This is a genomic window from Streptomyces sp. NPDC059255 (genome assembly GCF_042752355.1).
Classification (GTDB): Bacteria; Actinomycetota; Actinomycetes; order Streptomycetales; family Streptomycetaceae; genus Streptomyces.
Genome location: NZ_JBHYZP010000024.1, coordinates 90,932 through 148,602, shown reverse-complemented (window position 1 = coordinate 148,602; position 57,671 = coordinate 90,932). Strand labels below are relative to the sequence as shown.

49 protein-coding genes (1 of these 49 cut by a window edge) are annotated in these 57,671 nt (G+C 71.7%); 14 read left to right on the top strand and 35 right to left on the bottom strand.

Features of this window, described 5'->3' with window-relative positions; genetic code table 11:
* The 5 genes in view from hisH to hisD are tightly spaced (each overlapping or abutting the next) and all read right to left on the bottom strand, a layout consistent with a single transcriptional unit that may run on beyond the window.
* Positions 1-551: the 5' portion of an imidazole glycerol phosphate synthase subunit HisH gene (gene hisH, locus ACFXKG_RS25755; protein ID WP_384843529.1), read on the bottom strand. 91 nt of this gene lie to the left of the window's left edge; only the first 551 of its 642 coding nucleotides appear in the window; the start codon lies at positions 549-551; its stop codon lies beyond the left edge, outside the window.
* The gene (locus ACFXKG_RS25750; protein ID WP_382897807.1) at positions 548-715 is read right to left on the bottom strand and encodes a hypothetical protein; all 168 of its coding nucleotides are present in this window, start codon (positions 713-715) and stop codon (positions 548-550) included. The genes hisH and ACFXKG_RS25750 overlap by 4 nt, the downstream gene beginning before the upstream one ends.
* Complete coding sequence (hisB, locus tag ACFXKG_RS25745; protein WP_382897804.1) at positions 712-1,305, bottom strand: imidazoleglycerol-phosphate dehydratase HisB; 594 nt, start codon at positions 1,303-1,305, stop codon at positions 712-714. The genes ACFXKG_RS25750 and hisB overlap by 4 nt, the downstream gene beginning before the upstream one ends.
* A complete protein-coding gene (locus tag ACFXKG_RS25740) occupies positions 1,302-2,459 on the bottom strand; it encodes a histidinol-phosphate transaminase (protein ID WP_384843524.1) in 1,158 nt (385 codons plus the stop codon). The genes hisB and ACFXKG_RS25740 overlap by 4 nt, the downstream gene beginning before the upstream one ends.
* Positions 2,456-3,787 carry a histidinol dehydrogenase gene (gene hisD / locus ACFXKG_RS25735; RefSeq protein WP_384843521.1) on the bottom strand — a complete coding sequence of 444 codons (1,332 nt, stop codon included), beginning with the start codon at positions 3,785-3,787 and terminating at the stop codon, positions 2,456-2,458. Before hisD ends, ACFXKG_RS25740 begins: the two co-directional genes overlap by 4 nt.
* 293 nt (positions 3,788-4,080) lie before the next feature.
* Here hisD and ACFXKG_RS25730 point away from each other — a divergent pair, with 293 nt between their 5' ends.
* From ACFXKG_RS25730 to ybaK, 4 genes are all read left to right on the top strand, one after another.
* Positions 4,081-5,700, top strand: a complete 1,620-nt coding sequence (locus ACFXKG_RS25730; protein WP_384843518.1) for an oxidoreductase — start codon at positions 4,081-4,083, stop codon at positions 5,698-5,700.
* 348 nt (positions 5,701-6,048) lie between these two features.
* On the top strand, positions 6,049-7,077 hold the full coding sequence (locus ACFXKG_RS25725) for a hypothetical protein (protein WP_384843515.1): 1,029 nt from the start codon (positions 6,049-6,051) through the stop codon (positions 7,075-7,077).
* 5 nt (positions 7,078-7,082) lie between these two features.
* Positions 7,083-7,823: an LON peptidase substrate-binding domain-containing protein gene (locus ACFXKG_RS25720; RefSeq protein WP_384843512.1), complete on the top strand. Its 741-nt coding sequence runs from the start codon at positions 7,083-7,085 to the stop codon at positions 7,821-7,823.
* 82 nt (positions 7,824-7,905) lie between these two features.
* Positions 7,906-8,409 carry a Cys-tRNA(Pro) deacylase gene (gene ybaK, locus ACFXKG_RS25715; protein ID WP_384843598.1) on the top strand — a complete coding sequence of 168 codons (504 nt, stop codon included), beginning with the start codon at positions 7,906-7,908 and terminating at the stop codon, positions 8,407-8,409.
* Positions 8,410-8,447: 38 nt separating this feature from the next.
* On the opposite strand, the gene ACFXKG_RS25710 is transcribed toward ybaK, so the two are convergent.
* The 4 genes from ACFXKG_RS25710 to ACFXKG_RS25695 all read right to left on the bottom strand — a co-directional run bounded on the left by ACFXKG_RS25710 (position 8,448) and on the right by ACFXKG_RS25695 (position 12,560).
* The gene (locus ACFXKG_RS25710) at positions 8,448-9,152 is read right to left on the bottom strand and encodes a DUF2567 domain-containing protein (RefSeq protein ID WP_384843509.1); all 705 of its coding nucleotides are present in this window, start codon (positions 9,150-9,152) and stop codon (positions 8,448-8,450) included.
* Between the two features lie 83 nt (positions 9,153-9,235).
* Positions 9,236-10,078: an ABC transporter permease gene (locus ACFXKG_RS25705; RefSeq protein WP_384843507.1), complete on the bottom strand. Its 843-nt coding sequence runs from the start codon at positions 10,076-10,078 to the stop codon at positions 9,236-9,238.
* A 178-nt stretch (positions 10,079-10,256) separates the two neighbouring features.
* On the bottom strand, positions 10,257-11,228 hold the full coding sequence (locus ACFXKG_RS25700; protein WP_384843595.1) for an ABC transporter ATP-binding protein: 972 nt from the start codon (positions 11,226-11,228) through the stop codon (positions 10,257-10,259).
* A gap of 63 nt (positions 11,229-11,291) precedes the next feature.
* Positions 11,292-12,560, bottom strand: coding sequence for an NYN domain-containing protein (locus ACFXKG_RS25695; protein WP_384843504.1), 1,269 nt, complete (start codon positions 12,558-12,560; stop codon positions 11,292-11,294).
* Between the two features lie 301 nt (positions 12,561-12,861).
* On the opposite strand from ACFXKG_RS25695, the gene ACFXKG_RS25690 reads away from it, so the two are divergent.
* Complete coding sequence (locus ACFXKG_RS25690) at positions 12,862-13,038, top strand: hypothetical protein (RefSeq protein ID WP_384843501.1); 177 nt, start codon at positions 12,862-12,864, stop codon at positions 13,036-13,038.
* 107 nt (positions 13,039-13,145) lie between these two features.
* Here ACFXKG_RS25690 and dnaE read toward each other — a convergent pair whose 3' ends face one another.
* Complete coding sequence (gene dnaE / locus ACFXKG_RS25685; protein WP_384843499.1) at positions 13,146-16,682, bottom strand: DNA polymerase III subunit alpha; 3,537 nt, start codon at positions 16,680-16,682, stop codon at positions 13,146-13,148.
* 328 nt (positions 16,683-17,010) lie between these two features.
* On the opposite strand from dnaE, the gene ACFXKG_RS25680 reads away from it, so the two are divergent.
* The 3 genes from ACFXKG_RS25680 (at position 17,011) to ACFXKG_RS25670 (ending at position 20,018) form a co-directional block, all read left to right on the top strand.
* On the top strand, positions 17,011-18,357 hold the full coding sequence (locus ACFXKG_RS25680; RefSeq protein ID WP_384843496.1) for a DUF2252 domain-containing protein: 1,347 nt from the start codon (positions 17,011-17,013) through the stop codon (positions 18,355-18,357).
* Positions 18,358-18,442: 85 nt separating this feature from the next.
* On the top strand, positions 18,443-19,126 hold the full coding sequence (locus tag ACFXKG_RS25675) for a hypothetical protein (protein ID WP_384843493.1): 684 nt from the start codon (positions 18,443-18,445) through the stop codon (positions 19,124-19,126).
* Between the two features lie 76 nt (positions 19,127-19,202).
* Positions 19,203-20,018: a DsbA family protein gene (locus tag ACFXKG_RS25670; protein ID WP_384843490.1), complete on the top strand. Its 816-nt coding sequence runs from the start codon at positions 19,203-19,205 to the stop codon at positions 20,016-20,018.
* 56 nt (positions 20,019-20,074) lie between these two features.
* Here the strand turns inward: ACFXKG_RS25670 and ACFXKG_RS25665 are convergent, their stop codons facing one another.
* Positions 20,075-20,644 carry a dienelactone hydrolase family protein gene (locus ACFXKG_RS25665; RefSeq protein ID WP_365806577.1) on the bottom strand — a complete coding sequence of 190 codons (570 nt, stop codon included), beginning with the start codon at positions 20,642-20,644 and terminating at the stop codon, positions 20,075-20,077.
* A 74-nt stretch (positions 20,645-20,718) separates the two neighbouring features.
* Here ACFXKG_RS25665 and ACFXKG_RS25660 point away from each other — a divergent pair, with 74 nt between their 5' ends.
* A complete protein-coding gene (locus tag ACFXKG_RS25660; protein WP_384843487.1) occupies positions 20,719-21,858 on the top strand; it encodes a mechanosensitive ion channel family protein in 1,140 nt (379 codons plus the stop codon).
* Between the two features lie 14 nt (positions 21,859-21,872).
* On the opposite strand, the gene ACFXKG_RS25655 is transcribed toward ACFXKG_RS25660, so the two are convergent.
* The 5 genes from ACFXKG_RS25655 to ACFXKG_RS25635 all read right to left on the bottom strand — a co-directional run bounded on the left by ACFXKG_RS25655 (position 21,873) and on the right by ACFXKG_RS25635 (position 26,785).
* Positions 21,873-23,459 carry a Na+/H+ antiporter gene (locus ACFXKG_RS25655; protein ID WP_384843484.1) on the bottom strand — a complete coding sequence of 529 codons (1,587 nt, stop codon included), beginning with the start codon at positions 23,457-23,459 and terminating at the stop codon, positions 21,873-21,875.
* 204 nt (positions 23,460-23,663) lie between these two features.
* Entirely contained in the window at positions 23,664-24,143 is a 480-nt protein-coding gene (locus ACFXKG_RS25650; protein ID WP_384843481.1) for a GNAT family N-acetyltransferase, read from the bottom strand.
* Entirely contained in the window at positions 24,140-25,081 is a 942-nt protein-coding gene (locus ACFXKG_RS25645) for an RluA family pseudouridine synthase (RefSeq protein ID WP_365806583.1), read from the bottom strand. The genes ACFXKG_RS25650 and ACFXKG_RS25645 overlap by 4 nt, the downstream gene beginning before the upstream one ends.
* 54 nt (positions 25,082-25,135) lie before the next feature.
* Complete coding sequence (gene lspA / locus ACFXKG_RS25640) at positions 25,136-25,720, bottom strand: signal peptidase II (protein ID WP_365806585.1); 585 nt, start codon at positions 25,718-25,720, stop codon at positions 25,136-25,138.
* Positions 25,721-25,885: 165 nt separating this feature from the next.
* Entirely contained in the window at positions 25,886-26,785 is a 900-nt protein-coding gene (locus ACFXKG_RS25635; RefSeq protein ID WP_384843476.1) for a TraR/DksA family transcriptional regulator, read from the bottom strand.
* A gap of 626 nt (positions 26,786-27,411) precedes the next feature.
* Here ACFXKG_RS25635 and ileS point away from each other — a divergent pair.
* The gene (ileS, locus tag ACFXKG_RS25630) at positions 27,412-30,582 is read left to right on the top strand and encodes an isoleucine--tRNA ligase (RefSeq protein WP_384843473.1); all 3,171 of its coding nucleotides are present in this window, start codon (positions 27,412-27,414) and stop codon (positions 30,580-30,582) included.
* 222 nt (positions 30,583-30,804) lie between these two features.
* Here ileS and ACFXKG_RS25625 read toward each other — a convergent pair whose 3' ends face one another.
* From ACFXKG_RS25625 to rsmH, 16 genes are all read right to left on the bottom strand, one after another.
* On the bottom strand, positions 30,805-32,124 hold the full coding sequence (locus tag ACFXKG_RS25625) for a DivIVA domain-containing protein (protein WP_384843470.1): 1,320 nt from the start codon (positions 32,122-32,124) through the stop codon (positions 30,805-30,807).
* A gap of 49 nt (positions 32,125-32,173) precedes the next feature.
* The gene (locus ACFXKG_RS25620) at positions 32,174-32,470 is read right to left on the bottom strand and encodes a YggT family protein (protein WP_365806590.1); all 297 of its coding nucleotides are present in this window, start codon (positions 32,468-32,470) and stop codon (positions 32,174-32,176) included.
* Between the two features lie 93 nt (positions 32,471-32,563).
* The gene (locus ACFXKG_RS25615) at positions 32,564-33,175 is read right to left on the bottom strand and encodes a cell division protein SepF (protein ID WP_382897751.1); all 612 of its coding nucleotides are present in this window, start codon (positions 33,173-33,175) and stop codon (positions 32,564-32,566) included.
* Positions 33,176-33,299: 124 nt separating this feature from the next.
* A complete protein-coding gene (locus ACFXKG_RS25610) occupies positions 33,300-34,019 on the bottom strand; it encodes a YggS family pyridoxal phosphate-dependent enzyme (protein ID WP_384843592.1) in 720 nt (239 codons plus the stop codon).
* 59 nt (positions 34,020-34,078) lie between these two features.
* Entirely contained in the window at positions 34,079-34,786 is a 708-nt protein-coding gene (pgeF, locus tag ACFXKG_RS25605) for a peptidoglycan editing factor PgeF (RefSeq protein WP_384843589.1), read from the bottom strand.
* Between the two features lie 27 nt (positions 34,787-34,813).
* Entirely contained in the window at positions 34,814-36,025 is a 1,212-nt protein-coding gene (gene ftsZ / locus ACFXKG_RS25600) for a cell division protein FtsZ (RefSeq protein WP_384843466.1), read from the bottom strand.
* Positions 36,026-36,301: 276 nt separating this feature from the next.
* Positions 36,302-37,093 carry a cell division protein FtsQ/DivIB gene (locus ACFXKG_RS25595; RefSeq protein ID WP_384843463.1) on the bottom strand — a complete coding sequence of 264 codons (792 nt, stop codon included), beginning with the start codon at positions 37,091-37,093 and terminating at the stop codon, positions 36,302-36,304.
* A gap of 21 nt (positions 37,094-37,114) precedes the next feature.
* Complete coding sequence (murG, locus tag ACFXKG_RS25590) at positions 37,115-38,209, bottom strand: undecaprenyldiphospho-muramoylpentapeptide beta-N-acetylglucosaminyltransferase (RefSeq protein WP_384843460.1); 1,095 nt, start codon at positions 38,207-38,209, stop codon at positions 37,115-37,117.
* A 6-nt stretch (positions 38,210-38,215) separates the two neighbouring features.
* The gene (gene ftsW / locus ACFXKG_RS25585) at positions 38,216-39,655 is read right to left on the bottom strand and encodes a putative lipid II flippase FtsW (RefSeq protein WP_384843459.1); all 1,440 of its coding nucleotides are present in this window, start codon (positions 39,653-39,655) and stop codon (positions 38,216-38,218) included.
* Between the two features lie 170 nt (positions 39,656-39,825).
* Entirely contained in the window at positions 39,826-41,226 is a 1,401-nt protein-coding gene (gene murD, locus ACFXKG_RS25580) for a UDP-N-acetylmuramoyl-L-alanine--D-glutamate ligase (protein ID WP_384843457.1), read from the bottom strand.
* Positions 41,223-42,293: a phospho-N-acetylmuramoyl-pentapeptide-transferase gene (gene mraY / locus ACFXKG_RS25575; RefSeq protein WP_382897735.1), complete on the bottom strand. Its 1,071-nt coding sequence runs from the start codon at positions 42,291-42,293 to the stop codon at positions 41,223-41,225. Before mraY ends, murD begins: the two co-directional genes overlap by 4 nt.
* The gene (murF, locus tag ACFXKG_RS25570; RefSeq protein ID WP_384843454.1) at positions 42,290-43,720 is read right to left on the bottom strand and encodes a UDP-N-acetylmuramoyl-tripeptide--D-alanyl-D-alanine ligase; all 1,431 of its coding nucleotides are present in this window, start codon (positions 43,718-43,720) and stop codon (positions 42,290-42,292) included. The genes mraY and murF overlap by 4 nt, the downstream gene beginning before the upstream one ends.
* 4 nt (positions 43,721-43,724) lie before the next feature.
* A complete protein-coding gene (locus ACFXKG_RS25565) occupies positions 43,725-45,467 on the bottom strand; it encodes a UDP-N-acetylmuramoyl-L-alanyl-D-glutamate--2,6-diaminopimelate ligase (protein WP_384843451.1) in 1,743 nt (580 codons plus the stop codon).
* Positions 45,468-45,484: 17 nt separating this feature from the next.
* Positions 45,485-47,455: a peptidoglycan D,D-transpeptidase FtsI family protein gene (locus ACFXKG_RS25560; protein WP_384843448.1), complete on the bottom strand. Its 1,971-nt coding sequence runs from the start codon at positions 47,453-47,455 to the stop codon at positions 45,485-45,487.
* A gap of 4 nt (positions 47,456-47,459) precedes the next feature.
* Positions 47,460-48,005, bottom strand: a complete 546-nt coding sequence (locus tag ACFXKG_RS25555) for a hypothetical protein (protein WP_384843445.1) — start codon at positions 48,003-48,005, stop codon at positions 47,460-47,462.
* A complete protein-coding gene (gene rsmH / locus ACFXKG_RS25550; protein ID WP_384843442.1) occupies positions 48,005-48,961 on the bottom strand; it encodes a 16S rRNA (cytosine(1402)-N(4))-methyltransferase RsmH in 957 nt (318 codons plus the stop codon). The genes ACFXKG_RS25555 and rsmH overlap by 1 nt, the downstream gene beginning before the upstream one ends.
* Positions 48,962-49,313: 352 nt before the next feature.
* Here rsmH and ACFXKG_RS25545 point away from each other — a divergent pair, with 352 nt between their 5' ends.
* From ACFXKG_RS25545 to ACFXKG_RS25530, 4 genes are all read left to right on the top strand, one after another.
* Entirely contained in the window at positions 49,314-49,877 is a 564-nt protein-coding gene (locus ACFXKG_RS25545; RefSeq protein WP_384843439.1) for a beta-class carbonic anhydrase, read from the top strand.
* A gap of 244 nt (positions 49,878-50,121) precedes the next feature.
* Positions 50,122-51,174, top strand: a complete 1,053-nt coding sequence (locus ACFXKG_RS25540; RefSeq protein WP_384843436.1) for an AAA family ATPase — start codon at positions 50,122-50,124, stop codon at positions 51,172-51,174.
* A complete protein-coding gene (locus ACFXKG_RS25535; protein ID WP_384843433.1) occupies positions 51,174-52,532 on the top strand; it encodes a DUF58 domain-containing protein in 1,359 nt (452 codons plus the stop codon). Before ACFXKG_RS25540 ends, ACFXKG_RS25535 begins: the two co-directional genes overlap by 1 nt.
* The gene (locus tag ACFXKG_RS25530; protein WP_384843430.1) at positions 52,529-54,955 is read left to right on the top strand and encodes a transglutaminaseTgpA domain-containing protein; all 2,427 of its coding nucleotides are present in this window, start codon (positions 52,529-52,531) and stop codon (positions 54,953-54,955) included. Before ACFXKG_RS25535 ends, ACFXKG_RS25530 begins: the two co-directional genes overlap by 4 nt.
* A gap of 281 nt (positions 54,956-55,236) precedes the next feature.
* On the opposite strand, the gene ACFXKG_RS25525 is transcribed toward ACFXKG_RS25530, so the two are convergent.
* The 3 genes from ACFXKG_RS25525 to ACFXKG_RS25515 all read right to left on the bottom strand — a co-directional run bounded on the left by ACFXKG_RS25525 (position 55,237) and on the right by ACFXKG_RS25515 (position 57,356).
* A complete protein-coding gene (locus ACFXKG_RS25525; protein WP_365806620.1) occupies positions 55,237-55,632 on the bottom strand; it encodes a DUF3040 domain-containing protein in 396 nt (131 codons plus the stop codon).
* Between the two features lie 308 nt (positions 55,633-55,940).
* On the bottom strand, positions 55,941-56,726 hold the full coding sequence (locus ACFXKG_RS25520; RefSeq protein ID WP_384843427.1) for a methyltransferase: 786 nt from the start codon (positions 56,724-56,726) through the stop codon (positions 55,941-55,943).
* Positions 56,727-56,816: 90 nt separating this feature from the next.
* Positions 56,817-57,356: an SAV_6107 family HEPN domain-containing protein gene (locus ACFXKG_RS25515; protein ID WP_384843424.1), complete on the bottom strand. Its 540-nt coding sequence runs from the start codon at positions 57,354-57,356 to the stop codon at positions 56,817-56,819.
* Positions 57,357-57,671 lie beyond the last annotated feature (315 nt).

Below are 57,671 nucleotides of genomic sequence, written 5' to 3'. Positions count from 1 at the left end.
TCCACGGCCGCCACGAACGGCTCGCCGTGGGTGGCCCAGGTGACGCGGGGGGCGCGGATCTTGGCGTTGGTCACTTCCAGGCTCCACTCCCGCGCGGCGTACGAGTGCACGAAGTAGAACCGGGCGTCGGGGTCGAGCCCGGCGAACAGCCGGCTGTCGTCCGGCGCCTCGACGGTGTTCCATCCCATGTGCGGGACGACGGGCGCCCGGAGCGGCCCGACGGTGCCCGGCCACTCGCCGAGCCCCTCGCTCTCCACGCCGTGCTCGATGCCGCGGTCGAAGAGGATCTGCATGCCGACGCAGATCCCCATGACGGGACGGCCGCCGGCCAGCCTGCGGCCGATGATCCAGTCGCCGCGCGCGGCGGTGAGCCCCTTCATGCAGGCGGAGAAGGCGCCGACGCCGGGGACGAGCAGCCCGTCGGCGTTCATCGCCCGGTCGAAGTCGCGGGTGATCTCCACGTCGGCCCCGGCGCGGGCGAGGGCGCGCTCGGCCGAGCGGACGTTGCCGAACCCGTAGTCGAAGACCACCACGCTCTTGTTGTCGGTCATCCCCAGAGTCCTTGGATCCGCAGGACGCCCGCCACCAGGCAGAGCACGGAGCAGAGTCCCAGCAGCACGATCACGCCCATGGGCAGCTTCTGCTTGTGGAAGGAGTACACACCGCCGGCGAGGAAGAGCCCCACGACGATCAGGATGGTCGACAGACCGGTCACAGCGCGCCCTTGGTCGAAGGAAGGATTCCGGCGGCGCGCGGGTCGCGCTCGGAGGCGTACCGCAGGGCGCGGGCGAGCGCCTTGAACTGGCACTCCACGATGTGGTGCGCGTTGCGCCCGTACGGGACGTGGACATGCAGGGCGATCTGGGCCTGGGCGACGAAGGACTCCAGGATGTGCCGGGTCATCGTCGTGTCGTACGCGCCGATCATCGGCGCCATCGTCTCGGGCTCGGTGTGCACGAGGTACGGGCGGCCCGAGAGGTCGACGGTGACCTGGGCGAGCGACTCGTCCAGCGGCACCGTGCAGTTGCCGAAGCGGTAGATGCCGACCTTGTCGCCGAGGGCCTGCTTGAAGGCGGCGCCGAGCGCGAGGGCGGTGTCCTCGATGGTGTGGTGCGAGTCGATGTGGAGGTCGCCCTCGGTCTTCACCGTGAGGTCGAACAGGCCGTGCCGGCCGAGCTGGTCGAGCATGTGGTCGTAGAAGCCGACCCCGGTCGACACATCGACCTTTCCGCTGCCGTCGAGATCTATCTCGACGACGACGGAGGTCTCCTTCGTCGTGCGTTCCACGCGGCCGATGCGGCTCATGCGCTCTGCTCCTTCTTGAGATCACGTACCGCGTCGAGGAACGCGTCGTTCTCGGACGGAGTGCCCGCGGTCACCCGCAGCCAGCCCGGTACGCCGTTGTCACGGATGAGGACCCCCCGGTCGAGGATCTGCCGCCACGCCGTGTGGGAGTCCTCGAAGCGGCCGAACTGGACGAAGTTCGCGTCCGATTCGGTGACGTCGAACCCGATGGCCCGCAACTCCCCGACCAGCCGGTCCCGCTCGGACTTGAGCGTCTCGACGTACCCGAGCAGCGTATCGGTGTGCTCCAGCGCGGCGAGCGCGGTGGCCTGGGTGACGGCGGAGAGGTGGTACGGCAGGCGCACCAGCTGGACGGCGTCGACCACGGCGGGGTGCGCGGCGAGGTAGCCGAGGCGCAGTCCGGCCGCGCCGAACGCCTTGGACATCGTGCGGGAGACGACGAGGAGCGGGCGGCCCTCGATCAGGGGCAGCAGGGAGGGGCGGTGGCTGAACTCGACGTACGCCTCGTCGACGACGACCAGCGTCGGGCGGACCGCCTGGGCGGCCTCGTACAGCGCGAGGACGGCGTCGGCGCCGACCGCGGTGCCCGTGGGGTTGTTGGGCGAGGTGACGAAGACGACGTCGGGCCGGTGCGCGGTGATCGCCTCGCGCGCCGCGGCGACGTCGATGGTGAAGTCCTCGTTGCGCGGCCCGGAGATCCAGCCGGTGCCGGTGCCCCGCGCGATGAGTCCGTGCATGGAGTACGAGGGCTCGAAGCCGATGGCGGTACGGCCGGGTCCGCCGAAGGTCTGCAGGAGCTGCTGGATGACCTCGTTGGAGCCGTTGGCGGCCCAGACCTGCGCGGCGGTCAGCGGGGGCACCGCGGTGCCCGCAAGGCCGGTGCGGGTGAGGTAGTCGGCGAGCCGCGTGCGCAGTTCGACGGCGTCCCGGTCGGGGTAGCGGTTGAGGCCGCGGGCCGCCTCGCGGACCCGCTCGGCGATCCGCTCGACCAGCGGCTCGGGGAGCGGGTACGGGTTCTCGTTGGTGTTGAGCTGTACGGGGACGTCGAGCTGGGGCGCGCCGTAGGGGGACTTGCCGCGCAGCTCGTCCCGTACGGGCAGGTCGTCGATCCCGAGCGGCCGGGGCGGCGGCTCGGGTGTCTGGGTGGTGCTCACTTGCCGGGTACCTTCCATCCGAACCTTGCCTTGAGCGCCGCGCCGTGCGCGGGCAGATCCTCCGCCTCCGCGAGCGTCACCACATGGTGGGCGACCTCGGCGAGGGCGTCCTCGCTGTAGTCGACGATGTGGATGCCGCGCAGGAAGGACTGGACGGACAGGCCCGAGGAGTGGCAGGCGCAGCCGCCGGTCGGCAGGACGTGGTTGGAGCCCGCGCAGTAGTCGCCGAGGGAGACGGGCGCGTACGGGCCCACGAAGATCGCGCCCGCGTTGCGCACGCGCCCGGCCAGGGCGGCGGCGTCGGCGGTCTGGATCTCCAGGTGTTCGGCGCCGTACGCGTCCACGACGCGCAGGCCGTCCTCGACGGAGTCGACGAGCACGACGGCCGACTGGCGTCCGGTGAGCGCGGGCCGTACCCGGTCCTCGACGTGCTTGGTCGCCGCGACCTGCGGCTCCAGCTCCTTCTCCACGGCGTCGGCCAGCTCGGCGGAGGCGGTGACGAGGACGGCGGCGGCGAGCGGGTCGTGCTCGGCCTGGCTGATCAGGTCGGCGGCGACGTGCACCGGGTCGGCGGTGTCGTCCGCGAGGATGGCGATCTCGGTGGGACCGGCCTCGGCGTCGATGCCGATCCGGCCGGTGAAGTAGCGCTTGGCGGCGGCGACCCAGATGTTGCCGGGTCCGGTGACCATGTTCGCCGGCGGGCAGCCGTCGGGGCCCGTCGTGCCGTACGCGAACATCGCGACGGCGGAGGCGCCGCCCGCCGCGTACACCTCGTCGATGCCGAGCAGCGCGCAGGCGGCCAGGATCGTCGGGTGGGGCAGGCCGCCGAACTCCTTCTGCGCGGGGGAGGCCAGCGCGATGGACGGGACGCCCGCCTCCTGCGCCGGCACCACGTTCATGATCACGGAGGAGGGGTAGACGGACCGGCCGCCGGGCGCGTAGAGGCCCACGCGCTCCACCGGGACCCACTTCTCGGTGACGGTGCCGCCGGGCACGACCTGGGTGGTGTGCGCGGTGCGGCGCTGCGCGCGGTGGACCAGGCGGGCGCGCCGGATCGACTCCTCCAGCGCGGCCCGTACGGCGGGGTCGAGCGCCGCCAGGGCATCGGCGAGGGCGGCGGCGGGCACCCGTACGCGCTCCAGCTCGACCCCGTCGAACTTCGCCGCGGACTCGATCAGCGCCGCCGTGCCCCGATGGCGGACGTCCTCGCAGAGGGGCCGCACCTTCTCCAGGGCGGCCGCCACGTCGAACTCGGCTCGGGGCAGCAGGTCACGCAGAGCCACACCCTCGGGGAGGGTGTCGCCGCGCAGATCGATTCGTGAGATCACGGGGTCAATTCTCGCAGACCGGATCAGGCCGCCGGACGTCCGTATCACTGGCTGATACATGTCTCGGACACCACTCCTCACTACTAGTGTTCAGTCCGTCACCGATCGGGGCACAACGAGGGTAAGGACCGTTTCGCCCAACTGGTCTGTACACCCCTCTGTACATCGCTCCAGACCTCACGTTTTGCATCGATCCACACCATCGGACAGCACCGCACAGCAGCGTTCATCGCTCCACACATCCATGATCGGCAATCACACCCTGTAACCAACGGGGAAGCGGAGGAGCGGCCGTGACCGAGCCGCAGTACAACGAATCTCCGGACTGGCTCAGTGCGGCGGAAGTCGGCATGTGGCAGTCGTTCCGCAACGGCAGCACGTACGACCTGAGCACTCCGGACCCACTCCTGAACGATCCCTTCTCACCCCGCCCCTGGGGCACGGAGCGCAGTGTGCGCGCCCGGGTGATCGCCCTGCTCCTGCTCAACGGGCCGGCGGCGCTGCCCGGCCGGGTCGCCGCGCTCAAGCTGCGGGGCGTCCAGATCACCGGGACGCTCAATCTCGCGGGCGGCACGGTCGCCCCGTACCTGGAGCTGGACCGGTGCCGGTTCGAGAACGAGGTGATCCTGCCCGAGTCGCACTTCACCACGCTGCGGATGGTGGAGTGCGCGATCCCCCGGCTGGAGGCCGCGCGCCTGCGCACCCAGGGCGATCTGCACCTGCCGCGCTGCCGGGTGGAGCGGGGGATCCGGCTGACCGACGCGCAGATCGGCACGGACCTGCTGATCAGCGAGATCGACGTGGGGCCCGACCGGCTCGGCCGGGCGATCGCCGCCGACGGGCTGTCCGTCGCGCAGGACTTCACCGCCGATCAGATCGAGACGTACGGCGAGGTCAGTCTGCGCGGCGCGAAGATCGGCGTGTCGCTGAGCCTGCGCGGCAGCCGGCTGCGCGCCGCGGAGGAGCGGCGGGCGCTCAACGCCCCGCAGCTCACGGTGGAGCGGTCGCTGTACATGGCGAGTGCGTGGATCGCCGACACCACCGATGTCCCCGGCGTGCCGGACGTCGCACTGGTGACGCCCCCGTACGGCGTCGGCCCGACCGCCACGCCGCTGCTGGGCACGCGATTACAGCGCTTCGAGTGCCGCGGCGGGGTCCGGCTCGACGACGGGAGGTTCGGGGACGCGCTGGACGTGGACGGCGCGCGGTTCTTCCTGGCCCCGACGGAGGAGCTGTCGCTGCGCCGGATCAGCACACCGGAGCTGCGGTTCAAGTGCGAGCGCGTGGAGGAGGGCCGGGTCGTGCTGAACGGCGCGCGGATCGTCACGCTCGTCGACATGTCGACGAGCTGGCCGGGTCCCGGCGGTCTCGCCATGGGCGGCTTCGTCTACGAGAACCTCGTGCCGTTCGGCCACTTCCCGCTGCTGCGGCGGCTGGAGTGGCTGTCGGCGGCGACCCCGGAGTACTCCCCGGAGCCGTACGAGCGGCTCGCGCAGGTGCTGCGGAACAGCGGCGAGGACGCGGACGCGCGCGAGGTGCTGCTGGCGAAGCAGCGGCGGCGCCGCGAGACGCTGCCGCTGGCGGCGAAGCTGTGGGGCTACCTCCAGGACTGGACGGTGGCGTACGGCTACCGCCCCGGCCGGGCGGCGCTGTGGATGGCGCTGCTGTGGGGCGCGGGCACGATCGCCTTCGCCCGCAACCCGCCGCCGCCGCTGCGGGCGGACGAGCACCCGATGTGGAATCCGGCGCTCTACGCGCTGGACCTGCTCATCCCGGTGATCGACCTGGGCCAGGACGGGTACTGGCTCCCGCAGGGCACCTGGCAGTGGACGGCGGCCGGGCTGGTGGTGCTGGGCTGGATCCTGGCGACCACGGTGGCCACGGGCGCCACGCGGGTCCTGCGAAGGGGCTGAGCGCCTGCCGAGTGGCCTCCGGCGACACGGGGGCCACCGGGGTGGCGGAGGCCATCGTCGTCACGGAGGCCAGCGGGGTGGCGGAGGCCATCGTCGTCACGGAGGCCACGTGGGTCACGGAGACAACCCGGGTCGTCGGCGCCACCCGGAGCGCGGGCGCCACCCACGCCACCCTCGTCACAGAGGCCACCCGGGTCACCGGCGCCTCCGGAGCCGGGGGTCTCCCCCACAACCGGCGGGCACCACCTCGGTTTCTTTACGTTCCCTTGACCTCCGCCAGGACAACCTTTCCCCCGCCACCAAAGCTTCACAGGAACCCTCTGGCGCCCCCGTCACCTGCGGTTTTCAATGGTCCGCACCATGTCATTGCTTCGCGCCCTGATCAGCACCGCGCGTATGGTCCGGCACACTCCGCAGCTCGCCGCCGGGCTGCCGCCGGACCACGAGGTGCTGCTCGACGCCCCCGACGACCGGCTCGGACCCGCGCTGGTCTCCGCCGCGCTCGGGGAGTACGAGCAGGCGGCGAAGGTGCTCGCGGCGACGCGGGAGACCGCCGCGTGGGAGGACCGGGACCGCTACGTCATGCGGCTGGCCGCGTTCGCGCACGGCCGGGACGGCTGGCTCGCCGCCTGGCTGCACGCCGCGCCGCACGATCCGGACGCCCTGCTCGTACGGGCCGAACTGGCCGTGCGCCGGGCCTGGGACTCGCCGGCCCGCGCCGAGCTGCTGCGCGAGACGGGGCCGCTGATCGACGCCGCCGCGGACGGCGATCCGCGCGACCCGGTGCCGTGGCGCGTGGCGCTGGACCACGCGCGGGGGACCCACGCCCCGCACACCGCGTTCGAGGCGCTGTGGGCGCAGGCCGTCCGCCGCAGCCCGCACCACTACGGCTGCCATGTCGCCGCCCTCCAGTACCTCTCGGCCCACTGGTACGGCTCGCACCAGGAGTGCTTCGACTTCGCCGAGAACGCGGCTCGGGACGCGCTGCCCGGATCGCTGGTACGGGCGCTTCCGGTGCGCGCGGCCTTCAGCCGGCTGCTGAGCGGCACGCCGGGCGCCGTCCACGGGGACCGGATCGACACCGCCGCCGATCTCGCGATCACGGTCTCCGCCCGGTACGAGGCGGGCGACCCCTGGCCGGCCGAGGTGCGCAACCTCCTCGCGTACGTACTCGTGGAGCGGGGGCGGTGGGCGGCGGCGCTGGAGCAGTTCCGGCTGATCGGGCCGTACGCGACGTCCTTCCCGTGGACGAGTTTCACCGACGATCCGCTCGGCCTGTTCCTCGAAACACGGGACGGCGTACGGATCCAGGTGGCCTCGACCATGCCTTTGCGCAACCGGGCCGACCGCGGAGGGTCCCACGGCCATTACGCTTGACCGTTGTGACCACCGCACGCCTCCCTCTCTTCCCGCTGAACGCGGTGCTGTTCCCGGGCCTCGTCCTGCCGCTGAACGTCTTCGAGGAGCGGTATCGCGCGATCATGCGTGAGCTGCTGAAGACGGACGACTCCGAGCCGCGCCTGTTCGCCGTGGTCGCCATCCGCGACGGGCACGAAGCGGCGGTGACCGCCCCGGGGATGCCGGAGGGGACGTCGCCGCCCGAGCGCGGTCCCGCCGACGGCTTCGGCCCCGATCCGCTCGACGCCTTCCACCGGGTCGGCTGTGTCGCGGACGCGGCGACGATCCGGGAGCGCCCCGACGGCACCTTCGAGGTGGTCGCCACCGGCACCACCCGGGTCAGGCTGCTCTCCGTCGAGGCGAACGGCCCGTATCTCACGGCGGAGCTGGAAGAGCTGCCCGAGGAGCCAGGGGACGGCGCGGCACCGCTCGCCGAAGGGGTCCTGCGGGCCTTCCAGAGCTACCAGAAGCGGCTGGCCGGGGCGCGCGAGCGCTCGCTCTCCCGGATCGAGGACCTGCCGGACGAGCCGTCGGTGGTGTCGTACCTGGTGGCCGCGGCGGCCGTGCTCGACGTCCCGGCGAAGCAGCGGCTGCTGGAGGCGCCGGACATCGGGGCCCGGCTGCGCGAGGAGCTGAAGCTGCTGCGGTCGGAGACCGCGGTGATCCGGCATCTTCCCTCGCTGCCCGCCGTGGTGCTGACGCAGGGGCCGACCCACCTCAACTGACCCGCCGGCCGCACCGCGCCGGAGCCGGCAGGCCGCACCCGTCCCAGGGGATCCGCACATGGCGAAGAACATGGCGAGGAATATGGCGAAGAAGTCCAGGAAACAGCAGCAGTCCGGCGGGACCCCCGCCACGGTCGCGCTGACGGCGGCGGGCACCGCGTACACCCTGCACGCGTACGAGCACGATCCCGCCTCCCCGTCCTACGGCGAGGAGGCCGCGCGGGCGCTGGGTGTCTCCCCCGACCGGGTCTTCAAAACGCTCGTCGCGGACGTGGACGGCGAACTCACCGTCGCCGTCGTCCCCGTCGCCGGTTCCCTGGACCTCAAGGCCCTCGCGGCGGCCGTCGGCGGCAAGCGCGCCGCCCTGGCCGACCCGGCGGCGGCCGAGCGGACGACGGGGTACGTACGGGGCGGCATCTCCCCGCTGGGCCAGCGCAAGCGGCTCCGTACGGTCCTGGACGCCTCGGCCGGGGCGCATCCGACCGTGTGCGTCTCGGCGGGCCGGCGCGGCCTGGAGGTCGAACTGGCCCCGGGGGACCTGGCGGTGCTCACCGCGGCGGTCGTGGCTCCGATCGGCCGCGGCTGAGGTTCACGCCCGGGACCCGCGTCCGAGGCTCACGCGCCTCACTTCTCCGAGGCGCCCCACGACGGGTTCTCGGCCGGGTTCTCGGACGGGTTCTCGTCGCCCCGCTGCGGCGCGGCCCCGTACGGGGTGTGCCACTCCCACTCCGGTTCCGGGTCGCGCGGGCCGAACAGGCCGGTCAGCGCGAGGTGCACCACCATCGCGGCGATCGGCCACGCCAGCAGCGCGCCCTTCGCCTGGAGTTCGAGCGGCGCCTCGAAGGTGACGCCCTTGCCGACCTGCTTGGCGTGCGCCACGACGTCCGACGTCGGCCCGAGCGACGCGCCGAACTTCCACGCCACCACCGAGCCCAGCAGCCCGCCCAGCGCCAGCCCCACGACCAGCGCGATTCCGCCGCGCCGGTGGAAGAGGAAGACCAGGCCCGCGGCGACCGCGCCGAAGGCGAGCGCCAGCAGGAGGAACGTGCCGTCGGCGGCGATGGCCTCCTCGCCCTCCGTGTCCTTGAGGTAGACGGCCGTGGCGTTCGAGACCAGCGGAACGCGCGGCGCCAGCCACACCCACAGCAGCCCCAGCAGCAGACCCGACACCGTGAGGACGGCCAGCACCACCGCCGCCTGCCGCATCTCGGTCTTCATGTCGGGCCCCTTCTCCGCGTCGGCCGCGGAATCGGGCGAGACCCCGGCCGGCGGTGTCTGCCAGGGATCGTCGTGCTGCGGCTGATGGGGAGGCGTCAGAGGTGCGGTCACGGAGCCATCGTGCCAGGCCCCGGCGGTGGGCGCCGCATCGGACCGGTGCGGGGGGCCGCTCACCGGACACCGGGCGCCGCCGCTCAGCGGACCGCGGCCCGCCGGTACGCCCAGGTCGCCACGGCCAGCGAGACGACCCCGACAGCCGCGCAGACCCCCAGGTCGAACGCGACGGCCGGCCAGTCGGGATGCGTGTCGAACGTACGGGCCAGCGCCTCCACCCCGTACGTGGACGGCAGGAGGTCGCGCGCGTACCCGATCGGCCCCGGCAGCCGGTCCGCGGGCAGCACGCCGAGCAGCAGCGCCGCGGACATGCCGAGCTGGCCCATCAGGGTGGCCAGTTCCTGACGGGGCGCCAGCAGGCCGAGCGCCGCGCCGAGCCCCGCGAGGGCCGCCCCGGAGAGCGGGATGACCGCGGCGAGCACCCACAGGTGGGTGAGCGGAAGCTGGAAGAGCACGCTGCCGGTGACGGCCGTGACCGCCGTGCCGGGCACGGTGAACGAGGCGTACGCGCCGGCCGCGCCCAGCACCACCGCGGCGGGCGGCACGGGCAGCGTGGCGTAGTGGTCCAGGCCGCCGCTCGCCCGCAACTGGCCGAAGTACTGGGCGAGCAGGTTGAGCGCCACGAACGCGACGACGAGGACGCTGGACCCGGCGACGACCGCCCGCGCCTCGGAGCCGCCGTCCACGACGCCCCGCATCAGGATCATGATCCCGACGGACTGGAACGTCGCCACGAAGAGCAGCGGGATCCTGGCGACCCGGGCCCGGGAGAGCTGGGCGCGGTAGACCGCGGCGAGCGAGGGCAGCAGCCGCGCCCGGGGCGCGAGGGGTGCGGGCGCGGGTGCCCCCCCGGCCGCCCCGGCGGGGGTGTCCTTCGCCGTCCGGATCCTCCCGGACACGGCCTCCGCAGGCACGATGCTCACCTGGTGCTGCTCCTGTTCGGTACGTTCGGGACCGCTCGTCGCGGACCGTGGGCCTGCCCTGCGGGTGACGGCCCCCGGGCGGCCTCGCGTCGCGTCACCGGGCCCCACCCTGTCACGGGGCGCGTCGGCGCGGGGCGGGTCCCGTACATGCCCCCGGCGCTCATGCGTTCACCCGCGCTCATGCCTTCACCAGCCCCTGCGCGCGGCCGCCGAGCGCCAGATAGACGTCCTCCAGGCTCGGTGTCGCCAGCGTGAAGTCGTCCAGCGCCGCGAAGGCCGCGCCGCCGGTCACCGCGGCGACGGCGGCCCGCGCCTCGTCCGGCGCGAGCCGGAGCACCCAGCGCCGCCCGGACTCCTGGGCGGAGCCGCGCAGCGCGGCGACCTCGGGCACGTCGAGCGGGGCGCGCTCCCGCCACACCAGCTCGACGCGGACCTCCCCGGCGACCTGCTCCTTCAGCCCCGAGGGGGTGTCACAGGCGATGACCTTGCCGCGCTCCAGCACGGCGACGCGGTCCAGCACCGTCTCGGCCTCGATGACGTTGTGGGTGACGAGCAGGACCGTCACCCCGTGCTCGGTGCGCCGCCGGTCCACGGCGGCCCACACCGCGCGCCGCGCGACGGGGTCCATCCCGGTGGTCGGCTCGTCCAGCACGAGTACGGGCCGCTCCCCCACCAGCGCGGCGGCGAGGCACGCGAGGCGCCGCTGCCCGCCGGAGAGCTTCTTCAGCGCCCGCCCGGCGATCTCGGTGAGCCCCAGCTCCGCGAGGACCTCGTCCCGCTCGGCCCGTGCCGCCTTCAGCGTGAGCCCGCGCAGCCGCCCCGTGGTCTCGGCGGCGAGCGCGACGGTCAGTTCGTCCAGCGCGGTCGACTCCTGGCCGAGATAGCCGATCAGCCGCGAGGCCCGCTCGGGATGGCGCACGAGATCGTGTCCGAGGACCTCGACGGCGCCGGAGTCGGGCCGCATGAGTCCGGTGATCTGCCGTACGAGCGTGGACTTGCCGGCGCCGTTCGGCCCGAGCAGACCGAACAGCTCACCGCGCCGCACATCGAGCGAAATCCCGTCCGTGGCACGCACCTCGGGCGTCCCGGGGGCCCCACGGCCGCCGCGCGCGGCGGGGTACGTCTTGACCAAGTCGCGCACCACGCACACCGTACTCACGAGAAACGACCATACGGGGTGGGCCCGGAGCGGTTTTTTTCGGGTCTCGGATCGTCACGCCGATTCGGCGGCCCTGACGTCGATCTCGCGCCAGAAGCCCGCCCGGATCGCGTACCGGTCGTGTTCGTCGATCTGGTCGTCCTTGTGGGCCAGCAGCCCGAAGCGCGCGGCGTACCGCAGCAGTTCGCCGTCGATGCGGTGCGGGACGCGGGGGTACATCACGGAGAGCTTCTGTACGTGGCCGCTCTCCGGCAGGCGTTCCATCCAGCGGCGGGCGAAGACCTGGCCCACCTCGAACGGGTCGCCGCCGACCGTCGTGATGTCCTCCTCCCGGTCCGCCCACCGCTGCTCCGCGCTGGTGAGCTGCGCCAGGGTGGGCAGGGAGGCGGTCTCGGGCGGCTCGCCCGACGGGCCGCTCCCCGGGCGTTCCACCCAGCCCTTGTCGGAGGACCAGCGGAGCGTCGCGCCCGCGGCGTGCTGGGGCTGCGCCGGGGCGGGCCCGCGGTCGGGGCCGGGGGCGCGCAGGCCCGCCAGGTCCTTGGGGGTGGGGACGGCCTTGCCGGGCGGCGGCGCGGGGTGCGGCTCCGGGCCGCGGGCGGCGGGCTCCGGGGCCGAGCCGTTGCGGCCCGGGGGCGCCTGGACCGGTGCCTGGGCCTCCGCCGCGCGCTCCGCCGAGGCCGCGAGCGCGGACTCGGGCAGCGGCGCCGAGAGGATCGCCGCGATCTCCGGGCGCGGCGCCGGGGCGGGTGCGCAGACGCCACCGAGGTCCTTGGCGCGTACGGCCTTGGTGATCCAGGCGCGGTCCAGCACGCGGCGCTCGTCCGCCTCCGCGACCAGGTCCTCGGACTGGTTGTAGTCGCCGTCGGCGGCCTGGACCGCCCAGAGGTGGACGGCGACGCCGTGTTCCTTGGCCGACATCAGGCCGGGAAGCAGATCACCGTCGCCCGTGACCAGCACCACGTCGGAACAGGCGCGATTTCTGGCCAGTTCGGTGAGTTCTGCATGCATCGCCGCGTCGACGCCTTTCTGCGCCCAGCGGCCGTCGCTTCGCGTGAGGGCGCCGAGGCGGACCGTGACGCGCGGCATCACGCGCAGCCTCCGGTGCTCGGGCTGCGGGACCCGGTCGGGGGCGCCGTCGAACCAGTAGATACGGAGCAGCGGCTGCTCCGTATCGGCCTCGGCGCGCTCCCTGAGGCCCTGAATCAGGGCGGAGTGGTCGACGGTGATCCGGGATCGGGCCGGCTCGCCGGCCAGCAGGCTCGCGGCGGCGCCCAGCAGGTAGCCGGCGTCCACCAGGACGACGCAGCGGTCCACGCGTTCCACCCTCTTTCGGGAACCTCGGGGTCGGGGTATCGGGAGTTACTGCGAGTTTGCTTCGAGTCTGCCCGACAGCAAGAGGCTTAACGTCCGGAACTCGATCATCGGCGTGGCGGATCGGCGACGGATCACCGGTGAAGCGGTCGTGGGCCGGCCCCTCCGTCGCTCCGGAACGGTCCCGGGGCGACGGCGGGGCAGGGCTACTGGGTACCACTACACACCGCAATGATCCAAAATGCGGCGTTTCGCGCCCTATGTGAGCCTGAACGAAGCCCCTGGTCCTCAAAGAACCGCAGGAGGCAGTGCCATGGCCAAGAACAAGAACCGGGATCGCGGCAACAAACAGCACGCCCGCTCGGAGTCGGAGCGCGGCACGCAGGAGTCGAGGTCCTCGTCGATGGAGGACGCGTCCGACCAGGTGGAACAGAGGATCACGCCGTCGGACGTCGCCCACAAGCGGCAGAAGCGCTTCGGCCACAACTGACACCCGTACGAGGTAGTACGCGCAGGGGCGCGCCCGGAGAACCGGGCGCGCCCCTCCTCGTTTCCGTACGGACGCCCAGTCGGCCGGCGTTCCGTACGGACGTCCGGTCAGCCGGCCAGGCAGGCCGGGCCGAGCAGCACCTTGAGGTCGCCGAAGAGCGCCGGGTCGGGCTGGACCCGGTGCCGGTCGAGGCGGAGCACGGTGGTCTTCCTGGCGCCCTGGAGCTTGATCCGGACCTCGGAGTTGCCCCGGTGGTGGCTGAGGATCTCGCCGAGCCTGCTGACCATGGGCGGGGTGAGCTTGACCGTGGGGATGGTGATGGTGACCGGCGCGTCGGTGCCGGCCGAGGAGACGTCGGGGACCTGGAGTTCCATGGCGACGAGCCGGGGGATGTCCTCGCGCTTGTCCAGCCGGCCCTTCACGAAGACGACCGTGTCCTCGACGAGCTGGGTGGAGACGAGCTGGTAGGTCGCCGGGAAGAACATGCACTCGATCGAACCGGCCAGGTCCTCGACGGTGGCGATCGCCCAGGCGTTGCCCTGCTTGGTCATCTTGCGCTGGAGGCCGGAGATGATGCCGCCGATGGTGACGACCGCGCCGTCCGCGTGTTCCCCGCCGGTGAGCTGGGAGATCGCGGCGTCCGACTTGTCCGACAGGACGTGTTCGATGCCGAAGAGCGGGTGGTCGGAGACGTACAGGCCGAGCATCTCGCGCTCCTGCGCGAGGAGGTACGACTTGTCCCACTCGATGTCGGAGAACTCGACGTCGAGCCCGAAGCCCGGCTCGCTCGTCTCCTCGTCACCGCCGCCGAAGAGGTCGAACTGGCCCTCGGCCTCCTTGCGCTTGACCTGGACGACGTTGTCGATCATCGGTTCGTGGTGGGCGACCAGGCCCTTGCGGGTGTGGCCCATCTCGTCGAAGGCGCCGGCCTTGATGAGCGATTCGACGGTGCGCTTGTTGCAGACGACCGCTTCGACCTTGTCGAGGAAGTCGGGGAAGGTGGCGTACTTCCCCTTCGCCTTGCGGGACCGGATGATCGAGTCGACGACGTTCTGGCCGACGTTGCGGACGGCGGTCAGTCCGAAGAGGATCACGTCGTCGCCCTGCGCGGCGAAGTTGGACAGCGACTCGTTGACATTGGGCGGGAGCACCTTGATGCCCATGCGCCGGCACTCGTTGAGATAGACGGCCGACTTGTCCTTGTCGTCCTTCACGGAGGTCAGGAGCGCCGCCATGTACTCGGCCGGGTAGTTGGCCTTGAGGTAGGCCGTCCAGTAGGTGACCAGTCCGTACGCGGAGGAGTGCGCCTTGTTGAAGGCGTACCCGGCGAACGGCACCAGGACGTCCCACAGCGCCTTGATCGCCTCGTCCGAGAAGCCGTTCTTCTTGGCGCCGGCCTCGAAGAGGACGAAGTTCTTGGCCAGTTCGTCGGCCTTCTTCTTGCCCATCACGCGGCGCAGGATGTCGGCCTCGCCGAGTGAGTACCCCGCGACGATCTGGGCGGCCTTCTGCACCTGCTCCTGGTAGACGATCAGGCCGTAGGTGAGCCCGAGCACCTCTTTGAGGGGCTCCTCCAGCTCCGGGTGGATCGGGGTGATCTCCTGGCGGGCGTTCTTGCGCTCCGCGTAGTTCGTGTGCGAGTTCATGCCCATCGGGCCCGGCCGGTAGAGGGCCGAGACGGCGGAGATGTCCTCGAAGTTGTCGGGCTGCATCTGGCGCAGCAGGGAGCGCATGGGGCCGCCGTCGAACTGGAAGACGCCGAGTGTGTCGCCCCGGCAGAGCAGTTCGTACGTCTTGGGGTCGTCGAGCGGCAGCGAGAGCATCTCCAGGTCGATGCCCTTGTTGGACTTCACCATCTTGACGGCGTCGTCCATGATCGTGAGGTTGCGCAGGCCGAGGAAGTCCATCTTCAGCAGGCCGAGCGACTCGCACTGCGGGTAGTCCCACTGTGTGATCGTCACACCGTCGGTGTGCCGGACCCAGACGGGGACGTGGTCGGTGATCGTCTCGCTGGACATGATCACGCCGGCCGCGTGCACACCCATCTGCCGGACCAGGCCCTCCACACCCTTCGCGGTGTCGATGACCTTCTTCACGTCCGGCTCGTTCTCGTACATCCCCCGGATCTCGCCCGCCTCGCTGTAGCGCGGGTGCTTGGGGTCGGTGATGCCGTTGAGGTCGATGCCCTTGCCGAGGACGTCGGCGGGCATCGCCTTGGTGAGCCGGTCGCCCATCGCGTACGGGTAGCCCAGCACCCGGGCGGAGTCCTTGATGGCGTTCTTGGCCTTGATCTTGCCGTACGTGCCGATCATGGCGACCTTGTCGGCGCCGTACTTCTCGGTCACGTACCGGATGACCTCACCGCGCCGGCGCTCGTCGAAGTCGATGTCGACATCGGGCATGGAGATGCGCTCGGGGTTGAGGAACCGCTCGAAGATCAGTCCGTGCTCGATCGGGTCGAGGTCGGTGATGCCCATGGCGTACGACACGATCGAACCGGCGGCGGAGCCACGGCCGGGGCCGACCGCGATGCCGTTGTTCTTCGCCCACATGATGAAGTCGGCGACCACGAGGAAGTACCCCGGGAAGCCCATGTCGATGATGATGCCCATCTCGTACTCGACCTGGCGCATCCGGTCTTCCGGGATGCCGTTCGGGAAGCGGCGGGCCATGCCGCGCATGGTCTCCTCGCGGAACCAGGAGACCTCGGTGAAGCCCTCCGGCACCTCGAACTTGGGCATCAGGTTCCGCTCCTGGAACCAGCCCTCGGTGTCGATCTGGTCGGCGACCAGGCGGGTGTTGGCGCACCCCTCCTGCCAGGCGTCGGAGAGGTCCACGGCGTACATCTCGTCGGTCGACTTGAGGTAGTAGCCGGTGCCGTCGAAGCGGAAGCGGTCCGGGTCGGAGAGGTTCTTGCCGGTCTGGATGCAGAGCAGCGCGTCGTGGGCGGTGGCCTCGTTCGCGTACGTGTAGTGGGAGTCGTTGGTGACCAGCGGCGGGATGCCGAGCTTCTTGCCGACCTCCAGCAGCCCGTCGCGCACCCGGCGTTCGATCTCGATGCCGTGGTCCATCAGCTCCAGGAAGTACCGGTCCTTGCCGAAGATGTCCTGGTACTCGGAGGCGGCCTTCACCGCCTCGTCGAACTGACCGAGCCGCAGCCGCGTCTGGAGCTCACCGGAGGGGCAGCCGGTGGAGGCGATCAGGCCCTCGGACCACTTGGCGATGGTCTCCTTGTCCATCCGGGGCCACTTCTGGAGCCAGCCCTCCTTGTACGCGTCCGAGGAGAGCCGGAAGAGGTTGTGCAGCCCGGTGCGGTTCGCCGCCCAGATCGTCTTGTGGGTGTAACCGCCGGAACCGGAGACGTCGTCCCGCTTCTGGTGCGGCTGGCCCCACTGCACCTTCCGCTTCAGCCGCCGGGACTCGGGCGCCACGTACGCCTCGATCCCGATGATCGGCGTCACGCCCGCCTTTTTCGCCTGATGGAAGAAGTCGTAGGCCCCGTGGAGATTCCCGTGGTCGGTCATGGCGATATGGGACATGCCCATCTCTTTGCACGCCGTGAACATGTCCCCCAGCCGCGCGGCACCGTCCAGCAGCGAGTACTGGGTGTGGACATGCAGGTGCGTGAACGGGGGCTTGGTCACGGCGGGGGCCTCCAGCGAGCGGACGACACGGGTGGTTTCCCGGGGCGTCCCCGGGGGTCTCCCGAGGCTGCGGACAGTCCGGGGGAGACAGCCCCGAAGTCTACGTCGCGCGACCGACAGCGGACGGGCACCGGGGCCGTCCGGGACGAGGCGCCGGGGCCCGCCGGACGGCCACCCGGGCGCGCCGGAACGGGCACTCAGGCGCGCCGGAACGGGCACTCGCGGACGGCTTCGCGCGTTGCCCCTCCGAGGACGCGCCGCGCCCTTCGAGGGGCAGCGTCGCCCCGTAGTCGTCCGTCCACCCACCGCCACCAGGAGGCACCCCGCGATGTCGGTTCCGCGACCCGTCGAAGAAGCCGAGGAGCAGCGCGGAGAGGAGATACTCTCCGTTTTCGACACCGCGTTCGGTGAGCTCCTGGCCGCTGATCCAGCAGCCTTCCGGGTGAAGTTCCGGAAGATGGCGGCCTCCGCGTTCGCCTTCTACCGGGGTACGGCGTGCCTGTTCTACGACGATCTGGCGCGGGAGGCGGCCGGGGCGGGCGCCGGGGACGACGCCCCGTTCCTCGACGAGCGTACGGGCCGGGTGTGGATCCACGGCGATCTGCACGCGGAGAACTTCGGCACGTACATGGACGCCAACGGCCGGCTGATCTTCAACGTGAACGACTTCGACGAGGCGTACATCGGCCCGTTCACCTGGGACCTGAAGCGGTTCGCCGCCTCGCTCGCGCTGATCGGCTACCAGAAGGCGCTCAGCGACGCCCAGATCACCGAGCTGGTGGAGATCTACGCGGGCGCCTACCGCGAACGCGTCCACGCGCTGGCGGCCGGCGCGAAGAACGACGAGGTGCCGCCCTTCACCCTGGACACGGCCCAGGGCCCGCTGCTCACCGCGCTGCGCTCGGCCCGCTCGCTGACGCGCTTCTCGCTGCTGGACTCGATGACGGAGATCCGGGAGTACGAGCGGCGCTTCGCGGCGGGCGGCGGCTCCATCGAGCTGGACGCGGCCACCCGGTACAAGATCCTCGCGGCCTTCGACGGCTATCTGGAGACGCTGCCGGAGTCCAGCCTGACCCGCCCCGACTCGTACCGCGTCAAGGATGTCGTGGGCCGGCGCGGCATCGGCATCGGCTCGGCGGGGCTGCCCTCGTACAACATCCTGCTGGAGGGCAACAGCGACGCCCTGGAGAACGACGTCGTGATCTACCTGAAGCAGGCGCAGACCCCGGCGGTCTCCCGGCACATCACCGACGGGGCCGTCCGCGGCTACTTCCAGCACGAGGGCCACCGCACGGTGATCTCGCAGCGGGCCCTCCAGGCGCACGCGGACCCCTGGCTGGGCTGGACGGAGCTGGACGGCGCGGGACAGCTCGTCGCGGAGGTCTCGCCGTACGCGGTGGACCTGGACTGGTCGGACCTGGACGACCCGGAGGAGATAGCCGCGGTCGTCGCGGACCTCGGCAGGGCGACGGCGACGATGCACGCGGCGGCGGACGACGAGAGCGGGCACTCCCTGGTGCCGTTCTCCACGGAGCGCGCCATCGACGCGGCGATCGCCGCCGACGAGGACGGCTTCGGAGCGCTGCTGGTGGAGTTCGCGCACACGTACGGGGCGCGGGCCAGGGCGGACCACCAGATCTTCGTGGACCTGTTCCGCAACGGCCGGCTGGCGTAGGGCACCGACCAGGCCCCGGTCCCGGTGGCGGATTCCGTAACGCTTTAGGGATCGCTTACCGGGACCCATGGCACACTCGGCGACGATGGACATATCCGGGACGCGGCTCAGGGCGGCGCGGGCAGCACTCTTCACGGCACTGGTCGTGACGCTGTCCGCGGGCTCGCACGTGCTGCTGTCCCGGACCCCGCTGCCGCTCTCCCTGGTCGCCGGGCTCGGCGCCGTGGTGTTCGCGCTCAGCTACGCGGCGGCGGGCCGCGAGCGCGGCTTCTGGCGGATCGCCGCCCTGCTCGTCCCGCTCGAACTGGCCGCGGACACGATCTTCACCAGCGGCCAGCGCGTCTGCTACGGCCCCTCGGGCGGCCCCGTGGCGGGGTCGCTGCGCTCGGTCGGCTTCGACGTCCTGTGCGGCGGCGCCCTCGGCACCCCGCTGCCCGGGGTGGCCTCGTCCCGGTCCACCGCCGCCGCGCTGCTGGACTCCCCCGATCCCGCCCTGCCGTGGCTGCTGCTGGCCGTCCACGTCTCGGTGGGGCTGCTCGCCGCGGCCTGGCTGCGGCACGGCGAGGCGGCGCTCTCCCGGCTGGTACGGACCGCGGCCGTCAGTGCCTTCCGGCCGCTGCTGATCGCGTGCGCCGTGGTCTCCACGGCCGCCCGGGCGGTACGGCGCGCCGTGCGCCCCACCGGCCGCCCGCGTCCCTCCCGTCACCGGCTCCTCGTCCACTCCGTGGGACGGCGGGGCCCGCCCCGAGCGGTGCCCGCCGCCGCCTGAGGCTCTTCACGAGCCCGCGCGGCCGCACCCCTCCCCTCCCCCAGCCGCAGCACGTCATCACACGGAGCCAATCACCATGAGCGCACGCAACAGCAAGGCCAGCAAGGAAGCCGCCCGCGAGCGGCTGCGCGCCGAACGCGAACGGCAGGCGAAGAAGGACAAGGTACGCCGCCAGCTCGTCGTCATCGGCTCGGCCGTCGCCGTCCTCGCGATAGCCGGCGGCGTCGGCTACGCCGTCGTCCAGTCCAACAAGCCCTCCCACTGGGAGACGGCGAAGGAAGAGAAGACCGTCGTCGCCCCCAAGAACACCGAGGGCACGAACGGCACCACCGTGGTCATCGGCAAGCCGGACGCCAAGAAGACGCTCGAACTGTACGAGGACTCCCGCTGCCCCGTCTGCGCGAGCTTCGAGCAGACCGTCGGCCCGACGGTCCAGAAGGACATCGACGCCGGCAAGTTCAAGATCAAGTACATCGGCGCGACCTTCATCGACAACTCCGACAACGGCGAGGGCTCGAAGAACGCCCTGTCGGCGCTGGGCGCGGCGCTCAACGTGAGCCCCGAGGCGTTCCTGGAGTACAAGACGGCGCTCTACTCGGCGAAGTACCACCCCGAGGAGTCGCAGGACAAGTTCGCCAAGGACAGCTACCTCCTCGAAGTGGCCGGCTCGGTGAACGCGCTCAAGGGCAACGCGACGTTCAAGAAGGACGTCGAGAGCGGTACGTACGACGCCTGGGCGATGAAGATGTCCGCCACCTTCGACAAGAGCGGCGTCCAGGGCACGCCCACCCTGAAGATGGACGGCAAGAAGCTCACGAGCCCGGGCAGCGACAACCCGCCGATGACCGTGGCGGACTTCGACACCGCGATCGCCGCGGCGCTCAAGGGCTGACGGAACACGCCGCCCCGCGGACCGCCGGCGACGGCCGGTCCGCAGGGGCGCACGGCTCAGAGCGAGTCGATGAAGGCGAGCCCGGTCCGCCAGGTCTCCTCGGCGGCCCGCTCGTCGTAGTCCGGCAGCTCCGGGTCGGTGAAGAGGTGCCCGGCGCCGGGGTAGCGGTAGACCTCCACGTCCGCCCCCGCCTGCCGCATCCGCAGGTACCAGGCGGTCAGCCAGTCGTGCGGCTCGAAGGGATCGGGGTCCGCCACATGGAGCTGTACGGGGAGCTCGTCCACGGACGCGTTCTCCGCGATGTCGGACGTACCGTGCAGGAGCAGCAGCCCGCGCGCCTTCGCGTCGCCCAGCGCCAGGTTCTGCGCGATGGAGCCGCCGAGCGAGAGCCCCACGTACACCAGTCCGCGCTCGGAGTACGGCGCCGCCGCCAGCACCGCCCGGCGCAGCAGTTCCTCCTTGCCGATCCGGTCCTTCAGCGCCATTCCCTCCTCGACGGTGGAGGCGGTTTCCCCCTCGAAGAGGTCGGGCACGCGCACCTCGTGCCCGGCGGCACGCAGCCGGTCGGCCGCCGCGTGCACCGCGGGGCGCAGACCGTAGACGGAGTGGAAGAGCATGATGTTCATCCGGACATCCTGCCAGCCCGTCCGGACCCGACCGAGAGACCCCGGCCCCCACGAGAGGCCCACGTAGGAGACCGATGGAGAACGCACTGCGCCCACTGATCGTGCTCGGCGGCACGGTCCTGCTCACCCTGGCGCTCGGCTGGGCGGTGGACCTGCTGCTGCGCCGCGCGGACGACCGCCACCCCGAGACCCCGCTGTGGGGCCTGCTGCGGCGCTGCGGGGTACCGCTGCAGGTGCTGCTGCTGACCGCCCTGCTGCGCGGCACGTACCGCGAGACCGGCTGGCAGCTCATCGAGGACTACCACACCGACATCGGCCGAGCCCTCTCCCTGGTGATAATCGGATCGGGTGCCTGGCTGGTCGTACGAGTCGTCTCCGTGGTGGTCGAGTCGTCGTACGCCCGCTACGCGTCCTCGACCCGCGACCCGGCCCGGGTGCGCAGGGTCCGTACGCAGGTCACGCTGATGATGCGGATCATCATCGCCGTGGTCGTGGTGGTCGCGGTCGCGGCGATGCTGCTGACCTTCCCCGACCTGCGCAGCATCGGCACCTCGATGCTGGCCTCCGCGGGCATCATCGGCATCGTCGCCGGTGTCGCCGCCCAGTCCACGCTCAGCAATCTCTTCGCCGGGTTCCAGATCGCCTTCGGCGACATGGTGCGCATCGGGGACACGGTGGTGGTCGACGGCGAGTGGGGCGTGGTCGAGGAGGTCACGCTCACCTTCCTCGCCGTACGGACCTGGGACGAGCGGCGCATCACCATGCCCGTCTCGTACTTCACCAGCAAGCCCTTCGAGAACTGGTCGCGCGGCGGGGTCCAGATGACCGGCACGGTCTTCTTCCAGCTCGACCACTCCGCGCCGGTGCCGCTGATGCGCGAGAAGCTCCAGGAGATCCTCGCGGAGTGCCCGGCGTGGGACGGCCGGGACTGGAGCCTGGCCGTCACGGACACCACCCCGACCACGATCGAGGTGCGCGCGGTGGTCACGGCCAAGGACGCGGACGACATCTGGAAGGTGCGCTGCGCGGTACGGGAGCAGATGGTGGCCTGGCTGGCCGCGCACCACCCGTACGCCCTGCCGAGGATCGTGGGCGAGGTCGCCGCGCCGCCCGCCGCACGGAGCCGGGTCCCCGCGACCAGGGAGCCCGGGGAGGAGACCGACGACGGCCGGGAGGACCGCGACAGCCGGGAGGCGGGCACCGGCCGCGGCTGACGTACCCGCGCCCGTCAGTGCATGCTGCGTACGTCGAGGTGGCGCAGGACCCGGTCGACGATCTCCGGGTCCGCGCCCGGCTCGTTACGGGCCGAGAGGACCTCGTGGCGGGCCGCCGACATCATCTCGCGCTGGATGCGCAGCATGGTCCGGCCTCTGGCGACGCGCTGCGCCGCCCACTCGCGGCGCTCGTCGTCCGCCAGGTCGGGACTGATCCGCAGCCCGATGTCGTAGGCCGCGCGCAGCAGCCGTTCGCTGACGTCCTCCGGCAGCTCCTCGACGCCCTCGATCTCCTTCAGCCGGCTCTTGGCCGCCTTGGCCGCGCGGAGCGCGAGCGCGTGCTCCAGCTCGTGCTCCGCCTGCGAGTCCGCCCGCACCCCGAGCCGCTTCACCAGCCAGGGCAGCGTCAGCCCCTGGACGACGAGGGTCGCCATGATGACCGCGAACGCGATGAAGATGATCTCCTCGCGCCCCGGGAAGGGCTGCCCGTCGTCGGTCTCCAGCGGGATCGCGAGCGCCAGGGCGACCGAGGCCACCCCGCGCATCCCGGCCCACCACATGACGACGGTCTCGCGCCAGCTGGTCGGGATCTCCTCGTCGTAGTCCCGGATCTTGTGCATCCGCTTGGCCAGCCAGGTCGCGGGCAGCAGCCACAGCAGCCGTACGAACACGACGACCCCGACCACCGCCGCGCCCCAGCCGAGCATCTCCGACGTCCGGCCCTCGGCCGCGCCGAACGCGTTGTGCAGCTCAAGGCCGATGAGACCGAAGGCGACCCCGGTCACCAGTGTGTCGACGACCTGCCAGAAGGAGTTGCCCGCCAGCCGTCCCATGACGTCGTCGGCGTCCGCCGTGTGGGTGGCCAGGAAGAGCGCGGTGGTGAGGACGGCGAGCACCCCGGAGCCGTGCAGTTCCTCCGCCAGGACGTAGCTGACGAACGGCACCAGCAGCGACAGACCGATCTGGAGGGTCGCGTCGCCGAGCAGCGACATCAGCTTGTTGGTGAGCCAGCCGAGCGCGAGCCCCACCGCCACGGCCACCACCGCGGAGAGGACCAGGGAGCCGACGGCGCCGGGCCAGGAGAAGGTCCCGCTGACGGCCGCCGCGATCGCCACGTGGTAGAGCACGATCGCCGTGACGTCGTTGAAGAGACCCTCGCCCTCCAGGATGGAGACGAGCCGCCGGGGCAGCCCCAGCGATCCGGCCACGGCGGTCGCCGCCACCGGGTCGGGCGGGGCGACCAGCGCGCCGAGCGCGACCGCGGCGGCGATCGGCAGGCCGGGCACCACCGAGTTGGCCACCGCGGCCACGGCCGCCGTGGTCACGAAGACCAGCGCGACCGCCAGCAGGAAGATGGGGCGCAGATTCGCCGTGAACTGCCGCCAGGAGGTGCGCTGTACGGCGGCGTACAGCAGCGGCGGCAGCAGGAGCGGAAGGATGAAGTCCGGTGGCACCTGCACATTCGGTACGAACGGGAGCAGCGCCAGGACGACCCCGACGATCGTCATCAGCACCGGCGACGGCAGCCCCAGCTTGTCGCCGAGCGGAACGGTGAGCACCGCCCCGAGCAGCAGGACGATCAGCAGTGCCAACTGGTCCACGGGGCCCTCCGGTGGTCGAAAGCCGTCGAAAGCCTTGGCGGCAGACAAGGGTGATCAAGGCCCCAAGCCTGCCATGAGCCCCGTACGCCCCAGGTCAGGGGGTACGGACGCCTGGTCCCCGGCCGACCGGCCCGCCCGGGCCCCACCGCCTCGGAGCCTCCTCGGTGCAGCCCGGAGCAGCCCCGAAGCCGTCCCGGAGTCGCCTCAGAACCGCCGCAGGACCCGGCGCATGGAGCGGTGCGGCATGCCCGCGTCCGGGAATTCGGGGCCGTACGCCTCGTATCCGAGCCGTTCGTAGAAGCCGAGCGCGTGCGACTGCGCGTGCAGGTCGACCACCCGGAGGCCGCGCTCCCGCGCCGCGTCCTCGATGGCCCGCACGAGCGCCGCGCCGATGCCGAGGCCGCGGGCCGTGGCGCGGACCGCGAGCCGCCCCAGGGAGCCGGTGTCCGGGTCGCCGCCGGTACGGTCGGCCGCGCCGGGCCCGTACAGCAGCCGTCCGGTGCCCAGCGGCACCCCGTCGTCCCGTACGGCGAGCACCTGGACCGCGTCACCGTCCCGGCCGTCGTACTCCAGCTCCTCGGGCACCCGCTGCTCGACGACGAAGACCTCCTTGCGGACCGCGAAGCACGCCTCGATGTCCGCGGGCTCCGTCGCGACCCGCAGTGCGTAGCCGGGCGCGGTCACGCGTTGCTCTCCGCCCTGACCTTGTCCAGCGCGCCCTGGAGGTCGGCGGGATAGGTGCTCGCGTACTCGACCCAGCGCCCGTCCGACGGGTGCTCGAAGCCGAGGCGTACGGCGTGCAGCCACTGCCGGGTCAGTCCGAGCCGCTTGGCGAGGGTGGGGTCGGCGCCATAGGTCAGATCACCCACGCAGGGGTGGCGGTGGGCGGACATGTGCACCCGGATCTGGTGCGTACGGCCCGTCTCCAGCTTGATGTCGAGCAGCGAGGCGGAGCGGAACGCCTCGATCAGGTCGTAGTGCGTGACCGACGGCTTGCCCTCGGCGGTGACGGCCCACTTGTAGTCGTGGTTCGGATGGCGGCCGATGGGCGCGTCGATCGTGCCGCTCATCGGGTCCGGGTGCCCCTGCACCAGCGCGTGGTAGCGCTTGTCGACGACGCGCTCCTTGAACTGCGCCTTGAGCAGGGTGTACGCGCGCTCCGACTTGGCGACGACCATCAGCCCGGAGGTCCCGACGTCCAGCCGGTGCACGATGCCCTGGCGCTCGGCCGCGCCGGAGGTCGAGATGCGGTAGCCGGCGGCGGCCAGACCGCCGATGACCGTCGTGCCGGACCAGCCGGGGCTGGGGTGCGCGGCGACGCCGACCGGCTTGACGATGACGACGATGTCCTCGTCGTCGTGCACGATCTCCATGCCCTCGACGGGCTCGGCGACGATCTGCACGGGCGCGGGGGCCGCCGGCATCTCGACCTCCAGCCAGGCCCCGCCGTTCACGCGCTCGGACTTCCCGACCACGGCGCCGTCGACCTGGACCTTCCCGGAGGCGGCCAGCTCGGCCGCCTTCGTACGGGAGAAGCCGAACATGCGGGCTATGGCGGCGTCGACGCGCTCGCCCTCCAGGCCGTCGGGCACGGGCAGGGTTCTGATCTCGGGAAAGCTCACCTGTCGAGTATGCCTTGTGGCTACGACAGCCCCGACCGCGTGCCCTCCGGCCCCTCAGTCCTTGTGCACGGTCCCGTCGGGGTCGAGCCCCCGGAAGGAGAGCAGCACGATCAGGATGCCGCCGCAGACGATCGCGGAGTCGGCGAGGTTGAAGACCGCGAAGTGCGCGGGCGCGATGAAGTCCACCACGGCGCCCTGGAAGACCCCGGGCGAGCGGAAGATCCGGTCGGTGAGGTTGCCGAGCGCGCCGCCGAGCAGCAGCCCGAGCGCGATCGCCCACGGCAGGCTGTAGAGCTTGCGCGCCAGCCGGGCGATCACCACGATCACCGTCGCCGCGATGATCGTGAAGATGACGGTGAACGCCTCGCCGATACCGAAGGCGGCGCCCGCGTTCCTGATCGCCTCGAACTTCAGCAGATCGCCGATGACCTCGATCGGCTCGTGGTGCTCCAGCTTGGCCACCACCAGCATCTTGGTCCCGAGGTCCAGCAGGTACGCCAGGAGCGCGACCGTGAAGAGGGCGGCGATCTTGCGCTTGCCCTTCGGCTGCTCGGCCGTGGCCGCGGTCTCGTCGTCGTTCCCGTTGTCGCTGTCTTTGTCAACGGACGGCGTACCGATGCTGCGCTCCGCCTCTGCCACGTGAGTCCCTCAACCTGCTGGAGTACTGGGTACCTGACTGAGGACGAGGGTACGTCACACCGGTACCCCCGTCCCCGTACCTCCGCACCGGCCGCCCGGTCGGCACCCGGCCCCGGGGGGCGCGGGGTCCGCGCCCGCCGTGCGGCCTGTGGTGTGGATCAGGCCCTAGCCTCGCCGTTCCTGCTTCTGCTTGTCCTCCACGCAGAGGGTGGCCCGGGGGAACGCCTGCATCCTGGCCTTGCCGATCGGCTTGCCGCAGACCTCGCAGAGGCCGTAGGTGCCCGCGTCGAGCCGCAGCAGTGCCCGTTCGGTCTGCTCCAGCATCTCGCGGGCGTTGGCGGCGAGCGACATCTCGTGCTCCCGCGTGATGTTCTTCGTACCGGTGTCCGCGTCGTCGTCACCGGCGCCGTCCCCGGAGTCCCGCATCAGCCCGGCCAGCGCGGCCTCCGACGCGGTGATCTCGGCGGTCAGCCGGGCGATCTCGCTCTCCAGGCCGGTACGGGCCTCGGCGACCTCCTCCGGGGTCCAGGGGTCCTCACCGGGCCGTACCGCGAGTTCCCCGGGCGCCGACGCGTCGGCCTGGGCCGTGGACACCGCCGTGGCACCGGCCGGGCCTCCGCCGCCCGCGGTCTTCTTAGCTCCCACCGTTCTGGCTCCCGTCTGTTCCGCGGCCTGGGCCGCCCCCTCGGCCGCGGACGCGGCCTGCTTCGCAGGTGCCTTGCTCGCCGGCGCCTTCTTCGCGGGGACCTTCTTCGCGGCCGTCCTGCCGGTCGCCGCTTTCCCGCTCGGAGCCTTCTTCGCCGGCGCCTTCGTGTCCGGTGCGCTCTTCGCCGTCGCCTTCTTCGCCGCGGCCTTCTCGGCGGTGGCCTTCTCGGCCACCGGTTTCCCGGCCGCCGCCTTTTTCGCCGTCGCCTTCTTGGCCGGCGCCTTCTTCGTGGCCGCCTTCTTCGTGGCCGCTTTCTTGGCCACCGCCTTCTTCGCGGTCGTCCTCTTCGCCGTCGCGTTCTTCTCCGCCGCGGGTTCCGCCACGGTCGTTTCCTTCGCGGCGGTCTTCTTCGCCACCATGGCCGCGGCCCCTTCACATAGCGCGATCTGCTCGCGAATCGTGCTGGGACGATAAATCGACACCAGCCCCGCGGCAACGGGGCACGCCGCCCTCTCCGGCCCCTCCCCATGGCGTGAGAACACCGGCCTCCCTGCGTTGTGCCCAGCTCCCCGCCCGGTAATCCGCCGCCGCGCGCGCCACGCCGTACGCGGGCGCCGGTATAACCATTCGGGTCATACGCTCGGCCGTACGGCGCCCTCCGCTCCCCGGTCCCACCGGCACCCTCCCGGGCGCGCGCTCCCCCGCCCGGCCGGCCGCCCCGCCCGCCGTAAAACCGGTCGGCCGGGCCGGGCGCCGCCCCGTACACTGGGCCCAGCGAGAGGCGTGGATGGGGACGAGTAGCGTCGTACGCGGCCATGAGCGACCCGGGGACGGTGCGAGCCCGGGGGCAGAGCGCGACGTGAAGCATCACCCCGGAGCCGCCGGAAGAAAGCCCAGGTCACCCCGGGGCGAGTAGAACCGGCAGCGCGACCCCAATGAGGGGGCCACGGGCGGCGACGCCCGGGGCCAAGAAGGGTGGTACCGCGGGAGCCCAGCTCTCGTCCCTTCGACGGAGACGCCGCAGATCCGCCGGAGGAAGCCCCCGATGACACCAGAACCCGCGCCGACGACCGCGACCGGCCCCCGGTACCGCCAGGTGCCCGCCCAGGTCGACCTGCCCGCGCTGGAGCACGCCGTGCTCGACCTGTGGCGTGAGAACAAGGTCTTCGAAAAGAGCCTCGAACAGTCCGAGGGCCGCCCCGAATGGGTCTTCTACGAGGGCCCGCCCACCGCCAACGGCATGCCGGGCGCGCACCACATCGAGGCCCGCGTCTTCAAGGACGTCTTCCCGCGCTTCCGCACCATGCGCGGCTACCACGTCGCCCGCAAGGCCGGCTGGGACTGCCACGGCCTGCCCGTGGAGCTGGCCGTCGAGAAGGAGCTCGGCTTCACCGGCAAGCAGGACATCGAGGCGTACGGCATCGCCGAGTTCAACGCCAAGTGCCGCGAGTCCGTCACCCGGCACACCGACGCGTTCGCCGAGCTGACGACCCGCATGGGGTTCTGGACGGATCTCGACAACGCGTACCGGACCATGAACCCGGAGTACATCGACTCCGTCTGGTGGTCCCTGAAGGAGATCTTCGGCAAGGGCCTGCTGGTCCAGGACTACCGGGTCGCGCCCTGGTGCCCGCGCGACCAGACCGGGCTCTCCGACCACGAACTGGCGCAGGGGTACGAGACGGTCGTCGACCCCTCGGTCTTCGTCCGCTTCCCGCTCACCTCGGGCCCGCTCGCCGGCGAGGCGTCCCTGCTGGTCTGGACGACGACCCCCTGGACGCTGGTCTCGAACACCGCGGTCGCCGCGCACCCCGACGTCCGGTACGTCGTCGCGACGGACGGCACGGAGCGGCTCGTCGTCGCCGAGGCCCTGGTCGGCAAGGCGCTGGGCGAGGGATGGGAGACCACCGGCGCGTCCTTCACGGGCCGCGACATGGAGCGGTGGACGTACGACCGCCCCTTCACCCTCGTGGAGTTCCCCGAGGAGGCTCACTACATCGTCAACGCCGCGTACGTGACCACGGAGGACGGCACGGGCCTGGTCCACCAGTCCCCCGCCTTCGGTGAGGACGACCTCGCGGTCTGCCGCTCGTACGGCCTCCCTGTCGTCAACCCGGTCCGCCCCGACGGCACGTTCGAGGCCGGCCTTCCGCTGGTCGGCGGCGTCTTCTTCAAGAAGGCCGACGAGGTGCTGACGGCGGACCTCAAGGAGCGCGGCCGGCTCTTCCGCCACGTGCCGTACGAGCACAGCTACCCGCACTGCTGGCGCTGCCACACCGCGCTCCTCTACTACGCGCAGCCGTCCTGGTACATCCGTACGACGGCCGTCAAGGACCGCCTCCTGGAGGAGAACGAGCGGACGAACTGGTTCCCCGACTCGGTCAAGCACGGCCGGTACGGCGACTGGCTGAACAACAACGTCGACTGGGCGCTCTCCCGCAACCGCTACTGGGGCACCCCTCTGCCGATCTGGCGCTGCGAGGACGGCCACCACACGTGCGTGGGCTCGCGCGCCGAGCTGACGGAGCTGACCGGCACCGACCAGAGCGGGCTCGACCCGCACCGCCCCTTCATCGACGCGGTGACCTTCACCTGCCCGCAGGACGGCTGCGAGCTGACCGCCGTCCGCGTCCCCGAGGTCATCGACGCCTGGTACGACTCGGGTTCCATGCCGTTCGCGCAGTGGGGCTACCCGTACAAGAACAAGGAACTCTTCGAGAAGCGCTACCCGGCGCAGTTCATCTCGGAGGCCATCGACCAGACGCGCGGCTGGTTCTACACGCTGATGGCCGTCGGCACGCTCGTCTTCGACAAGTCGAGTTACGAGAACGTCGTCTGCCTCGGCCACATCCTCGCCGAGGACGGCAGGAAGATGTCCAAGCACCTGGGCAACATCCTCCAGCCGATCCCGCTCATGGAGCAGCACGGCGCGGACGCGGTGCGCTGGTTCATGGCGGCCGGCGGCTCCCCCTGGTCGGCCCGGCGCGTGGGGCACGGCACGATCCAGGAGGTCGTGCGGAAGACCCTCCTCACGTACTGGAACACGGTCGCCTTCCAGGCGCTGTACGCCCGTACGTCCGGCTGGGCGCCGAGCGCCGCCGACCCGGCCCCGGCCGACCGGCCGCTGCTCGACCGCTGGCTGCTGAGCGAGCTGCACGCGCTGGTCGACCAGACCACGCAGGCGCTGGACGCGTACGACACCCAGCGGGCCGGCAAGCTGCTCTCGGCCTTCGTCGACGACCTGTCGAACTGGTACGTACGCCGCTCGCGCCGCCGCTTCTGGCAGGGCGACAAGGCCGCGCTGCGCACACTGCACGACGTGGTCGAGACGGTGACGCGGCTGATGGCCCCGATGACCCCGTTCATCACGGAGCGGGTCTGGCAGGACATGGTCGTACCGGTCGCCCCGGACGCGCCCGAGTCCGTGCACCTGGCGACCTGGCCGGAGGCGGACCTGTCGGTGATCGACCCGACGCTCTCCCGCCAGATGGCGCTGGTACGGCGGCTGGTGGAGCTGGGCCGCGCGACGCGTGCCGAGTCGGGGGTGAAGACCCGCCAGCCGCTCTCGCGCGCCCTGATCGCGGCGACGGGCTTCGAGGCGCTCTCGCCGGAACTGCGCGCCCAGATCACCGAGGAGCTGAACGTCTCCGCGCTGGCGACGCTCTCCGAGGTGGGCGGCTCGCTGGTCGACACGACGGCGAAGGCGAACTTCCGCGCGCTGGGCAAGCGCTTCGGCAAGGGCGTCCAGGCCGTGGCGAAGGCGGTCGCGGAAGCGGACGCGGCGGCCCTGTCCGCGGCGCTGCGCGACGGTACGGCGTCGGTGACGGTGGACGGCGAGAGCGTCTCGCTCGCCCCGGACGAGGTGATCATCACGGAGACCCCGCGTGAGGGCTGGTCGGTCGCCTCCGACTCCGGCGCGACGGTCGCCCTTGACCTGGAGATCACCCCGGAGCTGCGCCTGGCGGGCCTGGCACGGGACGCGATCCGCCTGATCCAGGAGGCCCGCAAGAACAGCGGCCTGGACGTGGCGGACCGGATCACGGTGCGCTGGACGGCGACGGACGACGCGACGACGGAGGCGCTGACGGCGCACACGCCGCTGATCGCGGACGAGGTCCTGGCGACGGACTTCGCCCCGGGCGACGCGGACGCCACGTACGGCACCCCGTTCGAGGACGAGGGCCTGTCCCTCACGTTCCGCCTCCGCAAGGTGTAAGCCCCTCAAGGGCCCCCTCGAGCCCGTCCGGCATTCGAGGACCGGGGCCCGGGGCGGAGCCCCGGTTCGGGAAGGGGCGGGTAGGGGAATGCCCCGCGCGGCGGCCCCCACCCGCACCCCGCACCGGCGGGGTCATGCAAAAGGGCTGGGCCCGGGACACACGTCCCGGGCCCAGCCCTTTTCAGCCTGCCGACGGCTGCGCGTACCTCACGCGCGAACCTGTCAGTTGTCGTCCTCGTCGATCAGGAAGCCACGCATCGGCGACGGCGCCTGCTGCATCGGCTGCGGCGCCTGCGGCCGTACCGGTGCCATCGGCTGCGTCATCGCGGGCGACATCTGCTGCTGCCCGCCGTACGACGGACCCGGCGACGGCGCGCCCATCGAGGGGCCCCCCATCGAGGGACCGCCCATGGACGGGCTGCCGCCCATGCTGTGGCCCATCGCGCCCGCGCCGGCCGGAGCCATCGAGGGCGACGGCGGCAGCGAGGCGGTCGCCGGGGTGCGCGGCGGGGCCAGCGAGTCGTCCGCCTGGGTCTCCAACTGCCGGAGCTGGCTCTCCAGGTAGGACTTCAGCCGCGTACGGTATTCGCGCTCGAAGCCGCGCAGGTCCTCGACCTTGCGCTCCAGCGTCGCGCGCGCGGACTCCAGGGAGCCCATCGCCACGCGGTGCTTCTCCTGCGCGTCCCGCTCCAGCGCGTCCGCCTTGGCGCGCGCGTCGCGCTCCAGGCCCTCGGCACGGCTACGGGCCTCGCCCACGATCTTGTTGGCCTCGGAACGCGCCTCGGCGATCGCCTGGTCGGCGGTCTGCTGGGCGAGGGAGAGCACGCGTGCGGCGCTGTCACCGCCGGGACCCTGACCGGGCTGGCCCATCTGCGGACCGTGGCCGCCCATGGGGCCGCCCATCGGACCGCCCATGGGGCCGCCCTGCTGCTGCATGGGGCCACCCTGGCCCATCGGACCGCCCTGGCCCATGGGTCCGCCCTGCTGCATCGGGCCACCCTGCATGGGGCCGCCCTGCTGCTGCATGGGACCACCCTGGCCCATCGGACCGCCCTGCATGGGGCCGCCCTGGCCCATCGGACCGCCCTGGCCCATCGGACCGCCCTGGCCCATGGGTCCGCCCTGCTGCATCGGGCCACCCTGGCCCATCGGGCCGGGGCCGTGCTGCTGCTGGCCCTGCGGCCCCTGGCCGTGGGCGCTCGGGCCCGCGGGAAGCTGGGGTGCGCCACCGGGCAGTTGGGGCGGGCCCATCTGCGGGGGCTGCTGCTGTTGCGGCGGTCCGGATATGGCGGCGGGCACCGGAGCCCCGGGTCGGTCCTGCTGCTCGGGCGGCTTGCGCATGGACTGCTGCTGCTGGTTCTGCGCGGCGGCACGCGTCGCCGCGGCCAGCTTGGCGCGCAGGTCCTCGTTCTCGCGGAGCAGGCGGGTCAGTTCGGCCTCGACCTCGTCGAGAAAGGCATCGACCTCGTCCTCGTCGTAGCCTTCTCGGAGGCGGACGGTTGTGAACTGCTTGTTCCGCACGTCCTCGGGGGTCAACGGCATCTCTTCTTCACCTCTACGTAGTCGTCGGCAGTCGGCAAGACCGTTTCGTTCACATTCCCCTCGCAAGGTTGCTGACAACCGCGATGAGGATGTAAACGATGATCATCAGAACGAAGAAGGACAGGTCGAGTGCCACGCCCCCGAGACGCAGCGGCGGGATGAACCGCCGCAGAAGCTTGAGCGGTGGATCGGTGACAGTGTAGGTGGCCTCCAGAATGACCACCATCGCCTTGCCTGGCTGCCATGAGCGCGCGAACTGGAAGACGTAATCCATGACCAACCGGAAAATCAGCACGATGAGGAAGCACATCAGCGCGATGTAGACCACCTGTAGTGCGATGCCCATCCCGCTGCTTCCCTCTCCCCTGGCTCACTCTGATTCCGGTCGCGTCGGCGGGCCGTTCCCGCCGTACGACCGGGTCGTTCCCGGTGCTGTGTTCTAGCTCTGGTTGAAGAATCCGCCCTCTGCGATGCGGGCCTTGTCCTCCGCCGTGACATCGACGTTAGCAGGAGAGAGCAGGAACACCTTCTGCGTCACCCGCTCAATGCTGCCATGGAGACCGAAGACGAGTCCCGCGGCAAAGTCGACAAGTCGCTTCGCGTCCGTGTCGTCCATCTCCGTGAGGTTCATGATCACCGGAGTGCCCTCGCGGAAGTGTTCCCCGATGGTACGGGCCTCGTTGTAGGTCCTCGGATGCAGCGTGGTGATGCGGTAGGGCTCCCGCTCGGACACGACCTTGGGCATGATCACAGGTGCGTTCTTCTCCAGGCTGGGACGTTCAGGTGTGATGGATGCCACGGGGGCGATTCGGGCCGGACGTCCACTGTCCGCCGCGAGCGAAACCGGCTCGCGGTCGCGCTGCGCGGGCGGTTGGGCCACGCGCACGGGCTCTTCCCGCTCGGGCTGGTGTACGGGCTGGTGACGCCGGTGCTCGCGTTCCGGCTCCGGCTCGGGTTCGAAATCATCGTCGGGGTCGAAGCCCCGGCCGTCGTACCCATCGTCCTCCACGAGGCCGAGGTAGACCGCCATCTTGCGCATCGCGCCGGCCATGCTCTGGGTCCTCCGCTCTGTGGTGGATCGGCCTCGTCACCAAGTGCCCTCGATCCACTGGGTCTGACCGCCTTTCGGCGGAAATGACCATATTTTCTGCTGTGGTCCGACTCGCTTCGCGACGTTACCCGAGCCGAGGTCGGACTCCGAGTACCGCCGTACCGACGCGTACATGTGTCGCTCCCGCCGCTACCGCGTCCTCAAGGTCCGCGCTCATCCCCGCCGAGACCATGTTCGCAGCCGGATGGTCCGCGCGCAGTCGGGATGCCAATTCCAGCAACCGGTCGAACGCGGCCCGTTGCCGGCCCGCGTACCGGCCGGCGAGCGGCGCCACGGTCATCAGACCGTCGAGCCGCAACCCCGGCGCACCGGCCACCGCGGCGGCCAACTCCTCGATGCCGTCGGGCGCCACACCACCCCGCGCCCCACGCTCGCCGGACTCGGCGTCGAGGGCGACCTGAAGCAGGCAGCCGACCTCACGCTCCGTGCGTACCGCCGCGGCGGAGAGTGCGGAGACGAGCTTGGCGCGGTCGACAGATTGCACCACATCGGCGTAACTGGCTACGGAACGGACCTTGTTCGTCTGCAATTGACCCACAAAATGCCAGGTCAACGACAAATCTTCACAAGCCGCCGCCTTGGGGGCGGCGTCCTGGTCCCGGTTCTCCGCGACCTGCCGCACCCCGAGTTCATGGAGCAGCCGGACATCGCTCGCGGGGTAGGTCTTGGTGACCACGATGAGGGTCACCTCCTCCCGCTCGCGGCCCGCGGCGGCACAGGCGGCGGTGATCCGCCGCTCCACCGTCGCCAGATTCGCGGCGAGTTCGGACTTTCGCCCCGCCATGTCCCGTGTGTCCCGCACGTTCTGCACATCCCGCTCGTCCCGCATGTCCGCCCCGTCCATCATGCCAGCCAGACATAGCCGGCGAGCCGGCCGGTCGTGCGGTCCCGGCGGTACGAGTAGTGGTCGTCCGACTCGCGGGTGCAGACGTCCGAGCGCCGCAGGTCCAGAACGCCGAGGGAGGCCAGCTGTGCGTGCACACCGCCGACCACGTCGACGGACGGGGTCCCCCAACTGGTCACGGCCCCGGCCTCCGGTACGACGGCGGCGACGTCGTCCCGCATCGTCGCGGGGACCTCGTAGCAGCGTCCGCAGACGGCGGGCCCGGTACGGGCGGTGATCCTTTCGGGCCGGGCGCCGAGCGAGACCATCGCCTCGACGGCGGCGGGCACGACGCCCGCGACCAGACCGGGGCGCCCCGCGTGGGCCGCGGCGGCGACGCCGGCGACCGGGTCGGCCAGCAGGACGGGGACGCAGTCCGCGGTGAGCACGGCGAGGGCGAGACCGCGCCGTACGGTGACGACCGCGTCGACGGCCGGAATGTCGCCGTCGGTCCACGGGCCTTCGGTGACGGCGACATCGCGGCCGTGCACCTGGTTCATCCAGACGACCCGCGCGGGGTCGATCTCCAGGGACTTCGCCGCGAGGTCGCGGTTGGCACGTACGGCGACGGGGTCGTCACCGACCGCGCCGCCGAGGTTGAGCTCACCGAACGGAGCGGCGCTCACCCCGCCCCACCGGTCGGTGAAGGCGAAGTGCGCGCCGCTCAGTTCTTCGTACTGTCGTATCACTTCAGGTCACTTCAAGAAGTCCGGGACATCCAGCTCCTCGGCCTGGCTGTCCTGGTACGGACGGGCCGGCGGGACCTGCGGCTGGTTGACCGTCGAGAGCGGCTTCTCGTTGACCGGGGCCGGGTCGACCCGGATCTGGCTCTCCTCGCGCGGCGGCACCGTGCCGAGCCCGCCCGCGGAGCGGCCGGTCTCGGCCGGGCGGGCCGGGGTCTGCGGTTCGTCGCGCTTGCCGGAGCCCGCGCCGAGCACGGTCTCGCGCCGGGTCGGCGGCTGTCCGCCGTCGAAGCCGGCCGCGATGACGGTGACCCGTACCTCGTCGCCCAGGGCGTCGTCGATGACCGCGCCGAAGATGATGTTGGCCTCGGGGTGGGCGGCCTCGCTGACCAGCTGTGCGGCCTCGTTGATCTCGAAGAGACCGAGGTCGGAGCCGCCGGAGATGGAGAGCAGGACGCCGCGGGCGCCGTCGATGGACGCCTCCAGGAGCGGCGAGGAGATCGCCATCTCCGCCGCGGCCACCGCCCGGTCGTCACCCCGGGCGGAGCCGATGCCCATGAGTGCCGAGCCGGCCTCGGACATCACGGACTTCACGTCGGCGAAGTCCAGGTTGATCAGCCCGGGGGTGGTGATGAGGTCGGTGATGCCCTGGACACCCGACAGCAGCACCTGGTCCGCGGACTTGAACGCGTCGAGCACGCTGACCTGGCGGTCCGAGATGGACAGCAGCCGGTCGTTGGGGATGACGATGAGGGTGTCGACCTCTTCGCGGAGCTCGGCGATGCCGTCCTCCGCCTGATTGGCGCGGCGCCGGCCCTCGAAGGTGAACGGGCGGGTGACCACACCGATCGTGAGGGCGCCGAGCGAGCGCGCGATGTTGGCCACGACGGGTGCGCCGCCGGTGCCGGTGCCGCCCCCCTCGCCCGCGGTGACGAAGACCATGTCGGCCCCCTTGAGGACCTCCTCGATCTCCTCGCGGTGGTCCTCGGCCGCCTTGCGGCCGACCGCCGGGTTGGCGCCGGCGCCGAGGCCACGGGTGAGTTCCCTGCCGACGTCGAGCTTGACGTCGGCGTCGCTCATCAACAGGGCTTGCGCGTCCGTGTTGATCGCGATGAACTCGACGCCCTTGAGACCGACCTCGATCATTCGGTTGATGGCATTGACACCACCGCCGCCGACACCGATGACCTTGATGACTGCGAGGTAGTTCTGCGGTGCTGCCACGTCGAAGGCCTCTCGCCTCGAGTTACGTGTCGTCACGGAGCTGATGTGGCGCCGTGACGACTGATGCCGATGGGACGGTCCGAATCGCCGACCCAAACCCTCACGTTGAAGTTCAGGGTTACCAGTGTGTCCGCTTCATGGACTCTTCCGGACAGGACACTAAGTCGACAAGTGGCGCGCGTTCAACGAACACGCCGAACCTCCCGTTTTTCTTTTCACCCTATGTGATCACCCATAGCGCTGACCAACCAGGGTGCTGGCCAGCGCAGATGTCCGTCAACTCCCGGACACGGCAGGCGCCGTGGGTGCGCTCACATCGAAGTGCCCCGCCTTGGGGACCGCTTTCATGAGGGCGGTGAGCGCACGCGCCTTGGCCGGCCCGTCCTCCCCGCTTCCCCACATCACCGTACGTCCACCGGTCAGCTCCAGGGCGATGGAATCGTACGATCGGACCCTGAGGGCCCTGGTCTCCCTGGCTACCGCGCCGGGGAGTTCGCTCCGGACGGCCACCGCTTCGAGCATCAGCCGGTCGGTGCCGAAGCGACCGGAACCGGCCGATCGACCGACCGTCATTTTCAGCAGCGGGACACCGCGGGGCGCCTTGTCGACGGTGGCGAAACGGACACCCTCGGCGTCCATTTCGATGAACTTTGCGCCTTTTTCAATGAGCAGAGCGGGCTTTCGCTCGATCACTTTCAGACTGATTCCGTCCGGCCATGACCGGCCGACGTCGACGGAGTCGATACGGGGCAGTTTCCGCAGCAGCCGGGACTCCACCGCGTCCATGTCGACGGAGACCAGCGGCTCCCCGAGGGGAACCGCCGCCACCGACTCGACCTCGGCACGGGAGAGCACCTCGGTGCCGGACGTGGTCACCGTCCCGACGCGGAGCCACTGGGAGCCGTAGAGCGCCCAGAGCACCGCACCGGTCAGCACGGCCGCGGCGGTCACCGCGATCAGCAGCCGGGGGCGCGGCAGCCGGAACCGGCCGCCCCCGCCCCCCTCACCGGGATGGCCGGAGACCGGCTTCGGTCGTGCGCCGCGCTCGGCGGTCGTCGGTCCGGCCACGCTGCTGCCTCCTGCCTGCGCCTACGCCCTCCGGCGTGCGGCGATCGCCTCGTACACCATGCCGACGAGCAGGTCGTCGGCGTCCCTGCGACCGAACTCGGCCGCCGCGCGCGACATCTCGAACAGCCGGTGCGGATCGGCGAGCACGGGAAGCACCTGGCTCTGGACCCACTCGGGCGTCAGATCCGCGTCGTCGACCAGCAGTCCGCCGCCGGCCTTCACCACCGGCTGCGCGTTGAGCCGCTGTTCGCCGTTGCCGATGGGCAGCGGGACGTACGCGGCGGGCAGGCCGACGGCGGAGAGTTCGGCGACGGTCATCGCGCCCGCGCGGCAGAGCATCATGTCGGCCGCGGCGTACGCGAGGTCCATCCGGTCGACATACGGTACCGGGATATAGGGCGGCATACCGGGCATGTTGTCCACGCGCGGCATTTCGTTCTTCGGGCCGACCGCGTGCAGGATCTGGATCCCGGAGCGCTGGAGCACGGGGGCGATCTGCTGGACCACCTCGTTGAGCCTGCGCGCGCCCTGCGAGCCGCCGGAGACCAGCAGCGTCGGCAGGTTGGGGTCGAGCCCGAAGGCTGCCCGGGCCTCGGGGCGCACCCGGGCGCGGTCCAGGGTGGCGATGGTGCGGCGCAGCGGGATGCCGATGTAGCGGGCGTCACGCAGCTTGCTGTCGGGCGTGGAGACGGCCACCGCGGCCGCGTACCGCGAGCCGATCTTGTTGGCCAGTCCGGGCCTGGCGTTGGCCTCGTGGACGATGATCGGCACCCCGAGCCGCTTGGCCGCGAGATAGCCGGGCAGAGCGACGTAGCCGCCGAAGCCGACCACGCAGTCCGCCTTGGTGCGCTCCAGGATCTGCTCGGCCGCCTTGATCGTGCCGCGCAGCCGCCCCGGGACGGTGATCAGTTCGGGGGTGGGCCTGCGCGGCAGCGGTACGGCGGGGATGAGCCCGAGCTCGTACCCGCGCTCGGGTACGAGCCTGGTCTCCAGCCCCCGCTCCGTGCCGAGGGCCGTGATCCCCACGGTGGGGTCCTGCCTGCGCAGGGCATCCGCGAGGGCGAGCGCGGGCTCGATGTGGCCGGCGGTCCCCCCACCGGCGAGTACGACATGCACCGAAATTCACCGCTCTCCGGACGGACGCTTCTTGACGCGCCGTCTCATCGTCTTCCAACTCACCCCGGGCCGCTTCCTGCCGAGGACAGGCTGCCGGACGGCCAGGGCCGCCTTCGCGGCGGGATCCTCCCGTGCGAACGCGATCAGCAGCCCGACCGCGAACATCGCCGGCAGCAGGGCCGACCCTCCGTAGGAGAACAGCGGGAGCGGGACTCCGGCGATCGGCAGCAGGCCGAGCACCGCACCGATGTTGATCACGGCCTGCACCGTGATCCAGGTGGTCACGCCTCCCGCGGCGTACCTCACGAAGGGGTCCTCCGTGCGTCCGGCCACGCGAATACCCGCATAGCCTAGAGCCGCGAACAGTGCGAGCACCGACAGCGTCCCCGCCAGCCCCAGTTCCTCCCCGGTGATGGCGAAAATGAAGTCGGTGTGCGGTTCGGGCAGTTGACCCCACTTTTCCACACTCGCGCCGAGGCCGGAACCGAACCATCCGCCGGAGGCGAGGGCGTAGATTCCGTGGACGGCCTGCCAGCACTCGCCCTCGGGCCCCAGGTCCTTGGCGGCGATGCAGCCGAACCGGTCGAGCCGGTTCTGGCTGGTCTGGATGAGCATGAAGCCGATCAGCCCGGCGACCCCGAGCACCCCGGCGAAGAGCCGGGTGGGGGCGCCGGCCAGCCAGAGCAGCCCGAAGAGGATCGCCGTGAGGATGATCGCGGTGCCCATGTCGCCGCCGAGCATGATCAGTCCGAGCAGCAGGAAGCCGCCGGGGACCAGGGGCACCAGGAGATGTTTCCATTGGGTGAGCAGCCGTTTGTCGTTCTTGCGGGCGAGCAGGTCGGCGCCCCACAGGACGAGGGCGAGCTTGGCGAACTCGCTGGGCTGGAGCTGGAACGGGCCGCCGAAGTAGATCCAGTTCTGGTTGCCGTTGACGGACCGCCCTATCCCGGGGACCTGGACGAGCGCCATCAGGAAGACGGTGGTGACCAGCATGGGGTACGAGAGGGCGCGGTGCAGTTTGACGGGCATCCGGGCGGCGGCGTACAGCAGTCCGGCGCCGAGGATCACCGCGAGGAACTGTTTGCGGAAGAAGTAGGTCGCGGGCAGCGAGTTCTGGAGCGCGTAGATCATCGACGCGGAGTAGACCATCACCAGGCCCAGCACGGTGATCAGCAGGCCGCTGCCGAGGATCACGTAGTAGGCGGTGAGCGGCCGGTCCCAGGCCCGTCGCAGCCGCTCGTAGAAGCGCCTGGTGCGGGCGGAACGGGGCGGGCGGGGGGTCCTGGCTCCCCTGCCCCCGCGCCGGGCCGCGGGCGGCCTGCGTACGGCGGCGCCGGGCGCCCTGCCGCGGAGCGCGGTGGCTCCGCCGAACGCGGGCAGGCCCGCGAGGCCCCAGCGGATCGCCGCGGGTCCGCGTTCCCGGTCCGCGATGTCGTCGGCCGGCATCGTCGCTGTCCCCTCCAGTCGTGCCTGGCGCGGCCGTCACGGCTGTCGCGGATGTCGCGGCGTTCGGCGGGCCGGGGCGTGTTCGGCGGGGCCGCCGCTGTCGCGGCCCCGGGAACAGTTCAGCACGGCGCCGTGGCCGGACCGGTCAGGCGTGCTCGGCGGCTACGGACTCATTCGTCCAGGGCGTGTACCGCGTCGGCGAACGCCTCGCCTCGTTTGTTGTAGTTGACGAACATGTCCATCGAGGCACAGGCGGGGGCCAGCAGGACCGTGTCCCCCGGTCGCGCGAGCCGCGCCGCTTCGCGGACCGCCGCCGACATCACCCCAGTGTCCGTCCGGTCGAGGTCCACGACCGGGACGTCGGGGGCGTGTCGCGCGAGTGCTTCGCGGATGAGGGCACGGTCGGCCCCGATCAGGACCACGCCGCGCAGCCGTTTCGCGGCGGCGGTGACGAGTTCGTCGAAGCTCGCGCCCTTGGCGAGGCCGCCCGCGATCCAGACGATCGGGTCGTACGACGCGAGGGAGGCCTCCGCGGCGTGCGTGTTGGTGGCCTTGGAGTCGTCGATGTACGTGACGCCCCCGATCTCCGCGACGCGCTCGATGCGGTGCGGGTCGGGGCGGAACGCGCGCAGTCCGTCGCGTACGGCGGCGGGTTCGACACCGTACGCGCGGGCGAGGGCCGCGGCGGCGAGGGCGTTGGCGATGTTGTGCGGGACCGGCGGGTTCACGTCGGAGACCTGGGCCAGCTCCTGGGCCTGCTCGCGGCGGTTCTCGACGAAGGCCCGGTCGACCAGGATGCCGTCCACGACGCCGAGTTGGGAGGGGCCCGGGGTGGAGAGGGTGAAGCCGATCGCCCGGCAGCCTTCCTCGACGTCGGCCGCGCGGACCAGGTCCTCGGTGGCCGGGTCGGCCGCGTTGTAGACGCACGCGACGGTGTTGCCCTCGTAGATCCGGCCCTTGTCGGCGGCGTACGCGGCCATGGAGCCGTGCCAGTCGAGGTGGTCGGGGGCGAGGTTGAGCACGGCCGCGGAGTGGGCGCGCAGGCTCGGCGCCCAGTGGAGCTGGTAGCTGGACAGTTCCACGGCGAGGACGTCGTACGTCTCCTCGCCGGTGACGGCGTCCAGCAGCGAGACGCCGATGTTGCCGACGGCGGCCGTGCGCAGCCCCGCCGCGGTCAGGATCGAGGCGAGCATCCTGACCGTCGTGGTCTTGCCGTTGGTGCCGGTGACGGCCAGCCAGGCGGCGGCTCCGGGCTTCCGCAGCCGCCAGGCCAGTTCGACGTCGCCCCAGATCTCCACGCCGGCCGCCGCGGCGGCCGCGAAGAGCGGCTTGCCGGGCCCCCAGCCGGGGGCCGTGACGATCAGCTCGGTGCCCTCGGGCAGGGTCGCCCCGTCGCCGAGGCGCACCGTCACGCCGAGCTTCTCCAGCTCGGCGGCCTGGGCGCGGGCCCGCTCGTCGTCCGTGTCGTTGACGACGGTGACGACGGCGCCGAGACCGTGCAGCACCCGGGCCGCCGGGATCCCGGAGACCCCGAGACCCGCGACGGTGACCCGCTTGCCCTGCCAGTTCACTTCTCTGCCGCCCAGCCCGCGTAGAAGAGTCCGAGACCGACGATGACGCACATGCCCTGGATGATCCAGAACCGGACCACCACAAGGACTTCCGACCACCCCTTGAGTTCGAAGTGGTGCTGGAGTGGCGCCATACGGAAGACGCGCTTGCCGGTCATCTTGAAGGAGCCGACCTGGATGACCACCGACATGGTGATCATCACGAAGAGGCCGCCGAGGATCGCCATCAGGAACTCGGTGCGCGAGCAGATCGCCAGACCTGCGAGCGCGCCGCCGAGGGCGAGCGATCCGGTGTCACCCATGAAGATCTTGGCGGGGGAGGTGTTCCACCACAGGAAGCCGAAGCAGGAACCCATGAGCGCGGAGGCGACGACCGCGAGGTCGAGTGGATCTCGTACCTCGAAACAGGCGTTGGGGTTGGTCAGGGTCATCGCGTTGGCGCAGGACTCCTGGAACTGCCACAGCCCGATGAAGGTGTACGCGCCGAAGACCATCACCGAGGCGCCGGTCGCGAGGCCGTCCAGACCGTCCGTCAGGTTCACGCCGTTGGACATGGCGAGGATCATGAACAGCGCCCAGACCACGAAGAGCACCGGGCCGATGGACCAGCCGAAGTCCGCGACGAACGACAGCCTGGTGGAGGCCGGTGTGTTGCCCCGGTAGTCGGCGAACTGGAGCGAGAGCACCGCGAAGGCGATGCCGACGATGAGCTGGCCCGCCATCTTGGCCTTGGCGCGCAGTCCCAGGGACCGCTGCTTCACGATCTTGATGTAGTCGTCGAGGAACCCGACGAGCCCCATTCCCGCCATCAGGAACAGGACGAGGAGACCGGAGAAGGACGGGGTCTCGCTGGTGAGCACCTTCGCCAGGGCGTACGCGATGAGCGTGGCCAGGATGAAGGCGATGCCGCCCATCGTGGGCGTGCCCTTCTTGCTGCCGTGGGTACGGGGTCCGTCGTCCCGGATGAACTGCCCGTACCCCTTCCTCGCCAGCAGCTTGATCAGCAGCGGTGTGCCGATCAGGGTGAGGAAGAGCCCGATGGCTCCCGCGAAGAGGATCTGCCTCATCGGCCGGCGACCTCGCCCTCGGTGGCGTTCTCCAGCAGTGCCTGGGCGACCTTTTCGAGGCCGACCGACCTGGAAGCTTTCACCAGCACGACGTCTCCCGGACGCAGTTCACTGCGCAACAGGTCGATCGCCGCCCGCGCGTCGGACACGTGCACCGACTCCTCACCCCACGAACCCTCGTTGTAAGCGCCCATTCGCAGCCAGGCCGCTTCCCTGCCCCCGACTGCCACGAGCTTGCTGACGTTGAGCCGGACGGCGAGCCGTCCGACCGCGTCGTGCTCGGACAGCGACGCGTCACCCAGCTCGGCCATCTGCCCGAGCACCGCCCATGTACGGCCCCCCTCGGCCCGTGAGGCACCACCCATGGCGACCAGCGCACGGAGCGCCGCTCTCATGGATTCGGGGTTCGCGTTGTAGGCGTCGTTGACGATCGTCACGCCGTCCGCGCGCTCGGTGACCTCCATACGCCAGCGGGAGAGGGTTCCCGCCTCGGAGAGCGCCACTGCGATCTCGTCGACGGACATGCCCAACTCATGGGCGACGGCGGCCGCGGCGAGCGCGTTCGACACGTGGTGCTCACCGTACAGCCGCAGCGTCACCTCGCTGCACCCGGAGGGTGTTCGAAGGCTGAACGCGGGCTGTCCGGTGGCTGTGAGACGGACGTTCTCTGCCTGTACGTCTGCTTCGCCCGACTCCCCGAAGAGCACGACGCGCGCCTTCGTGCGCGACGCCATGGCGCGAACGAGCGGGTCGTCGGCGTTGAGGACGGCGACCCCGCCGTCGGCGGCGGACGGCAGGGACTCGACCATTTCGCCCTTGGCCTGGGCGATCTGTTCCCGGCCGCCGAACTCGCCGATGTGCGCGGTGCCGACGTTCAGGACGAGGCCGACGGTGGGCGGGACGAGTCCGGTGAGGTAGCGGATGTCCCCGATGTAGCGCGCGCCCATTTCGAGCACGAGGAAGCGGGTGTCCTGTTCGGCGCGGAGCGCGGTGACGGGCAGCCCGATCTCGTTGTTCAGGTTGCCTTCCGGCCAGACCGTGGGGCCCGCGCGTCGCAGGAGCTGCGCGATCAGGTCCTTGGTGCTGGTCTTTCCGGCCGATCCGGTCAGCGCGACGGTGGTGGCGCCGAGGCGCTCCACGACGGTACGGGCGAGGGCGCCGAGGGCCTGGACGACATCGTCGACGACGATGGCGGGCACGCCGACGGGGCGGGTGGCCAGCACGGCCACCGCGCCCGCCTCGACGGCGCGGCGCGCGTAGTCGTGGCCGTCGACCCGGTCGCCGGCGAAGGCGGCGAAGAGGCCGCCCGGCTCGACGGCGCGGGAGTCGTACACGACGGAGCCGGTGACGCGGACGGCCGGATCCGGTATGTCGTGCGGCTGCCCGCCGACGATGGCGGCGATCTCGGCGAGAGAGAGGGCGATCACTGGGTCATCCCTGACTGTTGTTCTCGTTGCGGGGCGCGGGGTGGCGGTGGTCGGAGCCTGCGTCGGGGCGCAGGGAGCGTTCGATGGCCGCGCGCAGGACCTGGCGGTCGTCGAAGGCGCGTACCACTCCGGCGACGTCCTGGCCCTGCTCGTGGCCCTTGCCCGCGATCAGTACGGTGTCGTCGGCCGCGGCGCGGGCCACGGCCGCGGCGATGGCGGAGGCCCGGTCGGCGTCGACGAGGACGTCGCCGCGCTCGTGGACCGGGACCTCGGCGGCGCCCGCGAGCATCGCGGCGAGGATCGCCAGCGGGTCCTCGCCGCGCGGGTTGTCGGAGGTGAGTACGGCGGTGTCGGCGAGGCGGGCGGCGGCGGCGCCCATGGGCCCGCGTTTGGTCCGGTCGCGGTCCCCGCCGCAGCCGAGGACGATGTGCACCTTGCCCTTGGTGACCTTGCGCAGGGAGCGCAGCACCGATTCGACGGCGTCCGTCTTGTGCGCGTAGTCGACGACGGCGAGGTACGGCTGTCCCGCGTCCACGCGCTCCAGCCGGCCCGGCACGCCGGGGACGGCGGCGATGCCGTCGGCGGCGGTCTGCGGGTCGATCCCGGCGACCGCCAGGGTGACGATCGCGGCGAGGGTGTTGGCGACGTTGAACGGTCCCGGCAGCGGCGCCTCGGCGGTGACCTGCTCGCCGCGGGGGCCGACGGCGGTGAAGGTGGATCCGTGCGAGCCGACCTGGACGTGTTCGGCGCGCCAGTCGGCGTCGGGGTGCCCCTCGGCGGAGAAGGTCGTGACGGGGACGCCGGACTCGCCGGCGAGCCTGCGGCCGTACGCGTCGTCGATGTTCACGACGCCGGTCCTGCTGCGCTCGGGGGTGAACAGCCGCGCCTTGGCCTGGAAGTAGTCCTCCATGTCGGAGTGGAACTCCATGTGCTCCGGGCTGAGGTTGTTGAAGACGGCGACGTCGAAGACGCAGCCGTCGACCCGGCCGAGCACCAGGGCGTGGCTGGAGACCTCCATGGCGACCGAGCGGACGCCGCGTTCGCGCATGACCGCGAAGAGCGCCTGGAGGTCGGTGGCCTCGGGGGTGGTGCGCTCCGACTTGAGGCGCTCGTCCTCGATGCGTGTCTCCACCGTGCCGATGAGGCCCGTACGGTGGCCCGCGCCGCGCAGTCCGCCCTCGACGAGGTAGGCGGTGGTGGTCTTGCCCGAGGTGCCGGTGATGCCGATCTGGAGCAGATCGGTGCCGGGGTTCCCGTAGATCGCGGCGGCGAGCTCGCCCATGCTGCCGCGCGGGTCGGGCACGGTGAGGACGGGCAGCCCGGTGGCGGCGGCGCGGTCGGTGCCGGCGGGGTCCGTGAGGATCGCGACGGCTCCGAGGTCCGCGGCCTGGCCGGCGAAGTCCGCCCCGTGGAGGCGGGCGCCGGGGAGCGCGGCGTACACGTCCCCCGGGCGCACGGCGCGCGAGTCGTGGGTGATCCCGGTGGCTTCGCCCGGTCCGGCCGTCCCGGCGCCCGGTGCCTCGGCGCCCAGCCGGGCGGCCAGCTCGGCGAGGGAGGTCGGGCGGACCCGGTCCGGACGGGGCGTCCCCGGAGTGTTCACAGGGGCGTCCTTGGAGGGGGTTCGGTACTGATCAGCTTGTGGCACGGCGGTGAGCGTACCGGGAGGGGCGGGCGGCGAGCCAAGTGAGGCGGGCCGGTGCGCGGGCGGTTCGGGGTGGTTCCCGGAATCGGGGGTGATCGTTGTCACTGGGACTTTCCCTGGGGTCACTCGCCGGGTTTGAAGCTGACCGGCAGCCGGGCGGGTTTGCTGCCGGTCGGTTCGACCCGCAGTGTCTTGAGAGCGAACTCCATGACCTTCTTGTAGATGGGTCCGCAGATCTGTCCGCCGAAGTAACTGCCGCTGGTGGGGTTCTGGATGGCGCAGTAGACGGTGATCTGCGGGTCGTCGGCGGGCGCGAAGCCGGCGAACGAGGCGGTGTAGCCCTTGTAGACGCCGAGCTTCGGGTCGACCCGGTTGGCCGTACCGGTCTTGCCCGCGATGCGGTAGCCGGGGATCTGGGCCTTGGTGCCGGTGCCCTCCACGTCGGCGACGACCGACTCCAGCATGGTGGCGAGCGTCTTGGCGGTCTTCTCGCTGACCACTCTGGTCTTCTGGGGCGCGGGCGCCGCGGTGAAGCGGTTGTCGGGGCCGTTGGTGCCGCGGATCAGGGTGGGGTCGATCCGTACGCCGCCGTTGGCGATGGTCGAGTAGACGGAGGCGGCCTGCACGGCGTTGAGGGAGAGCCCCTGGCCGAAGGGGATCGTGTACTGCTGCGAGGTGGACCAGTCCTTCGGCTCGGCGAGGATGCCGCGGGTCTCGCCCGGGTAGCCGAGGCCGGTCGGCTGTCCCATGCCGAACTTCTCCAGATATGAGTGGAGCACCTCGTTGGCCTCGGGCTGGGTCTTGCCGAGCTGCCCCGTGGCGAGGATGGTGCCGATGTTGCTGGACTTGGCGAGGACGCCGTTGAGGGTCAGGTACCAGGTGGGGTGGTCGATGTCGTCCTTGAAGAGCCGGTCGCCGCGGTGCAGCCGGTTGGGGACGACGACATGGGTGCCGGGGGTGGCGGCCTCCTCCTCCAGTACGGCGGCCATGGACATGACCTTGGCGGTGGAGCCGGGTTCGTACACGTCCTGGAGCGCCGCGTTGCCCATGGCGGCGGCGTTGGCCTGGGCGAGGTTGTTGGGGTCGAAGCCGGGGGCGTTGGCCATGGCGAGGACCTCGCCGGTCCTGGTGTTCTGGACCACCACGTAGCCGCGGTCGGCCTTGGACTCCTTGACCTGGTCGGCGATGGCCTGCTGGGCCGCCCACTGGATGTCCCGGTCGATGGTCAGCTCGATGTCGGAGCCGGGTACGGCGGGCGTCTCGCGGGAGGTGGCGGTGGGGACCCGGCGTCCGCCGGACTGGGCGTAGGTGACCTTGCCGTCCTTGCCCGCGAGTTCCTTGTCGAGCATGGACTCGATGCCGCCTCCGCCGCGCCCGGCGGCGTTGACGTATCCGAGTATCCCGGCGGCGAGGTCGCCGTTGGGGTAGACGCGTTTGCTGCTGGGCTCCTGGAAGACGCCCGCCAGCACGCTGACGGAGCCCTCGGCGGACTTCTCCTTGCTCGCCTTCTCGGCGAGCACCCGCTTGAGGTCCTTGATCTGGTTCCAGACCTGCGGGGTCTGCCGGCGGGCCAGCACCGCGTAGCGCGACTTGGGGGTCTTGAGTTTCCCGGCCAGTTCGGCGGTGTCGGTGCCGAGGATCGGCGCGAGCAGCGCGGCGGCCTGTTCCGGGGCGTCGGGAACCTTGCTGAAGTCGGGGGTGAACATCGACGGGTCGGCGGTGATGTCGTACGCGTCGTCGCTGGTGGCGAGCGCGACCCCGGAGCGGTCGGTGATCTGGCCGCGCTCGGCCGCGATGGTGTGGCTGAGGTAGCGGCTCTTCTCCGCCTTGGCGGCGTACGCGCTGGCGTCGACGGCCTGCACCTGGAGCAGCCGGACGACGAAGACCAGCATGACGAGGCTCAGGCCGAGGCCGACGAGCCGGAGCCGCGGGCGCGGGTTGCCGAGCTGGATCCTGCGCGCGGCGCCGGGGCCGTTACCGGGACGGCGCGGCGCGGGGCGGGCGGCCGGGCGGGACGGGGTGCGGGGGCGTCCGCCGTTGCCGGAGCGCGCGGGGTTCGGTACCCGGCGGCGCGGTGGTTCCTTGGGGGGCACTGCGTCACCTGCCGGGGGTCGTCGGGGCCGGCGTGCCGGATGCCGGTACGGGGGACGGCGAGGTCTCCGCCAGGACGGAGGGCCGGGCGAAGGGCTCCGCGGAAGGCCCTGCGGAGGGCTCCACGGAGGGCGCCGCGGGCGGCTGCGGGGCGGACTGGGCGGAGGGCTGGGCCCCGGGCGCCGTGGGGGCCGCGCCGGGGGCGCCGCGCACCGTACCGTCGGGATCGAGGAAGGCCGGGCTGCCGCCGGGCACCATGCCCAGCTCGCGGGCGCGCCGCTCCAACGCGTACGGGGCGGAGAGATCGTCCACGTCCCGTTGCAGCGCCTGCTGTTCGTCGGTGAGGTCGGTGGTGCGCTTCTTCAGGTCGGTCAGTCGGAAGGAGCCCTCGCTGAGGGCGGAGTTCAGCAGCAGCAGGGCGATCAGGCCGCCGCCGAGGAGCAGCACGACCAGCAGGACGAAGGGGGTGCGGGCCGCCGAGCTGTTCCCGGCGGGCAGCACCTGGGCGAGGCGGGCGGCCCGCCCCTTCAGCTGCGTGCCCGGCCCCTTCATCACAGGACGTCCTCCCGGATCCGCTGCGCCCCCCGGAGCCGGGCGGGGGCGGCGCGGCGGTTCTCCGCGACCTCTTCCTCGGTGGGGAGTTCCGCGCCGCGGGTGAGCAGCTTCAGCCGGGGCTGGTAGCGCTCGGGGACGACGGGCAGGCCGGGCGGGGCGGTGTTGGCGGCCCCGGCCGCGAAGACCTGCTTGACCAGGCGGTCTTCGAGCGAGTGGTACGAGAGGACCGCGATCCGGCCGCCGACCGCGAGGCTCCGTACGGCGGCGGGGACGGCCCGTTCCAGCACGGGCAGTTCACCGTTGACCTCGATGCGCAGGGCCTGGAAGGTGCGCTTGGCGGGGTTGCCGCCGGTGCGCTTGGCGGCCTGCGGGAGGGCGTCGCGGATCAGCTCGACGAGGCGGGCGCTGCGGCTGAAGGGCTCCTTGTCCCGCTCCCTGACGACCGCGGACACGATGCGTTTGGCCTGCTTCTCCTCGCCGTACGCGCGCAGGATGCGGACCAGTTCGCCGGGCGGGTAGGTGTTGAGGACCTCGGCGGCGCTGACACCGGTCGTCTGGTCCATCCGCATGTCGAGCGGCGCGTCCTGGGCGTACGCGAAGCCGCGGTCGGCCTCGTCGAGCTGCATCGAGGAGACGCCGAGGTCGAAGAGGACGCCCTGGACGCGGGGGACGGACAGCCGGTCGAGCACCTCGGGCAGTTCGTCGTAGACGGCGTGCACGAGGGTGGCCCGGTCCCCGTAGGCGGCGAGGCGTTCGCGGGAGAGCCGCAGCGCCTCCTGGTCGCGGTCGAGCGCGACGAGCCGCGCGGCGGGGAAGGTGGCGAGCAGTGCCTCGCTGTGTCCGCCGAGGCCGAGCGTGCAGTCGACGACGACGGCGCCGGGCTCGGCGAGGGCGGGGGCCAGCAGGTCGAGGCACCGCTGGAGCATCACCGGTACATGCCGGACCTGGTTCATGCGCCCTCTCAAGTACGGACGGTCGTACGTACCGCCGAGCGGGAAGGGGCCGAGCCGCACGTACGCCGCGTTATGCGGGAAAATTCGGGATGCGTTCTGGCACGGGTTCAGGGTGTGTCCGTGAACTTCGCGCCACTTTAGTCCACGGTTCGCGGTGGTTCCGGGCCACCCGGCCGGTCAGCGCGTCGCGGGGTCCTCGCGCCGTCATCGCGCCATTCCGCGAAAGGCGTTCTTCACCCGTTCGGCCGCACCGTACTCGACCTTGTGGGTTAGCTCACACCAAGCCGCGATGACGTTCTTTGTCCACTCTCACGGCGGGCCTCCCCGGGCTGTGCCGACTAACGTCACAGGTATGCCGACTTCCGCACATCTCCCCGCAGAGCCCTCAGGGGCCTCCGCCGACGCGGCCCGCACCGGCGGCACCGTCACCGACCGGCTCGTCGACGCGAACCACGCGTACGCGGCCGGATTCACCGATCCGGGTATGGACGCCCGCCCGGTGCTCCAGGTCGCCGTCGTCGCCTGCATGGACGCCCGGCTCGACCTGCACGACGCCCTGGGGCTCTCCCTGGGCGACTGTCACACCATCCGCAACGCGGGCGGCGTCGTCACCGACGACGTGATCCGCTCGCTCACCATCAGCCAGCGGGCGCTCGGCACGCGCAGTGTCGTCCTGATCCATCACACCGGCTGCGGGCTGGAGAGCCTCACCGAGGAATTCCGGCACGAACTGGAGATGGAGGTCGGCCAGCGGCCGGCGTGGGCCGTCGAGGCGTTCCGCGATGTCGATCAGGACGTGCGCCAGTCCATGCAGCGCATACGAACCTCGCCATTCCTTCCGCACACCGACGATGTCCGCGGCTTCGTCTTCGACGTGAGGACGGGACTCCTGCGGGAAATCGATCCGGTCGGCTGACAGGCCGACTGAGCAGGAACGCCCCGCCCGTACGTATGGAACGGGGGCGTTAACCAGACCCGAAAGACAGCAAAGCAGACATAACCCACCGACTTATCCACAGGCGGATGACACGAAGCGGTAACGGCAACAAGAATGCGTATGCGACAGCGTTCCGGAACTTTCCGGGGACGGTGTCCGTGTTTCGGGGAGGGCCGGGCCGTCTGATGAGCATCGGCCCGTTGAAAGGGCCGAGGAGGGCCGGGTGACGACCTATGACGATCGAGCGAGCCTCACAGATCTGACCACCACAGCGGAGCGTGTGCGCGCATCGGTGGAGGGTGTGATCGAGGGCAAGCCTGAGGTCGTACGGCTTTCGCTGACCGTGCTCCTCGCCGAGGGCCATCTTCTGATCGAGGATGTTCCCGGCGTGGGCAAGACCATGCTGGCCAAGGCGCTGGCGCGTTCCATCGACTGTTCGGTGCGGCGTATCCAGTTCACCCCCGACCTGCTGCCTTCGGACATCACCGGAGTGTCGATCTACGACCAGCAGCGGCGGGAATTCGAGTTCAAACCGGGAGCGATCTTCGCGCAGATCGTGATCGGCGACGAGATCAACCGCGCCTCGCCCAAGACCCAGTCGGCGCTGCTGGAGTCCATGGAGGAGCGTCAGGTCACCATCGACGGGAAGACCTACGAACTGCCCGGCCCGTTCATGGTGGTGGCCACCCAGAACCCGGTCGAGATGGAGGGCACGTACCCGCTGCCCGAGGCGCAGCGCGACCGCTTCATGGCCCGGGTGTCGATCGGCTACCCGAGCGCGGAGGCCGAGTTGCAGATGCTGGACGTGCACGGCGGGGTCTCGCCGCTGGACGACCTCCAGCCGGTGGCGCACGCGCACGACATCGTCAAACTCATCGACGCCGTGCGCACGGTCCATGTCGCCGAGTCCGTCCGGCGGTACGCGGTGGAGCTGGTGGCGGCGACCCGTAACCATCCCGATCTCAGACTCGGCGCCTCGCCGCGCGCCACACTCCATCTGCTGCGCGCGGCGAAGGCCGCCGCGGCGCTCGACGGCCGGGAGTACGCACTCCCCGACGACGTGCAGGCGCTGGCCTCCGCGGTGCTCGCGCACCGGCTGCTGCCCACGGCCCAGGCCCAGTTGAACCGGCGTACGGCGGAGCAGGTCGTCCAGGACATCATCCAGCGGACCCCGGTGCCCACGGCGGACGGCGGCCGGACCACCGTGGGCCGCCCGGCTCCCGGCGGTGCCACCGGGACGCTCTTCGGCCAGCAGTCCGGCGCCCGGCGGCTGTGATGGCGTCGGGGGGGCCGGCCGCCGGCGACGGCGAGGACAAGGGCGGGGTGCGGGCCGCGCTGTCCGGACTGACCACCCGCGGCCGGTCGTTCCTCGCGGCGGGCATCGCCGCCGCGGTGTGCGCCTATGTCCTCGGCCAGTCGGATCTGCTGCGGGTGGGCCTGCTGCTCGCCGTACTGCCGCTGATCTGCGTGGCGGTGCTGTACCGCACGCGCTACCGGGTGGCGGGCAGCAGACGGCTGACGCCCTCGCGGGTCCCCGCGGGGGCCGAGGCACGGGTGCATCTGCGGATGGACAACGTGACACGGCTGCCCACCGGGCTGCTGATGCTCCAGGACCATGTGCCGTACGTCCTCGGGCCGCGCCCCCGGTTCGTACTGGACCGGGTGGAGCCGGGGGGCCGCCGCGAGGTGTCCTACCGGGTCCGCTCCGATCTGCGCGGGCGCTATCCGCTCGGACCGCTCCAGCTGCGGCTGAGCGACCCGTTCGGGATGTGCGAGCTGACCCGCTCGTTCAGCGCCTTCGACATGCTGACGGTCATCCCGCGCACCGAACCGCTGCCGCCGGTGCGGCTCGCGGGTGAGGCCGCGGGCCACGGCGACGGGAGCCGGCGCTCGCTGGCGCTGGCCGGTGACGACGACGTGATCCCGCGGGGGTACCGGTACGGCGACGACCTGCGCCGGGTGCACTGGCGCTCCACCGCCCGGTACGGCGAGCTGATGGTGCGCCGCGAGGAGCAGCCGCAGCGGGCGCGCTGCACGGTCCTGCTGGACACCCGGCGGATCGCCTACCAGGGCTCGGGTCCCGACGCGGCCTTCGAGTGGGCGGTCTCCGGGGCGGCCTCCGCGCTGGTGCACATGCTGGAACGGGGCTTCGCGGTACGGCTGCTGACCGACACCGGCGGTTCGGTGCCCGGCGAGGGCGCGGACGGCTTCGCGGGGGCCACCCAGGACTCCGCGGACTCGGCCGGGCTGATGATGGACACGCTCGCGGTCGTCGACCACTCCGACGAGGCGGGCCTCTCGCGCTCGTACGACGTGCTGCGCGGCTCCGCCGAAGGGCTGCTGGTGGCGTTCTTCGGCGATCTGGACGAGGAACAGACCGCGGTCGCCGCCCGGATGCGGCAGCGCAGCGGCGCGGCCGTCGCCTTCGTGCTCGACAGCTCCGGCTGGACGCAGGGCCCGAGGGACGACGCCGAGGTCGAGAAGCGGCTGCGGCAACTGCGCGAGACGGGATGGACGGCGCTGGCCGTGCCCTCCGGGGCGGCGCTGCCCGATCTGTGGCGGCAGGCCGGCCGCCAGCACTCGGAATCGGCCGTCGCGGGCGGTACGACAGGCTTCTCCGGAGGATGGTCATGAGCGGTCGCGGACGGCTGGCACTGTGCTCCTTCGCCGCCACGGTGATGGCGGCGGGCGCCCTGACCCCGCTGGTCGAGTCGCCCACCTGGCTGGTCCAGTGCGCATTCATGGTGGCGGTCGTGAGCGGGGTGGGGGCGCTGGCCCGGCGGGTGCCGCTGGCCCGCCCGCTCACCGTCGTGCTCCAGGCGCTCTCGGTCCTGCTGCTGCTCACCCTGGTCTTCGCCAAGGAGCAGGCCCTGTTCGGCTTCGTGCCGACGCCCGACGCCGTCCAGGAGTTCGGCCGGCTGCTGACGTCCGGCGGCGACGACGTCGGACGGTACGCGATACCCGCCCCGGCGACCGAGGGCATCCGGCTGATGCTGATCGGTGGCGTGCTGGTGATCGGTCTCGCGGTGGACACGATCGCGGTGACGTTCCGCAGCGCCGCCCCGGCGGGGCTGCCGCTGCTGGCGCTCTACTCCGTCGCCGCGGGGCTCTCCGGCGGGGCCGGCGGGTGGGTGTGGTTCCTGCTGGCCGCCACCGGCTATCTGCTGCTGCTCCTGGCCGAGGGCCGGGACCGGCTCTCCCAGTGGGGCCGGGTCTTCGGCGGCGCGCCGCGCCCGCCGGGCCGGTTCTCGTCGGCCTTCGACACGAACGGTCGGGCCCCGGTCCGTACGGGCCGCAGGATCGGTGTGGTGGCGCTCGGCGTCGCGCTCGCCGTCCCGGCGGCCCTGCCCGCCCTGGACGGCGGGCTGCTGGCCGGCGCGGGCGCGGGGAACGGCTCGGGGGTGGGCGGCGGGGGCACGATCTCCGCGGTCAACCCGCTGGTGTCGCTCCAGGACAATCTGAACCAGCCCGAGGACCGCGAGGCCCTGCGCTACAAGACCAACGCGAAGGACACGCAGGACCTTTATCTGCGGATCATGGCGCTGGACAAGTTCGACGGCACCTCCTGGCGGTTCTCGCAGCGCAGCGTGGAGGACGTGCCGGACACGCTGCCGACCGCGCCCGGACTCCGGAGCGACGTCGAGGCCACGGAGATCAGGACCACCATCTCGGCGGCCGGGTGGTACCGGCAGAACTACCTGCCGATGCCCTATCCGGCCTCCGAGGTGAAGATCGCCGGGCGCTGGCGCTTCGAGCCGACGGGCCGGACGCTCGTGGGCGACCGGGGCCAGTCGACGCGTGGCGCGCGCTACGAGGTCACCAGCCTCCAGGTGAACCCGACCAGGCAGCAGCTCGCCTCGGCGCCCGCCGCGCCGTCGGCGCTGCTCCGCGAGTACACCCAGGTGCCCTCGGTGCTGCCGGAGGTCGTCAGGTCGACGGCGCTGGAGGTCACCGCGGGGGCGGCGAACGACTACGAGAAGGCCGTCAAGCTCCAGGACTGGTTCGCGCTGGACGGCGGCTTCACGTACAACACCGCCGTCGACTCGGGCACCGGTGTCACGGCCATCACCCGCTTCCTGCGGAACAAGGAAGGATTCTGCGTCCACTTCTCCTTCTCGATGGCGGCGATGGCCCGCACGCTGGGTATCCCGGCGCGGGTCGCGGTCGGCTTCACCCCGGGGACCCCGCAGGCGGACGGCACGATGTCGGTCGGCCTGCGGGACGCGCACGCCTGGCCCGAGCTGTACTTCGAAGGGGTCGGCTGGACCCGTTTCGAGCCGACTCCGAGCCGGGGCAGCACCCCCGACTACACCCGCGAGGAGACCCCGACGGGCACACCGAGCGACTCGGCCGGCGAGGGCACCGACCCGTCCGCCGCGCCGTCCGCGGAGCCGTCGGCCTCGGAGACCTGCCCGGCGCAGGACCAGCGGCTGGGTGAGTGCGACCCGACGGCGGAAGCGGGCGTGCTGCCGCCGACGGACACGGGTACCCCACTGGGGACCGTCATCGCCGTGGTGGCGGGCGCCCTGGCGGTGCTGCTGCTGCCGCTGCTGCCCCTGCTGTGGCGGACACGCGTCAGGGCGGGCCGGCTCGGCTCCGCCGGGCGTACGCCGGAGGACGCCACGGCCCGGACGCTCGCCGCCTGGCGTGAGGTCATCGATACGGCGTGGGACCACGGCATACCGCCCGACGAGTCGGGAACGCCCCGGAAGACCGCCGAGCGGATCGTCCGGCTGGGCGGTCTCGACGGCGAGGCGGCCGCGGCGGTGCACCGGACGGCCGGATCCGTGGAGCAGGTGCTGTACGCGCTGGTGCCGCGGCCGGGCACAGGGCTCGCCGAGGACGCCCGGCTGATCCGGGAGGGCCTGAGCGCGGCCGTCGGCCGGTGGACGCGGCTGCAGGCACTGCTCGCGCCTCGCTCGGCCGTTCGGGTGATCTGGTCCGGGGCCGAGCGGTGGCACGCGGTCACCGCGCGGTGGACGGATCGCCGTCTGGAACTCACCCGCCGGATGGCCACCGCGACGACCCGGCTGCGGTCGTCGCGACAGCGGGGCTGAGGCCCCCGGCGGAAGGCCGTCGGGGGCCACGGGCCTCCGACGGCCGGGAGGACGGAGTACGGCTGAGGGGCGGACGCGCGACGCGTCCGCCCCTCAGCCGTTGCCACCGCCCGGTCGGCCTTCTGCCGACGCCCGGCACACTCGTTCGGAAGCCCGGAAGCCCGGAAGCCCGGAGACCCGGAGACCCGGCAGCCCGAATACGCGAAAGAGCCGGCCCCTGAGGGGACCGGCTCCTTACAGGACTGGTGTCACCGGGTCTGTTCGGTCACTGGCCTGTTCTTTCACTGACCCTGTTCGTCACGGCGGCGCTGCCACCGCTGCTCGATCCGGTTCATCATGGAGCGGCGCTGTCTCGGCTGGTGCCGGTCGGCGGACGCGCCGCCCGCCGCCTGCTGCTCGCCTGGTTTGGGCGCCTTGCGCCAGCCGGTGACCGCCAGGACCGCACAGCCCAGCATGACGAGGAACCCCACCACGCTGATCCAGATCTGCTGGGCGACCATTCCGGCCATGAGGAGCGCGATACCCACCAGGAAGCCTGCGACTGCCTGGTAGACCCGTCGCCGGGTGTACGTACGCAGCCCGCTTCCCTCAAGCGCTGTCGCGAACTTGGGATCTTCGGCGTACAGCGCTCGCTCCATTTGCTCGAGCATTCGCTGCTCGTGCTCCGAGAGCGGCACGGAGTCCTCCTAGTCGTCGGTCGCGGGGGGCGACCGGTATGCGGCTCCTTCAAGGATAGGCAGGGATTCGCCCCCGTGAAACCCGCCCTCAACGCCAAATCGCCATTCCGGGCCGCCATGTCGGCTCGGCCGCTGAGGCGTTGATTCCCCAACCATCGATCCGTCATGCCGGATGGTGTACCCCGATCATACGGCGCCCGGCGCCCCGCTGGGGGGCCTGTGGCGCACTCCATGCGGAGCTGCGCCGCTGATCAGCCACACACGGGGCGTTCCGGACGGCTCACCGGGGGTCTCCGGGCCTCCGGCGATCAGCGCCTTTTCTCACCCAGGACGTGGAGCTGGCTGGCCACGGAGTGGAATGCGGGCAGCTCGGCGGCTGCCGCCTCCAGCTTCAGCAGGGCGTCCAGCGCCCCCGGCTGGGTGTCCACGAGACCGCCGGGCACCAGGTCCGCGAAGACCCGGACCCCGTGGACGGCGCCGACCCGCAGACCGGCCGCGGTGACCAGCTCCGTGAGCTGCTCGGCGTCGAACCGCCGGGGCACCGGGTCGCCGGCGCCCCAGCGGCCCGCCGGGTCGGTGAGCGCCTGCCGGGCCTCCGTGAAGTGCCCGGCGAGCGCCCTGGCCAGCACGGCGCCGCCCAGCCCCGCGGCGAGCAGGCTCAGCTCGCCCTCGGGGCGCAGCGCGTCGACCGCGTTCCGTACCCCCTCGGCCGGATCGTCCACGTACTCCAGGACGCCGTGGCAGAGCACCGCGTCGAAGTTGCCGCGCCCGACCACCTCGAAGAGGCCGTGGATATCACCCTGCACCCCGTGGACCCGCGCGGCGACCCCGGCCTCCGCCGCCCTGCGCTCCAGTGCGAAGAGTGCGTTCGGGCTGGGGTCGACCACGGTCACCCGATGGCCCAGTCGGGCGACGGGCACCGCGAAGTTGCCGGTGCCCCCTCCGGTGTCGAGGACGTCCAGGGTCTCCGTGCCGGCCGCCTCGGCCCGGCGGTCGAGGGCGTCCTTGAGGACCTCCCAGACCACGGCGGTACGGAGGGAGCCTCGGGGGCGCGATGGCGTCTCCCCACCGACGGCAGGGGAAGGGTCCGACACGGCAGTTGACTCCTCGGCGCGGTGCCGCCCCGGCGGGGCGTGGAACAGGACAGACTCCGCCCACCCTATTGCCTCGGCCGTCCCGCCCGGTCACCCTGCGGCATCGCCCTGCCGTGGCTGTTCCTCGCGGGGCTGGGGCAGCACCGGTTCCAGCACGAGGAGGCGCTCCACCAGGCGCAGGAACATCGCCGCGGACCGGAGCAGGTCGTCGGCGTCCCGGCTGCCGGCCGCGCCCGGTATGCCGGCCTCGGCGCGCGCCCTGCGGGTGGCTCCTGCGGCGAAGTGCCCGCTCCATTCGGCCAGCTCGGGCGCGATCTCGGGCAGGACCTCCCACACGCTCCGTATCCGCCTGCGCCGCTGCGGGGTGGTCTCGGGACGGCCGCGGGCCGCGAGGACCGCGGCGGCGGTGCGCAGGGCGGCGAGGTGGGCCGTGGCGTAGCGCTCGTTCGGAGTGTCCAGGGTGGCGGCCTCGTCCAGTCCGCCGCGCGCCTGCGCGAGCAGATCGAGGGCGGCGGGCGGCGCGGTGGCCCGGCGCAGGACGGGGTGGACGTCGCTGGGTGGTCCGGTCAGTGAGGGTGCAGGGCCGTCGGTACGGCGCCGGTGTGCGGCACGTGCGTAGGAACTGGCCATGACGAACCTCCTGTCGTCGCGTGACGGCTTCGTGGCCGTATGTGCCCATCCTGACGGGCACCACTGACAATCGGCCCTGACCTGCACATTCGCCCCGATTGACGGTTATCCGCGACGGAACCGGGGCCGGGGACGGGGCCGGGGACGGGGACGGGGCCGGAAAGACGAAATGCGTCGGGGGGGGGGGGCGGGCTCACCCACAGGCCCCCCCCCCCCCCCCCGGGGCGCCGGGGGGGCGCCGGCGGGGCCCCCCACCCCCCGGGGGCGGGGCCCCCGCCGCCCGGGGGGGGCCCCCCCCCCCGGGGCCCCCCCCCC

What these genes read in the sequence shown, in the direction of transcription:
- hisB (WP_382897804.1), bottom strand. Translation starts at nt 1,305, where the DNA reads ATGAGCCGCATCGGCCGCGTGGAACGCACGACGAAGGAGACCTCCGTC.
- ACFXKG_RS25725 (WP_384843515.1), top strand. Translation starts at nt 6,049, where the DNA reads ATGGTCCGCACCATGTCATTGCTTCGCGCCCTGATCAGCACCGCGCGT.
- ybaK (WP_384843598.1), top strand. Translation starts at nt 7,906, where the DNA reads ATGGCGAAGAAGTCCAGGAAACAGCAGCAGTCCGGCGGGACCCCCGCC.
- ACFXKG_RS25690 (WP_384843501.1), top strand. Translation starts at nt 12,862, where the DNA reads ATGGCCAAGAACAAGAACCGGGATCGCGGCAACAAACAGCACGCCCGC.
- ACFXKG_RS25680 (WP_384843496.1), top strand. Translation starts at nt 17,011, where the DNA reads ATGTCGGTTCCGCGACCCGTCGAAGAAGCCGAGGAGCAGCGCGGAGAG.
- ACFXKG_RS25675 (WP_384843493.1), top strand. Translation starts at nt 18,443, where the DNA reads ATGGACATATCCGGGACGCGGCTCAGGGCGGCGCGGGCAGCACTCTTC.
- ACFXKG_RS25670 (WP_384843490.1), top strand. Translation starts at nt 19,203, where the DNA reads ATGAGCGCACGCAACAGCAAGGCCAGCAAGGAAGCCGCCCGCGAGCGG.
- ACFXKG_RS25665 (WP_365806577.1), bottom strand. Translation starts at nt 20,644, where the DNA reads ATGAACATCATGCTCTTCCACTCCGTCTACGGTCTGCGCCCCGCGGTG.
- ACFXKG_RS25660 (WP_384843487.1), top strand. Translation starts at nt 20,719, where the DNA reads ATGGAGAACGCACTGCGCCCACTGATCGTGCTCGGCGGCACGGTCCTG.
- ACFXKG_RS25635 (WP_384843476.1), bottom strand. Translation starts at nt 26,785, where the DNA reads ATGGTGGCGAAGAAGACCGCCGCGAAGGAAACGACCGTGGCGGAACCC.
- ileS (WP_384843473.1), top strand. Translation starts at nt 27,412, where the DNA reads ATGACACCAGAACCCGCGCCGACGACCGCGACCGGCCCCCGGTACCGC.
- ACFXKG_RS25625 (WP_384843470.1), bottom strand. Translation starts at nt 32,124, where the DNA reads ATGCCGTTGACCCCCGAGGACGTGCGGAACAAGCAGTTCACAACCGTC.
- ACFXKG_RS25620 (WP_365806590.1), bottom strand. Translation starts at nt 32,470, where the DNA reads ATGGGCATCGCACTACAGGTGGTCTACATCGCGCTGATGTGCTTCCTC.
- ACFXKG_RS25615 (WP_382897751.1), bottom strand. Translation starts at nt 33,175, where the DNA reads ATGGCCGGCGCGATGCGCAAGATGGCGGTCTACCTCGGCCTCGTGGAG.
- ACFXKG_RS25610 (WP_384843592.1), bottom strand. Translation starts at nt 34,019, where the DNA reads ATGGCGGGGCGAAAGTCCGAACTCGCCGCGAATCTGGCGACGGTGGAG.
- ftsW (WP_384843459.1), bottom strand. Translation starts at nt 39,655, where the DNA reads ATGCCGGCCGACGACATCGCGGACCGGGAACGCGGACCCGCGGCGATC.
- mraY (WP_382897735.1), bottom strand. Translation starts at nt 42,293, where the DNA reads ATGAGGCAGATCCTCTTCGCGGGAGCCATCGGGCTCTTCCTCACCCTG.
- ACFXKG_RS25555 (WP_384843445.1), bottom strand. Translation starts at nt 48,005, where the DNA reads ATGAAGGGGCCGGGCACGCAGCTGAAGGGGCGGGCCGCCCGCCTCGCC.
- rsmH (WP_384843442.1), bottom strand. Translation starts at nt 48,961, where the DNA reads ATGAACCAGGTCCGGCATGTACCGGTGATGCTCCAGCGGTGCCTCGAC.
- ACFXKG_RS25545 (WP_384843439.1), top strand. Translation starts at nt 49,314, where the DNA reads ATGCCGACTTCCGCACATCTCCCCGCAGAGCCCTCAGGGGCCTCCGCC.
- ACFXKG_RS25535 (WP_384843433.1), top strand. Translation starts at nt 51,174, where the DNA reads ATGGCGTCGGGGGGGCCGGCCGCCGGCGACGGCGAGGACAAGGGCGGG.
- ACFXKG_RS25530 (WP_384843430.1), top strand. Translation starts at nt 52,529, where the DNA reads ATGAGCGGTCGCGGACGGCTGGCACTGTGCTCCTTCGCCGCCACGGTG.
- ACFXKG_RS25515 (WP_384843424.1), bottom strand. Translation starts at nt 57,356, where the DNA reads ATGGCCAGTTCCTACGCACGTGCCGCACACCGGCGCCGTACCGACGGC.